The sequence below is a fragment of the Pseudomonas sp. GL-RE-29 genome (assembly GCF_019947275.1).
GTDB lineage: Bacteria > Pseudomonadota > Gammaproteobacteria > Pseudomonadales > Pseudomonadaceae > Aquipseudomonas > Aquipseudomonas fluorescens_A.
In genome coordinates, this window is sequence record NZ_JAGYGD010000006.1 from 1 (window position 1) to 55755 (window position 55755).

Annotated in this window: 56 protein-coding genes, 4 tRNA genes, 1 pseudogene and 1 riboswitch (1 of these 62 only partly in view); of the genes and pseudogenes, 16 read left to right on the plus strand and 45 right to left on the minus strand. The window is 58.8% G+C overall.

Annotation, left to right across the window (positions count from 1 at the left end; genetic code table 11):
- From KGB21_RS07090 to KGB21_RS07135, 10 genes and pseudogenes are all read right to left on the minus strand, one after another.
- Window positions 1-730 (minus strand): annotated as a pseudogene (locus tag KGB21_RS07090) (type IV secretion protein Rhs); the annotation flags it as partial.
- Window positions 731-941: 211 nt separating this feature from the next.
- Window positions 942-1346: a sel1 repeat family protein gene (locus tag KGB21_RS07095; protein WP_223504469.1), complete on the minus strand. Its 405-nt coding sequence runs from the start codon at window positions 1344-1346 to the stop codon at window positions 942-944.
- A complete protein-coding gene (locus KGB21_RS07100; RefSeq protein WP_003223109.1) occupies window positions 1347-1718 on the minus strand; it encodes a hypothetical protein in 372 nt (123 codons plus the stop codon).
- Window positions 1715-2056 carry a helix-turn-helix domain-containing protein gene (locus tag KGB21_RS07105; protein ID WP_223504471.1) on the minus strand — a complete coding sequence of 114 codons (342 nt, stop codon included), beginning with the start codon at window positions 2054-2056 and terminating at the stop codon, window positions 1715-1717. Before KGB21_RS07105 ends, KGB21_RS07100 begins: the two co-directional genes overlap by 4 nt.
- Before the next feature lie 114 nt (window positions 2057-2170).
- Entirely contained in the window at window positions 2171-2626 is a 456-nt protein-coding gene (locus tag KGB21_RS07110; protein WP_034146395.1) for a YkvA family protein, read from the minus strand.
- A 292-nt stretch (window positions 2627-2918) separates the two neighbouring features.
- Window positions 2919-3632, minus strand: coding sequence for an FKBP-type peptidyl-prolyl cis-trans isomerase (locus tag KGB21_RS07115; protein ID WP_008060887.1), 714 nt, complete (start codon window positions 3630-3632; stop codon window positions 2919-2921).
- A gap of 348 nt (window positions 3633-3980) precedes the next feature.
- Window positions 3981-4057: transfer RNA gene (locus KGB21_RS07120), tRNA-Asp, on the minus strand.
- A gap of 19 nt (window positions 4058-4076) precedes the next feature.
- Window positions 4077-4152 (minus strand) — tRNA-Val (locus KGB21_RS07125).
- Window positions 4153-4350: 198 nt separating this feature from the next.
- Window positions 4351-4427 (minus strand) — tRNA-Asp (locus KGB21_RS07130).
- Window positions 4428-4446: 19 nt separating this feature from the next.
- Window positions 4447-4522: transfer RNA gene (locus KGB21_RS07135), tRNA-Val, on the minus strand.
- Between the two features lie 159 nt (window positions 4523-4681).
- Between KGB21_RS07135 and rdgC the strand changes: the two genes are divergently transcribed.
- The 3 genes from rdgC to sugE all read left to right on the plus strand — a co-directional run bounded on the left by rdgC (window position 4682) and on the right by sugE (window position 7199).
- On the plus strand, window positions 4682-5602 hold the full coding sequence (gene rdgC, locus KGB21_RS07140; RefSeq protein WP_008060875.1) for a recombination-associated protein RdgC: 921 nt from the start codon (window positions 4682-4684) through the stop codon (window positions 5600-5602).
- A 198-nt stretch (window positions 5603-5800) separates the two neighbouring features.
- A complete protein-coding gene (locus KGB21_RS07145) occupies window positions 5801-6766 on the plus strand; it encodes a bile acid:sodium symporter family protein (RefSeq protein WP_223504473.1) in 966 nt (321 codons plus the stop codon).
- A 118-nt stretch (window positions 6767-6884) separates the two neighbouring features.
- Window positions 6885-7199, plus strand: coding sequence for a quaternary ammonium compound efflux SMR transporter SugE (gene sugE / locus KGB21_RS07150; RefSeq protein WP_034146393.1), 315 nt, complete (start codon window positions 6885-6887; stop codon window positions 7197-7199).
- Between the two features lie 126 nt (window positions 7200-7325).
- Here the strand turns inward: sugE and KGB21_RS07155 are convergent, their stop codons facing one another.
- The 3 genes from KGB21_RS07155 to KGB21_RS07165 form a co-directional block, all read right to left on the minus strand.
- Window positions 7326-9200, minus strand: a complete 1875-nt coding sequence (locus KGB21_RS07155; RefSeq protein WP_223504475.1) for an MFS transporter — start codon at window positions 9198-9200, stop codon at window positions 7326-7328.
- 95 nt (window positions 9201-9295) lie between these two features.
- Entirely contained in the window at window positions 9296-10447 is a 1152-nt protein-coding gene (locus KGB21_RS07160) for a TDT family transporter (protein ID WP_223504476.1), read from the minus strand.
- A 105-nt stretch (window positions 10448-10552) separates the two neighbouring features.
- Window positions 10553-11740: an MFS transporter gene (locus KGB21_RS07165; RefSeq protein WP_034146390.1), complete on the minus strand. Its 1188-nt coding sequence runs from the start codon at window positions 11738-11740 to the stop codon at window positions 10553-10555.
- A gap of 151 nt (window positions 11741-11891) precedes the next feature.
- Here KGB21_RS07165 and KGB21_RS07170 point away from each other — a divergent pair, with 151 nt between their 5' ends.
- Window positions 11892-12428, plus strand: coding sequence for a TetR/AcrR family transcriptional regulator (locus KGB21_RS07170; protein ID WP_223504478.1), 537 nt, complete (start codon window positions 11892-11894; stop codon window positions 12426-12428).
- 225 nt (window positions 12429-12653) lie between these two features.
- Window positions 12654-16124, plus strand: coding sequence for a hybrid sensor histidine kinase/response regulator (locus tag KGB21_RS07175; protein ID WP_034146388.1), 3471 nt, complete (start codon window positions 12654-12656; stop codon window positions 16122-16124).
- Window positions 16125-16264: 140 nt separating this feature from the next.
- Here the strand turns inward: KGB21_RS07175 and rmuC are convergent, their stop codons facing one another.
- Both rmuC and KGB21_RS07185 read right to left on the minus strand, forming a co-directional pair.
- Entirely contained in the window at window positions 16265-17626 is a 1362-nt protein-coding gene (rmuC, locus tag KGB21_RS07180; RefSeq protein ID WP_172668630.1) for a DNA recombination protein RmuC, read from the minus strand.
- Window positions 17627-17804: 178 nt separating this feature from the next.
- Window positions 17805-18128, minus strand: coding sequence for a hypothetical protein (locus KGB21_RS07185; RefSeq protein WP_080757824.1), 324 nt, complete (start codon window positions 18126-18128; stop codon window positions 17805-17807).
- A gap of 998 nt (window positions 18129-19126) precedes the next feature.
- Here KGB21_RS07185 and KGB21_RS07190 point away from each other — a divergent pair.
- The 3 genes from KGB21_RS07190 to KGB21_RS07200 all read left to right on the plus strand — a co-directional run bounded on the left by KGB21_RS07190 (window position 19127) and on the right by KGB21_RS07200 (window position 21517).
- Window positions 19127-19351, plus strand: a complete 225-nt coding sequence (locus KGB21_RS07190; protein ID WP_007898912.1) for a hypothetical protein — start codon at window positions 19127-19129, stop codon at window positions 19349-19351.
- Window positions 19352-19624: 273 nt separating this feature from the next.
- Complete coding sequence (locus tag KGB21_RS07195) at window positions 19625-20107, plus strand: hypothetical protein (protein ID WP_034146385.1); 483 nt, start codon at window positions 19625-19627, stop codon at window positions 20105-20107.
- Window positions 20108-20254: 147 nt separating this feature from the next.
- Window positions 20255-21517 carry an OmpP1/FadL family transporter gene (locus tag KGB21_RS07200; RefSeq protein WP_223504480.1) on the plus strand — a complete coding sequence of 421 codons (1263 nt, stop codon included), beginning with the start codon at window positions 20255-20257 and terminating at the stop codon, window positions 21515-21517.
- 216 nt (window positions 21518-21733) lie between these two features.
- Here the strand turns inward: KGB21_RS07200 and KGB21_RS07205 are convergent, their stop codons facing one another.
- The 14 genes from KGB21_RS07205 to cobO all read right to left on the minus strand — a co-directional run bounded on the left by KGB21_RS07205 (window position 21734) and on the right by cobO (window position 33252).
- Complete coding sequence (locus KGB21_RS07205; RefSeq protein ID WP_223504482.1) at window positions 21734-22288, minus strand: glutathione peroxidase; 555 nt, start codon at window positions 22286-22288, stop codon at window positions 21734-21736.
- 56 nt (window positions 22289-22344) lie between these two features.
- Window positions 22345-22467 (minus strand): hypothetical protein, encoded by a 123-nt coding sequence (locus KGB21_RS29380; protein WP_263386149.1) that lies wholly within the window; start codon window positions 22465-22467, stop codon window positions 22345-22347.
- Window positions 22464-23672 (minus strand): MFS transporter, encoded by a 1209-nt coding sequence (locus KGB21_RS07210; protein ID WP_223504484.1) that lies wholly within the window; start codon window positions 23670-23672, stop codon window positions 22464-22466. Before KGB21_RS07210 ends, KGB21_RS29380 begins: the two co-directional genes overlap by 4 nt.
- Before the next feature lie 52 nt (window positions 23673-23724).
- Entirely contained in the window at window positions 23725-24129 is a 405-nt protein-coding gene (locus KGB21_RS07215) for a MarR family winged helix-turn-helix transcriptional regulator (protein WP_034146381.1), read from the minus strand.
- A gap of 101 nt (window positions 24130-24230) precedes the next feature.
- Window positions 24231-24962, minus strand: coding sequence for an adenosylcobinamide-GDP ribazoletransferase (locus KGB21_RS07220; RefSeq protein ID WP_223504486.1), 732 nt, complete (start codon window positions 24960-24962; stop codon window positions 24231-24233).
- Window positions 24963-24964: 2 nt separating this feature from the next.
- Window positions 24965-25540, minus strand: a complete 576-nt coding sequence (gene cobC, locus KGB21_RS07225) for an alpha-ribazole phosphatase family protein (RefSeq protein ID WP_223504488.1) — start codon at window positions 25538-25540, stop codon at window positions 24965-24967.
- Window positions 25537-26592, minus strand: a complete 1056-nt coding sequence (gene cobT / locus KGB21_RS07230) for a nicotinate-nucleotide--dimethylbenzimidazole phosphoribosyltransferase (protein ID WP_223504490.1) — start codon at window positions 26590-26592, stop codon at window positions 25537-25539. Before cobT ends, cobC begins: the two co-directional genes overlap by 4 nt.
- The gene (cobU, locus tag KGB21_RS07235; protein ID WP_223504492.1) at window positions 26589-27110 is read right to left on the minus strand and encodes a bifunctional adenosylcobinamide kinase/adenosylcobinamide-phosphate guanylyltransferase; all 522 of its coding nucleotides are present in this window, start codon (window positions 27108-27110) and stop codon (window positions 26589-26591) included. The genes cobT and cobU overlap by 4 nt, the downstream gene beginning before the upstream one ends.
- Window positions 27111-27258: 148 nt before the next feature.
- Complete coding sequence (locus KGB21_RS07240; protein WP_223504494.1) at window positions 27259-28710, minus strand: cobyric acid synthase; 1452 nt, start codon at window positions 28708-28710, stop codon at window positions 27259-27261.
- Window positions 28707-29699 (minus strand): threonine-phosphate decarboxylase CobD, encoded by a 993-nt coding sequence (cobD, locus tag KGB21_RS07245; RefSeq protein ID WP_223504495.1) that lies wholly within the window; start codon window positions 29697-29699, stop codon window positions 28707-28709. Before cobD ends, KGB21_RS07240 begins: the two co-directional genes overlap by 4 nt.
- Complete coding sequence (cbiB, locus tag KGB21_RS07250) at window positions 29692-30600, minus strand: adenosylcobinamide-phosphate synthase CbiB (protein ID WP_034146374.1); 909 nt, start codon at window positions 30598-30600, stop codon at window positions 29692-29694. Before cbiB ends, cobD begins: the two co-directional genes overlap by 8 nt.
- Window positions 30597-31247, minus strand: a complete 651-nt coding sequence (bluB, locus tag KGB21_RS07255) for a 5,6-dimethylbenzimidazole synthase (RefSeq protein ID WP_223504496.1) — start codon at window positions 31245-31247, stop codon at window positions 30597-30599. Before bluB ends, cbiB begins: the two co-directional genes overlap by 4 nt.
- A complete protein-coding gene (locus tag KGB21_RS07260; protein ID WP_223504497.1) occupies window positions 31244-32644 on the minus strand; it encodes a cobyrinate a,c-diamide synthase in 1401 nt (466 codons plus the stop codon). The genes bluB and KGB21_RS07260 overlap by 4 nt, the downstream gene beginning before the upstream one ends.
- Window positions 32641-33252: a cob(I)yrinic acid a,c-diamide adenosyltransferase gene (gene cobO, locus KGB21_RS07265; RefSeq protein ID WP_034146371.1), complete on the minus strand. Its 612-nt coding sequence runs from the start codon at window positions 33250-33252 to the stop codon at window positions 32641-32643. Before cobO ends, KGB21_RS07260 begins: the two co-directional genes overlap by 4 nt.
- An 80-nt stretch (window positions 33253-33332) precedes the next feature.
- A riboswitch (cobalamin riboswitch) is annotated at window positions 33333-33563 on the minus strand.
- Between the two features lie 151 nt (window positions 33564-33714).
- On the opposite strand from cobO, the gene KGB21_RS07270 reads away from it, so the two are divergent.
- Window positions 33715-34299: a hypothetical protein gene (locus KGB21_RS07270; RefSeq protein WP_034146370.1), complete on the plus strand. Its 585-nt coding sequence runs from the start codon at window positions 33715-33717 to the stop codon at window positions 34297-34299.
- A gap of 67 nt (window positions 34300-34366) precedes the next feature.
- A complete protein-coding gene (locus KGB21_RS07275; RefSeq protein ID WP_223504498.1) occupies window positions 34367-35680 on the plus strand; it encodes a PQQ-dependent sugar dehydrogenase in 1314 nt (437 codons plus the stop codon).
- A 122-nt stretch (window positions 35681-35802) separates the two neighbouring features.
- Here KGB21_RS07275 and KGB21_RS07280 read toward each other — a convergent pair whose 3' ends face one another.
- The 6 genes from KGB21_RS07280 to KGB21_RS07305 form a co-directional block, all read right to left on the minus strand.
- Window positions 35803-36465, minus strand: coding sequence for a class I SAM-dependent methyltransferase (locus KGB21_RS07280; RefSeq protein WP_223504499.1), 663 nt, complete (start codon window positions 36463-36465; stop codon window positions 35803-35805).
- 18 nt (window positions 36466-36483) lie between these two features.
- Complete coding sequence (locus KGB21_RS07285; RefSeq protein ID WP_034146367.1) at window positions 36484-37020, minus strand: C40 family peptidase; 537 nt, start codon at window positions 37018-37020, stop codon at window positions 36484-36486.
- Window positions 37021-37185: 165 nt separating this feature from the next.
- Window positions 37186-37833, minus strand: coding sequence for a C40 family peptidase (locus tag KGB21_RS07290; RefSeq protein WP_034146366.1), 648 nt, complete (start codon window positions 37831-37833; stop codon window positions 37186-37188).
- A 214-nt stretch (window positions 37834-38047) separates the two neighbouring features.
- Window positions 38048-38752, minus strand: a complete 705-nt coding sequence (hda, locus tag KGB21_RS07295) for a DnaA regulatory inactivator Hda (protein WP_034146365.1) — start codon at window positions 38750-38752, stop codon at window positions 38048-38050.
- Between the two features lie 230 nt (window positions 38753-38982).
- Window positions 38983-40056 carry an AI-2E family transporter gene (locus KGB21_RS07300; RefSeq protein ID WP_034146364.1) on the minus strand — a complete coding sequence of 358 codons (1074 nt, stop codon included), beginning with the start codon at window positions 40054-40056 and terminating at the stop codon, window positions 38983-38985.
- Window positions 40057-40093: 37 nt separating this feature from the next.
- The gene (locus KGB21_RS07305; RefSeq protein WP_034146363.1) at window positions 40094-41158 is read right to left on the minus strand and encodes a DUF2066 domain-containing protein; all 1065 of its coding nucleotides are present in this window, start codon (window positions 41156-41158) and stop codon (window positions 40094-40096) included.
- A 385-nt stretch (window positions 41159-41543) separates the two neighbouring features.
- Here KGB21_RS07305 and purM point away from each other — a divergent pair, with 385 nt between their 5' ends.
- From purM to KGB21_RS07330, 5 genes are all read left to right on the plus strand, one after another.
- Window positions 41544-42602 (plus strand): phosphoribosylformylglycinamidine cyclo-ligase, encoded by a 1059-nt coding sequence (purM, locus tag KGB21_RS07310; RefSeq protein ID WP_034146362.1) that lies wholly within the window; start codon window positions 41544-41546, stop codon window positions 42600-42602.
- Entirely contained in the window at window positions 42602-43252 is a 651-nt protein-coding gene (purN, locus tag KGB21_RS07315) for a phosphoribosylglycinamide formyltransferase (protein WP_034146361.1), read from the plus strand. Before purM ends, purN begins: the two co-directional genes overlap by 1 nt.
- Window positions 43253-43260: 8 nt before the next feature.
- The gene (locus KGB21_RS07320) at window positions 43261-43974 is read left to right on the plus strand and encodes a DUF3108 domain-containing protein (RefSeq protein WP_034146360.1); all 714 of its coding nucleotides are present in this window, start codon (window positions 43261-43263) and stop codon (window positions 43972-43974) included.
- Between the two features lie 213 nt (window positions 43975-44187).
- Window positions 44188-44604 (plus strand): OsmC family protein, encoded by a 417-nt coding sequence (locus KGB21_RS07325; protein WP_223504500.1) that lies wholly within the window; start codon window positions 44188-44190, stop codon window positions 44602-44604.
- A 62-nt stretch (window positions 44605-44666) separates the two neighbouring features.
- Entirely contained in the window at window positions 44667-45527 is an 861-nt protein-coding gene (locus KGB21_RS07330; protein WP_034146358.1) for a pirin family protein, read from the plus strand.
- Between the two features lie 180 nt (window positions 45528-45707).
- Here the strand turns inward: KGB21_RS07330 and KGB21_RS07335 are convergent, their stop codons facing one another.
- The 4 genes from KGB21_RS07335 to KGB21_RS07350 all read right to left on the minus strand — a co-directional run bounded on the left by KGB21_RS07335 (window position 45708) and on the right by KGB21_RS07350 (window position 49415).
- A complete protein-coding gene (locus KGB21_RS07335) occupies window positions 45708-46436 on the minus strand; it encodes a dienelactone hydrolase family protein (RefSeq protein WP_223504501.1) in 729 nt (242 codons plus the stop codon).
- Between the two features lie 67 nt (window positions 46437-46503).
- Complete coding sequence (gene htpG / locus KGB21_RS07340) at window positions 46504-48408, minus strand: molecular chaperone HtpG (protein ID WP_223504502.1); 1905 nt, start codon at window positions 48406-48408, stop codon at window positions 46504-46506.
- Between the two features lie 81 nt (window positions 48409-48489).
- Window positions 48490-48942 (minus strand): PaaI family thioesterase, encoded by a 453-nt coding sequence (locus KGB21_RS07345; protein ID WP_223504503.1) that lies wholly within the window; start codon window positions 48940-48942, stop codon window positions 48490-48492.
- Window positions 48939-49415, minus strand: coding sequence for a PaaI family thioesterase (locus tag KGB21_RS07350; protein ID WP_034146355.1), 477 nt, complete (start codon window positions 49413-49415; stop codon window positions 48939-48941). The genes KGB21_RS07345 and KGB21_RS07350 overlap by 4 nt, the downstream gene beginning before the upstream one ends.
- Window positions 49416-49572: 157 nt before the next feature.
- Between KGB21_RS07350 and KGB21_RS07355 the strand changes: the two genes are divergently transcribed.
- Window positions 49573-49809, plus strand: a complete 237-nt coding sequence (locus KGB21_RS07355; RefSeq protein ID WP_034146354.1) for a hypothetical protein — start codon at window positions 49573-49575, stop codon at window positions 49807-49809.
- Between the two features lie 77 nt (window positions 49810-49886).
- On the opposite strand, the gene KGB21_RS07360 is transcribed toward KGB21_RS07355, so the two are convergent.
- From KGB21_RS07360 to lpdA, 6 genes are all read right to left on the minus strand, one after another.
- Window positions 49887-50288 carry an MAPEG family protein gene (locus tag KGB21_RS07360; RefSeq protein ID WP_034146353.1) on the minus strand — a complete coding sequence of 134 codons (402 nt, stop codon included), beginning with the start codon at window positions 50286-50288 and terminating at the stop codon, window positions 49887-49889.
- Complete coding sequence (locus tag KGB21_RS07365) at window positions 50288-51025, minus strand: DUF599 domain-containing protein (RefSeq protein WP_223504504.1); 738 nt, start codon at window positions 51023-51025, stop codon at window positions 50288-50290. The genes KGB21_RS07360 and KGB21_RS07365 overlap by 1 nt, the downstream gene beginning before the upstream one ends.
- Window positions 51026-51287: 262 nt before the next feature.
- Window positions 51288-52601 (minus strand): branched-chain amino acid transport system II carrier protein, encoded by a 1314-nt coding sequence (gene brnQ / locus KGB21_RS07370; protein ID WP_223504506.1) that lies wholly within the window; start codon window positions 52599-52601, stop codon window positions 51288-51290.
- A gap of 466 nt (window positions 52602-53067) precedes the next feature.
- Entirely contained in the window at window positions 53068-53949 is an 882-nt protein-coding gene (gene sucD / locus KGB21_RS07375; protein WP_008032672.1) for a succinate--CoA ligase subunit alpha, read from the minus strand.
- Entirely contained in the window at window positions 53949-55115 is a 1167-nt protein-coding gene (gene sucC / locus KGB21_RS07380; RefSeq protein WP_007898980.1) for an ADP-forming succinate--CoA ligase subunit beta, read from the minus strand. Before sucC ends, sucD begins: the two co-directional genes overlap by 1 nt.
- A gap of 198 nt (window positions 55116-55313) precedes the next feature.
- Window positions 55314-55755 carry the final stretch of a dihydrolipoyl dehydrogenase gene (gene lpdA / locus KGB21_RS07385; RefSeq protein ID WP_034146350.1) on the minus strand. Its footprint extends 995 nt past the window's final position, so the window shows 442 of its 1437 coding nt (coding positions 996-1437); the start codon falls outside the window, past its right edge; it ends in the stop codon at window positions 55314-55316.

The following is a 55755-nucleotide window of genomic DNA, read 5'->3' on the forward strand; positions in this document are numbered from 1 at the left end:
CACTGGCCAGCAGTTGAATCTTGCTCATCACATCCGGCGATTTTTTCGCCAGCTCGATCAGCTGATCCGCACTGCTGCCCAATCGATCAACAAACTCACCGGGATTCTTCAGAATGTCCGAAATCAGGTTGATCCCGTCCCACACCCCCTCGATCGCCGCCCAACTGCCCGCCAACATGCCGTTGCCCACCGCGATGGAAGTCGACTGCGACCACTGCGGCTTGAACGGTTGCCACTCACTGCGCAGCCACTTTTCCAGCGACTGACTCAGCCCATCGTAAGATTGGAATAGCTCATCAATTTGCTTCGGCGATACCTCGCTCTGCACCCGCACACGGTAGAACTTGCCCGCCTCGCCCCTGAACTCTCCCTTACCGTTTTCATCAAGGGTGACCGGCGTCGACCCGCCACCCTCCAGCGCAATCACATCAACCTGAATGTTCCCCAGTGGAACGTCATACACCGACTCGAACTTGCTCTCGATCTGCAGAATCCCGCCTTGCGAACACTGCGCTACCGTGGAGATAAAGTCGTCATCACCGCTGCTGACAACGGTGCGGGTGGTGCCCAACGTGATCACCCGCTCCATGCCCATCAGCGAAGGCATGTCCGTGGCGCGGCTGACCTTGTCGGCAGCCTGGCTGAACCAGCGTTTGAGCTGTTGGCGGTAAAGCGTCAGGGTGTCCGGAAAGCTGTCGAGCTCCTGCTCAATGCGGGCGATGTGATCCATCAGCCCACCGAAAGATCAGCAGCCACGTGAAAGACCGGGTCGAACATGAGCAATCCCTCGCACAGGAAATTAGGCGCGAGGGACTTTGCGGGGGATCCGCGAGGAAAGAAGTCAGGCAAAGATGATGTTGATGTAGGGCGATTCGCTAAAACCAAAGCGCGGCGTAGAAGTTTCCCCCTACGCCGCGCTGGTCTGTCAGAAAAATCAGTGTCTATTCAGAACTGCGGGAGGCCAATTCTTGCAGCTTGATTGGCGCCAATGGATGCCCGGCCTTCGCCGCAATGCTCCAGAACCGCGCCGCTTCAGCCGGGTCTGGCGCCTTGCTTGCCGTTCCTGCCAGGCTGATCACACCCAATTGATAGGCCGCTTTGCCATCACCGGCCAAGGCTGCCAGACGCAGCAAGCGAACACCCTCTTCGCGAGCCCCCAGACCGACACCGCGAAACGTCAGGATGTGGCCATAGAAGCTCTGGGCGCCGACATCGCCAAGGTTTACCATGCGGGCGAACTGACCTTCGAGCCAGCTCCAGCCTCTGGGTTGGCGCACAAACCATTGCCAGTGAAAAAGCCTACGCGCCAGCCAGTAACCGGCCTGCGCCTTGAGTCGAAAAAACACTCAGGCCTCCGCCGACTCGGGATACTCGTATTCAAATACTCGCACCACCTCCGAGGCATGCCAGGACGCGGCGGCGACACCGTCGGAAGGCCCGGAGAATCGCCCGAGACGCTCGACACATTCGAAGAAACCGGTGCGTGGCAGGCGACTGGCACCCTGGCTGATCACCAGTGAACTGCGCAGCGGTTGTTCCGCTTTGGCGTCCAGCGCCGCCAGGTGCTCAAGCGCGGCAGTCAACGTTTGCATCGCGGGCGTAGGAAGTTGCAGTCGCTCCAACAACGCACGATAAGTCAGGAGATGGCGCTGTCGGCGCGCCTGATCCAGTTCGCCGAGCAATCCGTCCCAATGTTGACGACTGATGCGTACGCTCACGATTCGTCCCTCCACCCTGGCACCGTCAGTTCCCAGGCCAGGCTTCGGCGAATCGCGGCGTCGGGCTGACGCTCGCCACTTTCGATCATGGCCAGATAAGACGGGCTGATGCCTACCGTGCGGGCCAGCGCCTCGATGGCGATGCCCTTCCCTTCGCGCAAACTGCGTAGTTGATCAAGACCTGGAAGAATCGGGTCCTGGGTGGTCGCGAGCGGCGCTGGGGCCTGGCGCGACGGTGCTTCGATGATGCCTGCTGCTTTCAGTAGAGCCTGATACTGAGCCCATGGCAGAACCGCATATTCGGGCTCGCCTTCGCGTGTAATTATCTGAATATCCATGACTACCCCGTAGGACAACAACACTTAGCGAGTCGGCACTTTTCCCTAGAAGTGTAATCCTAACAGCGGCCAAGGTCGCGGGGGGTATCTATCTGTTGTTGAGACTGATTTGGCTCAACGTTTTTTCGGTCCCTGAAGATGAAGTTGTGCCGGGGTATCGGGCAGGCGTTCAACCACGGCGAGCTTCTCTGGCACCTGACGTTTGCGCCAGGCACGGAAGGCGCTGAGTTCGTCGTCGAGCACTTTCATCAACCAGGCCAGCACGGCGATGTCATCGAGCATGCCGAACATCGGCAGGAAATCCGGAATCGCATCCACCGGACTGAGGAAATACATCAGGCCTGCCACGACGGATACCAGTGCTTTAGGGCTGATCGCGCGGTACTCGCCACGCCAGTAAGCTAGGCAGAGCGCCTGCAACAGGCGCAGATCATCCTTGAGTTTGCCCAGTCGGTTGCCTTGCATGGCACCTTTACTGGCCACTGCGAACAGCAAGGTCGGCAAGCGTCCACGTGCGATCAGGCGACCGGCCAAAGGCAGGAAACGAGCAAAACTCCACGGTGCCTTCATGATTCCTCCCACGTAAATGTTATCCACACAAATTGTGGATAACCTTGTGAACAGAGCTGCTTTTCATCGCTGAAAGCCCCGCAGCACAAGGGTTTAACTCAGATCGGGCGTTTTTTACTCATCTAAAAAAACCCAATATTTCATTGACTTGGCGCGTCCGCGCGGTTAGCCGCGGTCCTACACTGGCTCTGACTCCAGACTACAGCATCGGTTCGCTTTGTTTACCCGCGTCGGACACCAGATGCAACAACGCCCCGCATAAGCGAGGCGTTGTTTTTAGAGCAGACGCTGATTACTTCGCGGCGTCTTCTTTTGCTGGATCCTTGATTGCCAGCAGTTCCAGGTCGAATACCAGCACCGAGTTGGCCGGAATCGCCGGGCTTGGGCTTTGCGCGCCGTAAGCCAGTTCGCTTGGAATGTACAGCTTGTACTTCTCGCCAACGTGCATCAGTTGCAGACCTTCGACCCAACCCGGGATCACACCGCTTACCGGCAGATCGATCGGGCTGCCGCGCTCGACGGAGCTATCGAACACGGTGCCGTTGGTCAGCTTGCCGGTGTAGTGAACGGTCACTACGTCAGTCGGTTTAGGTTGAGCGCCGTCGGCTTTCTTTTCCACTTCGTACTGCAGACCGGAAGCGGTGGTCACTACGCCAGCCTTCTTGGCGTTTTCTTCGAGGAATTTCTTGCCGGCGGCTGCCGACTCTTCGCTCATCTTGGCCATGCGCTCTTCGGCACGCTTTTGCAGTGCGGCGAAGGCTTCAACCAACTCTTCGTCTTTGAGCTTCTGTTCTTTTTTGCCGACGGCATCTTCGATGCCTTGGGCTACAGCTTTGGAATCCAGGTCATCCATGCCTTCCTGAGCCAGGCTCTTGCCCATGTTCAGGCCAATGCCGTAGGAAGCTTTTTGCGCCGGGGTTTTCAGCTCTACGCTGGTTTGCGAGTCGCAACCCGCGAGTACCAGGCTTACCAGGGCCACCGCCGCCGCCAACCGATGCTGTTTCATGCTATTTCCTTGTTCATGCGCCTAAAGGGCAATCGAGTAAAGCCGCGAGCTTATCAGGCGGCCACGACCAATGGCTACCGGCATGAGAGCCAGAGATTTTGGATAAGTTCAGGTGTTTAAACGCTTTTCGGAGTGTAGACGATGAAACTTCTGTCATCTGAGTCTTATCAAGGCAACCTCCTACCCCAAAACTCTGGCGTAAGCGCTACTACCCTTGAATACTAGAAACAAAAAAAGCGATCAGAAGATCGCTTTTTCCAGGCCTGGCCAAATCCCAGACAGCAAAAAGCCCGCATATAGCGGGCTTTCTGTGGTGACCTGGCGTTCAGTGTTCCAAGTTACCGAATATGGCGCAGCGGACGGGACTCGAACCCGCGACCCCCGGCGTGACAGGCCGGTATTCTAACCGACTGAACTACCGCTGCGCGAAACGCTTGAAACGAATGGTGGGTGATGACGGGATCGAACCGCCGACATTCTGCTTGTAAGGCAGACGCTCTCCCAGCTGAGCTAATCACCCTTCGCTTCGTTACGGGACGCATTATGCCACAAGTTTTCATAAAATGTTGATTTAATTGAAGTTTTTTTCAAATAAATCCGAAAACCAGTGAAACGACACAACCCGCGGGTACAACGTACAAACTTGAGACAGAAAAAAACCCGCTTTAGCGGGTTTTTCAGTGGTGACCTGGCGTTCAGTGTTCCAGGTTACCGAATATGGCGCAGCGGACGGGACTCGAACCCGCGACCCCCGGCGTGACAGGCCGGTATTCTAACCGACTGAACTACCGCTGCGCGTAACACTTGAAACGAATGGTGGGTGATGACGGGATCGAACCGCCGACATTCTGCTTGTAAGGCAGACGCTCTCCCAGCTGAGCTAATCACCCTTCGCTTCGGTGTGGCGCGCATTCTACGGAGCGACCCCATCTCTGGCAAGCACTTTTTTAAATAATTTTTTCAGGCCTTCCAAAGGCTTAGAGAAGGGTTGGCCTATGGCACACGGAGGACAATAATGCCCGCCTTTGTATAAAGGAGAGACTCACCCCATGTGGTTCAAAAACCTGCTTATCTATCGCCTGACCCAAGATCTGCCTGTTGATGCCGAGGCGTTGGAAACTGCACTGGCCACCAAACTGGCGCGCCCATGTGCAAGCCAGGAGTTGACCACCTACGGTTTCGTTGCGCCTTTCGGCAAGGGCGAAGATGCGCCGCTGGTACACGTCAGCGGTGACTTCCTGCTGATCAGCGCACGCAAGGAAGAACGCATCCTGCCGGGTAGCGTCGTGCGTGACGCGGTGAAGGAAAAGGTCGAAGAGATCGAAGCCGAGCAAATGCGCAAGGTCTATAAGAAGGAACGCGACCAGATCAAGGATGAAATTATCCAGGCGTTCCTGCCTCGCGCCTTTATCCGTCGTTCGTCTACCTTCGCCGCCATCGCGCCTAAACAAGGCTTGATCCTAGTCAACTCGGCCAGCCCGAAACGTGCCGAAGACCTGTTGTCCACCCTGCGTGAAGTGATCGGCACCCTGCCTGTACGCCCGCTGACCGTAAAGATGTCCCCGACCGCGACCATGACCGAATGGGTCACCACTCAGAAAGCGGCGGACGATTTCTTTGTACTGGACGAGTGCGAACTGCGAGACACCCACGAAGACGGCGGCATTGTGCGCTGCAAGCGCCAAGACCTGACCAGCGAAGAAATCCAGCTGCATTTGAGCACTGGCAAAGTGGTCACTCAGCTGTCGCTGGCGTGGCAGGACAAGCTGTCCTTCGTGCTTGACGACAAGATGGTGGTCAAGCGCCTGAAATTCGAAGATTTGTTGCAAGACCAGGCAGAACAGGACGGCGGCGACGAAGCCCTTGGCCAACTGGATGCCAGCTTCACCTTGATGATGCTGACCTTCGGTGACTTCCTGCCGGCGCTGGTTGAGGCGTTGGGTGGGGAAGAGACTCCGCAGGGGATCTGATTGCTATCGGCGCCAAGCATTAATGGTGGCGCCGGCTTAAAAGATCGCAGCCTTCGGCAGCTCCTACATTGATTCGGTTGATCGCAAATAATGCGGATAGACCTGATTCCTGTAGGAGCTGCCGCAGGCTGCGATCTTTTTTTGCAAGCAGCGTATGCTTAGCTCCCTAACGCTTTCACACATAATAAGGATCAGGCCATGCGCGCACTGGCTGCATTGAGTCGTTTTGTCGGCAACACTTTCGCTTACTGGGTACTGATTTTCGCCGTCGTGGCGTTCCTGCAACCGGCGTGGTTCATCGGCCTGAAAGGCGCGATCGTGCCGCTGTTGGGGCTGGTGATGTTCGGCATGGGCCTGACGCTCAAGCTTGAAGACTTTGCCGAAGTCGCTCGCCATCCATGGCGCGTAGCCCTCGGTGTGGTTGCACATTTCGTGATCATGCCCGGTGTGGCGTGGCTGCTCTGCCAGGCATTCCATTTGCCGCCAGAAATCGCCGTCGGCGTGATCCTGGTCGGTTGCTGCCCAAGCGGCACCTCGTCGAACGTGATGACCTGGCTGGCACGCGGCGACCTGGCGTTGTCGGTGGCCATCGCCGCCGTCACCACCCTCCTCGCCCCGCTGCTGACCCCGGCGCTGATCTGGCTGCTGGCTTCGGCCTGGCTGCCGGTGTCGTTCATGGAGTTGTTCTGGTCGATCCTGCAAGTGGTGCTGCTGCCGATCGTGCTTGGTGTAGTTGCCCAGCGTCTGCTCGGTGATCGGGTTCGTCACGCGGTGGATGTGTTGCCGCTGGTGTCGGTGGTCAGCATCGTGATCATCGTCACGGCGGTGGTTGCCGCCAGCCAGGCGAAGATTGCCGAGTCCGGCTTGCTGATTATGGCCGTGGTCATGCTGCACAACAGCTTCGGCTATTTGCTGGGTTACTTCACCGGGCGCCTGTTCAAGCTGCCTTTGGCCCAGCGCAAGTCGCTGGCGCTGGAAGTCGGCATGCAGAACTCCGGGTTGGGCGCCGCCCTGGCCAGCGCACATTTCTCGCCACTTGCGGCGGTACCGAGTGCGTTGTTCAGCGTTTGGCACAACATTTCCGGGGCGCTGCTCTCGACGTATTTCCGCCGCATGAGCGAGAAAGAAGACCGGAAAATCGCGGGTCAGCAAGCTACTGAGTAATCCAAAAACTTGATCCCCGGGTTAATGCTGGGCACTCTATTGCGCAACGCGAGGACGACCTCGCGGCTCAATCGAGTCATTAATCTGGGGACGACCCCGTCAATCGATGAGGTCTTTGATGTCCTGGATCATTCTGTTTTTCGCCGGCCTGTTCGAAGTCGGCTGGGCCGTCGGCCTGAAGTACACCGACGGTTTCAGCCGCCCTCTCCCGACTGCTTTGACAGTTGCTGCCATGGCCATCAGCCTCGGCTTGCTGGGCCTTGCCATGAAGGAATTGCCGCTGGGCACGGCCTATGCGATCTGGACCGGTGTGGGTGCCGTGGGCACGGTGATCGCCGGGATTATTTTGTTCGGTGAGTCCATGGCGCTGGTTCGACTGGCGAGTGTGGCGTTGATTATTGCCGGGCTCGTTGGCCTGAAAGTCAGCACTTAGGCGACTACCGCTATCGCGAGCAGGCTCGCTCCTACAGTGGATTGATGGTGTGTTGGCTATTTGTGACACAACACATTTCCAATGTAGGAGCGAGCCTGCTCGCGATGAGGCCGGCACAAACAACGACTATCTAACTGAACCGCGCAAATCCCCCACCAACACCTGCAACTTGCCCGGCTCCGCCACCTCAACCGCCACCGCCGCTCCCGCCACCAACGTCACCCGCGACCACAACCGGCGAAACAGCCCCTTGCCCGGATCGCGGCTGAAGAAACTCCCCCACAACCCCTGCAACGCCAGCGGAATCACCGGTACCGGCGTCTCTTCGAGTATCCGCGTCAGTCCGCCCTTGAACTCGTTGATCTCGCCATCAGCCGTCAATTTTCCTTCAGGGAAAATGCACACCAGCTCACCGTCCTTCAGATACTGCGCAATACGCGTGAAGGCCCTTTCGTAGATCTGAATGTCTTCGTGACGTCCCGCTATCGGAATCGTCCCGGCCGTGCGAAAGATAAAGTTCAGCACCGGCAGGTTGTAGATTTTGTAGTACATCACGAAGCGAATCGGCCGACGCACCGCACCGCCAATCAGCAAGGCATCGACGAACGACACGTGATTGCACACCAACAACGCCGCGCCTTCGTCGGGGATCGATTCCAGGTTGCGATGCTCCACGCGGTACATGGAATGGCTGAGCAGCCAGATCATGAAACGCATGGTGAATTCCGGGACGATCTTGAAAATGTAGGCGTTGACGCCGATGTTCAGCAGCGACACCACCAGGAACAACTGCGGAATCGACAGCTTGGCGAAGCTTAGCAGGATGATCGAGACAATCGCCGAGACCACCATGAACAGCGCGTTGAGAATATTGTTGGCGGCAATCACCCGCGCCCGTTCGTTCTCGGCGGTGCGCGACTGGATCAGCGCGTACAGCGGCACGATATAGAAACCACCAAAAACGCCCAGACCGAGGATGTCGATCAACACCATCCAGGTGTGGCCAAAGCCGAGAATTTCGATCCAGCCATGGCCCTCGACACTGCTTGGAATACCGCCGGAATGCCACCACAGCAACAAGCCAAACACCGTCAGGCCGAACGAGCCAAACGGCACCAGGCCGATTTCGACTTTGCGCCCGGAGAGCTTCTCGCACAGCATAGAGCCCACGGCGATGCCGACCGAGAACACCGTCAGAATCAGCGTTACCACGGTCTCGTCGCCGTGCATCCATTCCTTGGCGTATGCCGGGATCTGCGTCAGATAAATCGCCCCGACAAACCAGAACCATGAGTTGCCGACAATCGAGCGCGACACCGCCGGGGTTTGTCCCAAGCCCAGCTTCAATGTGGCCCACGATTGGCTGAAAATATTCCAGTTCAGACGCATGTCCGGCGAGGACGCCGCGGCCCGCGGAATGCTGCGACTGGCCAGGTAACCCAGCACCGCAATTCCGATAATCGCCGTGGAAACGATGGGCGCGTAGTGACTGGACGACATCATGATCCCGGCGCCGATGGTCCCGGCCAGAATCGCCAGGAAAGTCCCCATCTCCACCAATCCGTTGCCACCCACCAGCTCATCTTCGCGCAGGGCCTGGGGCAGGATCGAGTATTTCACCGGTCCGAACAGCGCCGAGTGCGTGCCCATGGCGAACAACGCCACCAACATCAGAGACAGGTGATCGAACATGAAACCGACCGCGCCGACCGCCATGATGGCGATTTCCCCGAGCTTGATCAGACGAATCAGCGCGTCCTTGGCGAATTTTTCGCCGAACTGCCCGGCCAGCGCCGAGAACAGAAAGAACGGCAGGATAAACAGCAGCGCGCAGAGGTTGACCCAGATCGAACGGTCACCGTCGATGGTCAGCTTGTACAAAATGGCGAGGATCAACGACTGCTTGAAGATGTTGTCGTTGAAGGCTCCGAGTGACTGTGTCACGAAGAACGGCAAGAAGCGCCGGGTGCGAAGCAAGGTGAACTGTGAGGGGTGACTCATCTTCCATGTCCCTGATTTAGGCAGTGAGTGGCGTGGATACAGCGATTGGAATGTCGCACGTCGATCCAGGCCACACCTTACCTAATCTTTACCGCTTATTTCTTTAATCCTGCAATGCACGGCGAGACAAACAGCTCGCCGCGCCAGGCGCCCAGCACGGTACGTTTGCCGACGATCAGCCACATTACGGCCAGCAAACTCACCAGCACGCAGCCGAAGACATTGAAAAATGTGAGGTGCAAGGTGCTGGCCAGTTTCAACGTTGCCAGCGAGTAGACACCCAACGGGAAGGTAAAACCCCACCAGCCAAGATTGAAAGGTATGCCGGCGCGCAGATAACGCAGCGTGATCAACACCGCCATCAGCATCCACCACAGGCCAAAGCCCCATAGCGTGATCCCGGCGACCAATCCTAGTCCCGCTGCAATTTCACCAACACCCGATAAACCATTGGTGGCGAAAATCGCTGGCGCATCGGCGCCCAACAGCAACATGCCCAGCGCCCCAGTACCAATCGGGCCAAGCGCCAACCAGCTCGAAGCGGCCATGTTTTCATGGGGCAGTTTATGCAGCGCCATGCGCAGCAACAGAATTGTCAGAATGCTGAACGCCACCGGTAGGGAAAATGCCCAGAGCACGTAGCTGGTCACCAGCACCACCAGTTGCGAATGGGCATCGGCGAGATGCGGCGCCAGCAGGCCACCGCTGGCGGCCGCCACTTCCGCCGCCACCACCGGCAACAGCCAAACAGCCGTCATTTGGTCGATGCTGTGTTCCTGACGGGTAAACATCATGTAGGGAATCAGCACGCCGCACGCCAGCGACATCGCCACATCCAGCCACCACAACACCTCGGCCAGTTGAATCACACCCTCGCCCCAACGCGGCAGGCCGAACAGCAGAAAACCGTTGATGATGGTCGCCAGGCCCATGGGGATCGTGCCGAAGAACATCGAAACCGTGGAGTGGCCGAAAATCCGTCGTGCCTCGTCGAAAAACATCGCCCACCGCGCCGCGTACAGCACCGTGAACAGCAGGAATAGAAAGATATTGAATAGCCAAAGCGCTTCGGCAATCCCGCGCAGCACAGGATTGGCGACGGGCAATTGAGCCAGCGCCAACGCCAGCACTCCGGTGCCCATGGTGGCGGCGAACCAGTTAGGCGTGAACTGGCGGATGACCTCGCGCGGGTGCTGCAAATGGCTGAACGGCTTGATACCGGGCTTGATGGTGTTGGGGCATGTCATGGTGAACTCCTGTCCTCTGGTGAGGTAGGAGTCCATGTTAGACCCCGATCGAATATCTATATAACGGGTAATATCTCTAACTGTTATCGGTTTTACGAATAAACATCACCTGATCTCGCTGCACGCACTGACCGCCCGTGGGCGCATCAAGCCAAACAACGCACTCAGCGACAGGATGATCAACACCGCGCCGTAACCATCGGTGGTTGCGACCAGGCCGAAGGTCCGGGAGAGGTTGCCGGCCAGTAACGATGGCAGGCAAAACGCCAGATAACTCAGCACATAAAATGCCGACATCAGCCCGGCACGTTCATGGGGCAAGGCCAGCGGGACCAGGCTGCGCACGGCACCGAGGAACCCGGCGCCGAAGCCACACCCGGCGACCAGCGTTCCCAGGAAAAACAGGGCCAAACTGGCGCTGTGCACGCCCAGTAGAATCAAGATGACACCCGTCGGTAGCAAACTGGCGCCCAATTGCAACGCTCGGGTGGCTGGCCGATTACGAAGGGTGAAAATCATCAAGGCACCGGTGAGCGTCAATGCGGCTACCGTCGCCCCACCGATCAGGTTCGAAGTCGAGCCGGTAGCCGTGCGCACCAACGACGGCGCCAGCGACGCGAAGAAACCGCCGAGCGCCCAAGTCGCAGTGTTGAGCGGCAAAACCCGCCACAAGGTGGCGCGCGCCTGGACCGGCACATGCAGGGTCGGACGCAGCGACGCCAAAGCACCGGCCTGCGGCGAGACACTCTCCGGTAAACGCCAGACATACACGGCCTGCACCGCAAAAAGCGCCAGTAACAGCCAAAAGGTCAAATGCAACGGCGCCGGTGCAAACTCAGCCAACAATCCGCAGCCCATCCCGCCCAGGGCCATGCCGAGCAACGGTGCAACACTGTTGATCAGCGGCCCGTGCTGGCGGTCGGTGTCCAGCAGCGCGGCACTCAAAACAGCGGTGGCCATGCCAGTGGCAAAGCCTTGCAGCACACGGGCAGCGATCAGCCAGGCGACACTGTCGGCGTAAATGAACAACAGCATCGCCAGGATATTCAGCACCACCGCGGTGAAAATCACCGGTTTACGTCCCAGGTAATCCGAGAGCGACCCAACCGTCAGCAGCGCGGCCAGCAGACTCAACGCGTAAACGCCGAAAATCAGAGTCAACACGGCGGCCGAGAACTGCAACTGCTCTTGATACAAGTGATACAAAGGCGTCGGCGCGGTAGAAGCCGCCAGAAAGCTGAGTAAGGTGATCGCCAGAAACCACAGGCTGGCACGGTTTGAAGAACTGGACATGAGCACACTCCGCAAAAGCTAATTATTTGCTTTTGCGGAGTGTGCTACTGACGTGCGCTTAAAGCAAATTCTTTGTGTTAAGGTCCGATACGTGGCTTTAACGACCGGGGCTGTGCCACCACAAACCCCGGCGCGAAACAGGAAATACAGGATGACAGCTCCCACTTTACGTCCCGGCGGCCGCAGCGCCCGGGTGCAGGAATCGATTCACACCGCCGTGCGCGAACTGCTCGAAGAGCAGGACCGCGCTACCGTCACCGTGCCGCAAATTGCCGCGCGCGCGGGCGTCACGCCCTCGACGATTTATCGGCGCTGGGGCGATTTGTCGGCGTTGCTGGCCGACGTCGCCCTCGCCCGCCTGCAACCGGAAACCGAATCAGCCAACACCGGCAGCCTTCAGGGCGATGTGCGGGCCTGGGCGGAACAATATCTGGACGAGATGAGCTCCGCCCCCGGTCGCAACATGCTGCGCGACGTGCAATCGAGCCTCAAGCCAAGCTATTGCGCGACGATCATTGGCGGGCAGTTGCAGACGATCCTGGATCGTTACCCGGATGAGCCCAAACCGAGTGTCGATCGGCTGATCAATATGGTGGCTGCGCCGATCGTGTTTCGAATCCTGTTTTCCGAGGCGCCTCTGGACGTGGAGGAGTTGCACCGGTTGATCGGGATTGCGTTGGGTCAATGAAGCTTGCTCCTACAAGGGATCGCGTTTTTTCTGAATGAACACGGTCGAATGTAGGAGCGAGCCTGCTCGCGATGAGGCCCGAACAGACACCCGAGATTCAAAGAGCTGCTACCTGCGACACCCCACCACCCCACGACCTTGGTCGACACTGACTAACCCCGGCCATCGTGCGAGACTGTTGGTCCGGGCGGGAGGCCCGGGAGTCTTTGTTTTCCGGGAGTTCCCATGTCGCTGTCCAGCGGGCTGATCGCCGCCGTCGCCCTGGCCTATATGGCCATCATGTTCGCCATCGCCTTCTACGGTGACCGCCGCAGCGCGCCATTGCCGCCGCGGGTGCGCGCCTGGGTATATAGCCTTTCGCTGGCGGTCTACTGCACCAGTTGGACGTTCTTCGGCGCGGTGGGTCAGGCGGCCGAACAGCTTTGGTCGTTCCTGCCGATTTACCTCGGGCCGATCCTGCTGTTGATCGGTGCACCGTGGGTGCTGCAAAAAATGGTGATGATCAGCAAACAGGAAAACATCACCTCGATTGCCGACTTCATTGCCGCACGGTACGGCAAATCCCAATCGCTGGCGGTGGTGGTGGCGCTAATCTGCCTGGTCGGCGTGTTGCCCTACATTGCCTTGCAACTCAAGGGCATCGTCCTCGGCGTGAACCTGCTGATCGGCGCCGGTGCCGATGCCATGGGCGTTCGCGCGCAGGACACCGCACTGATCGTATCGCTGGTGCTGGCACTGTTCACCATCGTCTTCGGTACGCGCAACCTCGATGCAACCGAACACCACCGCGGCATGGTGCTGGCGATTGCGTTCGAATCGCTGGTCAAGCTGTTCGCGTTTTTGGCGGTCGGCGCGTACGTGACGTTCGGGCTCTACGACGGGTTCGACGACCTGTTCGATCAGGCGATGCTCGCCCCGCGCCTCGAAGAATACTGGAAGGAAACCATCAACTGGCCGTCGATGGTGGTGCAGACCGGGGTGGCGATGATGGCGATCATTTGCCTGCCGCGACAGTTCCACGTGACCGTTGTCGAGAACATCGACCCGCAGGATTTGCGCCTGGCGAAATGGGTGTTCCCGGCCTACCTTGCCTTGGCGGCATTGTTCGTCGTACCGATTGCGCTGGCGGGTCAGATGCTACTGCCGAGTTCGGTGCTGCCGGACTCCTTCGTCATCAGCCTGCCGCTGGCCCAGGCTCATCCGGCGTTGGCGCTGCTGGCGTTTATCGGCGGTGCTTCGGCGGCCACCGGCATGGTGATCGTGGCCAGCGTGGCGTTGTCGACCATGGTTTCCAACGACATGCTGCTGCCGTGGCTGCTGCGCCGCAACAACGCCGAGCGTCCGTTCGAAGTGTTCCGCCAATGGATGTTGTCGGTGCGCCGCGTGACCATCGTGGTCATTCTGCTGCTGGCCTACGTCAGTTATCGGTTACTGGGCTCGACTGCGAGCCTGGCGACCATTGGCCAGATCGCATTCGCTGCGGTGACACAGCTGGCACCGGCCATGCTCGGCGCGCTGTACTGGAAACAGGCCAACCGCCGAGGCGTATTCGCCGGCCTCGCTGCCGGGACATTCCTGTGGTTCTACACCCTGGTTCTACCGATTGCCGCCCACAGCCTGGGAATGTCTTTGAACAGTTTCCCGGGCCTGGCCTGGCTGCACAGCAACCCGCTGAACCTGCCGATCACCCCGCTGACCCAAGGCGTGGTGCTGTCCCTTGCCGGCAACTTCACATTGTTCGCCTGGGTTTCGGTGCTATCGCGCACGCGGGTATCGGAACACTGGCAGGCCGGTCGTTTCATCGGCCAGGAGATCAGCGCCCGCCCGAGCGCACGCTCGATGCTGGCGGTGCAGATCGAGGATTTGCTGCAACTGGCCGCTCGCTTTGTGGGTGAGGAACGCGCCCGCCAGAGCTTCATCCGGTTTGCCTACCGCCAGGGCAAAGGCTTCAACCCGAACCAGAATGCCGACGGCGAATGGATCGCCCACACCGAGCGCTTGCTGGCCGGTGTGCTCGGCGCCTCATCGACGCGCGCGGTAGTGAAAGCCGCCATCGAAGGTCGGGAGATGCAGCTGGAGGACGTCGTGCGGATCGCCGACGAAGCCTCGGAAGTCCTGCAATTCAACCGGGCGTTGCTGCAAGGCGCAATCGAAAACATCACCCAGGGCATCAGCGTGGTCGACCAGTCGCTGAAACTGGTGGCCTGGAACCGTCGCTATCTTGAGCTGTTCAACTACCCGGACGGTTTGATCAGCATCGGCCGCCCCATTGCCGACATCATTCGCTACAACGCCGAGCGCGGATTGTGTGGCCCCGGCGAAGCCGAAGTGCATGTTGCCCGGCGCCTGCACTGGATGCGTCAGGGCCGTGCGCATACTTCCGAGCGGATGTTCCCCAATGGCCGGGTGATCGAACTGATCGGCAACCCGATGCCCGGCGGCGGCTTCGTCATGAGTTTCACCGACATCACCCCGTTCCGCGAAGCCGCGCAGGCACTGACCGAGGCCAATGAAGGCCTGGAACAACGGGTTGCCGAGCGCACCCACGAACTGTCGCAACTCAACATGGCGCTGACCGAAGCCAAGGGCACCGCCGAGGCGGCGAACCAGTCGAAAACCCGTTTTCTGGCGGCCGTCAGCCATGACTTGATGCAACCGTTGAACGCCGCGCGATTGTTCTCTGCGGCGCTAAATCATCAGGACGACGGCTTGTCCGCCGAAGCGCAGAAACTGGTCCAGCACCTGGACAGTTCACTGCGTTCGGCCGAAGACTTGATCAGCGATTTGCTCGATATCTCCCGCCTGGAAAACGGCAAGATCAATCCGGATCCCAAGCCGTTCGCACTCAACGAGTTGTTCGACACGCTCGGTGCAGAATTCAAGGCACTGGCGCGGGATCAGGGTTTGAAGTTTCGCGTCAGGGGCAGCAAATTGCGGGTCGACAGTGACATAAAACTGTTGCGCCGGATTTTGCAGAATTTCCTCACCAACGCCTTTCGCTACGCCAAAGGGCCGGTGCTGCTCGGGGTTCGCAGGCGTCGAGGTGAACTGTGCCTGGAGGTCTGGGACCGGGGACCGGGTATTCCGGTGGATAAGCAGCAGGTGATTTTCGAGGAATTCAAACGCCTGGACAGTCACCAGACCCGTGCCGAAAAGGGACTCGGACTGGGCCTGGCGATCGCCGACGGCTTGTGCCGCGTGCTGGGGCATACGTTGCGCGTACGCTCGTGGCCAGGACGCGGCAGCGTGTTTAGCGTCAGCGTTCCGCTGGCCCGCGCGCAATCCGCGTTGCCGGCCAAGGCTGCCGAACTCAACGGCAAATTGCTCAGCGGCGCACAGGTGCTGTGCATCGACAACGAAGACAGCATTCTGATTGGCATGAACAGCTTGTTGACCCGCTGGGGTTGCCAGGTCTGGACTGCGCGTAATCGCGACGAATGCGCAGCGCTGCTGAGCGATGGGGTGCGGCCGCAATTGGCGCTGGTGGATTACCACCTCGATAACGGCGAAACCGGAACCGAGCTGATGGCCTGGTTGCGAACCCGGTTGGGCGAGCCAGTACCCGGCGTAGTGATCAGCGCCGATGGACGACCGGAAACAATGGCCCAGGTGCATGCGGCGGGACTGGATTACCTGGCCAAACCCGTGAAACCGGCGGCGTTGCGGGCGTTGTTGAGTCGGCATTTGCCGTTGTAGCGACATCGTTGAGCCAGCGCAACCCTGTGGCGAGGGAGCTTGCTCCCGCTGGACTGCGCAGCAGTCCCTCTCTTGGGGCCGCTTCGCGACCCAGCGGGAGCAAGCTCCCTCGCCACAAATATCATCGGCGCGCCAGCGATTTACTCCGGCAACTCCACCAACCCATCCACATCAGTCATCGCCCGTTCCAGCAAATCCGCCGGCAGGCTTTTGCTCGCCCGCGCGCCCAGCAACTTCAGTTGTTCGCTGCGACTGACAAGGTTGCCACGCCCTTCTGTCAGCTTGTTGCGCGCCGAGCTGTAGGCCTTGTCCAGTTGCTGCAAGCGATTGCCGACTTCATCCAGATCCTGAATGAACAACACGAACTTGTCGTACAGCCACCCGGCCCTTTCAGCGATTTCCCGGGCGTTCTGGCTCTGGCGCTCCTGTTTCCACAGGCTGTCGATGACGCGCAGAGTGGCCAGCAATGTCGTCGGGCTGACGATCACGATGTTGCGATCGAACGCCTCTTGAAACAGCGTCGGCTCAGCCTGCAACGCGGCGGAAAATGCCGCTTCGATCGGTACGAAAAGCAGCACAAAATCGAGGCTGTGCAAGCCGTCGAGACGTTTGTAATCCTTGCCGGCCAAGCCTTTGACGTGATTGCGCAGGGACAGCACGTGCTGCTTGATGGCGATTTGGCCGATGGCCTCGTCTTCGGCCGCCACGTATTGCTGATAGGCCGTGAGACTGACCTTGGAGTCGACCACCACCTGCTTGTCGCCCGGCAAATAGATGATCACGTCCGGCTGGAATCGCTCGCCGTCCGGGCCCTTGAGATTGACCTGGGTCTGGTACTCGCGACCCTTCTCCAGCCCGGCATGTTCGAGCACGCGCTCGAGGATCAATTCGCCCCAGTTGCCCTGGGTTTTCTGCCCTTTCAAGGCGCGGGTCAGGTTGGTGGCTTCGTCGCTCAGGCGCAAATTGAGTTGTTGCAAACGCTCCAGCTCCTTGGCCAGGGAGAAACGTTCCCGGGCCTCGGCCTGATAGCTTTCCTCGACGCGTTTTTCAAAAGACTGGATACGTTCTTTCAACGGATCGAGCAATTGCCCCAATCGCTGCTGACTAGTTTCGGCAAATCGCTGCTCACGTTCATCGAAGATCTTCCCTGCCAGCTCGGCAAACTGCGCGCGCAGTTCATCTCGAGAGCCTTGCAAGTCATTGAGGCGCTGCTGATGGCTTTCCTGCTGCTCACGCAACTCAGCGTTGAGCGAAGCAGCCTGGGCGTCCAGGCGCCGCAGCTCGGCCTCTTTACCGGCGCGCTCGATATTCCAGGCGTGGGCGGCGTCCCGAGCATCGTCACGCTCGATTTGCAGCAACTCGACTTCACGGCGCAGAGCGGCCAGATCGGCTTGTTTGGCGGCGTTCGCCATGGCCAGATCAGCGACTTCATCGCGACAGGCTTCGAGCTGGGCATTGACCCCATCCTGAGCCATATTCGCTGTGGCCAGACGCTCTTCCATGAGTGCGACCTCTGCCTGCGCCGAGCTCGCCCGGCGCTGGAGTTGCCAGGCCAATACCAGTAACGGCAGAGCAGCGCCCGCCAGACCGAGCAATGCGCTGGTCAAGTCCATAGCCATAGCCATTCCTGCTATTGAAATAATGCTTGAAGGTTAACCAAGGCGTCAGGTCTTGGACAGCTCAGTCTTCGATCAGACCCAGTTCCTGTTGCGCGCGCCGATCCCCTGCCCGCGCGGCCTGACGCAAAAGATCCTGGCCGATCCGGCGATCCCGGGCATTCCCGCATTCCCGACACATCAATTGGCCGAGACGGCTTTGCGCAGCCACGACGCCTTCGCGGGCCGGTTGCTTGAGCAGACGTCCGGCGATGTGTTTGACGTTCGGGTTTTCGCCCAGACGCGGGCTGTCCAGCAGCCACTCCGCCACGCGCATCGAAAAGCGCTTGGGCGACGCAACAGGGGAAGGTTTAGCGGTGTTGGAATCTGATGGTGAACGAAACTTCATAAAGCACTGTGGGGCAGATCGGAAGGCGCGCCACTCTACTCTTTTTTTCTTACAGGTAAAGCCGAAAAAATCCCGGCACGCCCGTGCTAGAGCAAGCGCTCGGGACAATCCACAGAAGCTGTGGATAACTCAGTGGACAACCGTCCTTGAACTCGCGCAAAGCCCTGTGGAATGGGGCCTGCAGTCAAACTGACGATTTTTTCACCAGTAAAAAAAAGCGATGTTTTTCATTGACTTAAATTTTGGTTACAGGCACCCACTGCACTTGAAAGCTAGATGACAGTGAGGTGACAGGCTGCGCAACATATGTGCACAACTACCTCTGAGACGGTTATATCGATGCGCTTTTTCGGCGCACTTTGCTACCTGACCTGGGGATAAACCTTGGCAAACCCGTGATCCAGGCGGTTCGCGAAGGAGTGGATTATCACGACCACCGGTCGGATTATGTGCAATAAAGACGCGTATCTGCAGGCGACTAACGTTCGATTAGCGCTCATGCGGGGACAAGTGAATGCCACACCGGCACTCTTTTTTGCTAACACACTTCCCTTCGCCCATTCAATCCGTTACTATCCGCGGCGTTAGTACCAAGCTGAAAGTCAATTCTGGTCGAACAAATCCCCCCGGACAGCCTTCCCAAAGGAAGCCTCCACCGAACAAGCGGGATCGACCACCTCGATGGTTTCCAGGTAAATCTTGTGCCAACACAGCCTTTGAATCGAAAGCAAAGGGTGTTGCCAGGCTCACTTACTCTGACCGAACCAGCCTGCAAATTGATCAGGATCTTCACCCCGGGCCCAGAACCTTTGCCCTTGATGTGTTGCCTGCCCTCCTAAGTACCTACCTGCCAGCCCAAGCGCGCCAATTTAAAGCGCTTCAACTGGCTGCTTTGTTCCAGTCGGGTTCTTCGTTCGACCAACGGTGGTCGTCGTCACTGGAACGTTTTAATTTTGCACGGTTCTTATCCGTGTCGCTTGTAGGAACACCCAATGACTATGTCTACTCAAATCCACACCCAGGATGCCATCCGCACCCTAACCAATGCTTTTGCACCAATGAACTGCCTGATCATGGCCGCTCGCAAAGGCTGCTTCAGCTTCACCCTGGTCAACGAACACGGCATCGCTCGTCACAGCGAACGCCTGTACCCCGATCAATACTCCAGCGCCGAACCGCTGCAGGCAGTGATCGAGCGTACCCGTCAGGCACTGGTTGCCTGAGACGCCAGAAACGCTGAAACATCAAAAGCCCCGCTCAAAAAGCGGGGCTTTTTATTGCCTGAAGTTTCAGATGGGCAAGACATCGGCTAAGTACAAAGCGATATAACGGTTATAACTGCTCGCCACAAATATTTTAAAAACAGACCTTTACGGTACGAATATGACACTACACTTCAACTCAAGCGGCTTGATCCGCTTCCGGCGAGCCTGAGTCGATCCACCGCTGCCAAGGCCTTTCAGGTTTCGCCGCCCATTTCAGTTTTCGAGGGTTTTATGGGTATCGCTGCCAGCGAACTGTGTCGTTATGTGATCCGTCCGACATTGATTTACCTGGGACGCCATAGCGCAACTGCCGAATCCCTGCTGCTGGGCATCGCCGCCAGTCAGTCAGCCCTTGGTTCCGCCCTCCACGACCGCCGTGGTCACGGCCTTTACCGAATTGCCGAACCCCGCCACCAGGCGCTCTGGGATCACTACCTGGCACTCGACCCCGAACGCGCAAGCCTGGTCCGTGGCCTGGCCAGCCAGCACGCGTTTCTCAGCGGCCCGCACCTTGAATTGACCGTTAACCTGCGTTACGCCACAGCCATCGCCTGGCTGCTGGTCGAAGAACAGAACACTCCCCTGCCCGAAGCAGACGACCTGTTGGGAATGGCCCGCATCTGGCGCCAGACCTTCCATCCTCAAGGACGCCTCAGGGACTTTACCTGCGCCTGGCAAACTTGTGTTTCACCGCTGAATCAGGTTGCCTGCTAACCGCATCTGGATCCAAAGATCGCACAACACGCTGCGAATTCGGTCGGATTGTCCTACAAAACCGCTCTAAATCAAGCGATACAGCCTATGGCGCTGGGACGAAAATGTTGGTAATTTTCGCCCCGGTGATCACCAGGAGTTCTAATAATGAAAAAAGTAATGCTCAAAACCACCATTAGCCTCGCCGTTGCCATGGCATCCACCCAGATCTTCGCAAGTGGCTTTGCCCTCAACGAACAAAGCATCAGCGGGATGGGGACAGGTTTTGCCGGGCGATCTTCTTCTGCCGACGACGCATCCACCCTAGTTGGCAACCCTGCCGGCATGTCTCGCCTCAAGCGCGAACAAGTCACCGGCGGTGTTGCATTTATCGACGCACACACCGACATCAGCGATGCCAGCGCCCGCAATGGCGGCACCAACAAAGGTGACATGGTCCCTTTCATGGGCGTGCCGATGGGCTACTACGTCAAGCCAATCGATGACCAGTGGGCGGTCGGTTTCGGCGTCTACGCTCCATTCGGCCTGGTGACCGACTACGAGAACGGCTTTGCCGGCCGTTACTTCGGCAGCAAGAGCGAAGTTCAAATCATCACCCTGCAGCCAACCGTCAGCTATGCCTTCAACGACAAGGTGTCGATCGGTTTCGGCCCGACCATCAACCGTATCGACGGCAAGCTGGAATCGAACCTGTCGCTGAGCCCGAACCCAGCCGCACCGGACGGTGAAGTCAAAATCAAGGGTGACGACACTGCACTCGGCTACAACATCGGTATTCTGGTTCAAGCCACCGACTCCACTCGCGTCGGCCTGACCTATCACTCGAAAGTGAAGTACAAGCTCGACGGTGACACCAAGCTCAGCTACGCCCCGCTCGGCCCACTGGGTCAACAGAAGTTTGATGCTTCGCTGGACATTACCACCCCTGAGTCCGTGGACTTTTCGGTCACTCATCAGCTGGACGACCAGTGGACCCTCTACGCAGGCAGCACCTGGACTCGCTGGAGCCGCCTGAAAGAAATCTCCGTCGAGAACAGTGGCGTGCCTGCTCCTTTGGCCCCAGCGTTCGGCACCATCACTGAAGAACAGAACTGGCATGACACCTGGGCTCACGCCATCGGTGCTTCGTACCAGTTGAACAAGCAGTGGGTCCTGCGTACCGGTCTGTCGGTTGACCAGTCGCCAACCAACAACGAAAACCGCTCCCCACGTATTCCGACTGGCGATCGCACGATTTTCAGCCTGGGCGCCGGTTGGAGCCCGACCGACGACCTGACCATCGACCTGGCGTACTCGTATCTGCGCGAGGAGTCGGTCAAGGTCAACGACAACAATGGCCGTCAGAACTACAGCGCCAAGTATGAAAACTGGGCGAATGGCTTCGGTGTTGGTGCGACCTACCGCTTCTGATGATTCATGGCGAGCCTGAACCCCTCGCCACCTGAATCAACAAAAAGCCCCGCTCTCTTGTACAGAGGCGGGGCTTTTTCATTTTCGACTTAAATGCGATTTGTAGGAGCCGGCTTGCTGGCGATGGTCGTTAACGATGACGCGCATGGCCTGGTTAAACGGGGAGTTTCCATCGCCAGCAAGCCGGCTCCTACAGGTATTGCGTTATCAGGGTGTCTAAAGCGGCGGTGAAGCCAAGGCTTTCTCTACTGCCGCAATGAAATCCGGATCATCAGGCTTGGTCAGGCTGGAAAAACTGGCGATCACCTTGCCCTGCCGATCGACCACATACTTGTAGAAATTCCACTTCGGCGCGCTGGACTGATCAGCGAGGACCTTGAACAGATGAGTCGCATCATCGCCGCGGACTATCTGCGGCTCGGTCATGGTAAACGTCACGCCATAGTTCACGTAGCAAACCTTGGCCGTCTCTGCACCATCCTTGGACTCCTGCTTGAAGTCGTTGGACGGCACACCGATCACCTCCAGCCCCTGATCCTTGAAACGCTGGTTCAGCGCTTCAAGGCTTTTGAATTGCGGAGCAAATCCACAGAAACTGGCGGTATTGACCACCACCAACGGCTTGCCGGCGAAGCGCTGGCACAAGTCGATGGACTCGTTAGCGCGCAACTTGGGTAACGAGCCTTGCAACAGCGCCGGGCACTCCGCCGCTTGAGCCAATCCGGTAAACGCTAAAAGTAACGCGGGAACTGCCAGCCAGCGCATCAGCATGTCGGAACTTCCTTGGGTCATCGTGTGAAATCGAAGTTACTCGCCCTCACAACCCACTAGCAAGCACCCATGCCCAACTGCATCAGCGCCAACCCGCCCTGATGCCACCCCCACCACGCCAGCGCCAGGAGCAAGGCACAGAGGGCCAAAATGGTGATTCGCGGCCAGAGACTGTTCATATCGCGCTCATTTGGCTTTGCAGGCGGGCTACCGGGGTTTCACGCACCGGCCAGTTCAAGGCGGCAGCCATCAGACTCAACAGAATCGCAACCTGCCAGATCAAGTCATAGCTCCCGGTTCGGTCATACACCACCCCGCCCAACCAGCCGCCAAGGAACGAGCCGAGCTGGTGGAACAGGAAAACAATCCCACCGAGCATGGACAGATTTCGTACACCAAACAAGGTCGCCACCGTGCCGTTGGTCAAAGGCACCGTCGACAACCACAGGAAGCCCATCGCCATGCCGAACAGGTACGCCGAAGTCGTCGTCACCGGCGCCCACAGGAACAGCCCGATCACTACCGCCCGCAGTAGGTAAAGCCCGGTAAGCAGACGAGGCTTGGACATGCGTCCGCCGAGCCAACCAGCGGTGTACGTCCCGAAGATATTGAACAAACCGATCAGCGCCAGCACCGTCGTCCCCACCGTCGCTGGGAGATGTTGATCGACCAGGTACGCCGGTAAATGCACGCCGATGAACACCACCTGGAAACCGCAGACAAAAAAACCGAACGCCAACAACCAGAACCCCGAATGGGAGCAGGCCTCGCGCAGGGCTTCGGACAGGGTTTGCTCATGGCCGAGCACCGGCAACGGTTTGTCCTTGAGCATGCTCACCAGCGGCACGATCAGCGCCACCAGCATGCCAAGCGCCAGCAATGCCGCTGACCAACCGAGCCAGCCGATCAACCCGAGCGTGCCAGGCAGCATGGCGAACTGGCCAAACGAACCGGCGGCGCTGGCAATGCCCATGCCCATGCTGCGTTTCTCCGGCGGCACTGCGCGTCCGACTACGCCGAGGATCACCGAAAACGACGTACCGGAAAGACCGATGCCGATCAACAGACCGGCACTCAAGGACAGGGTCACTGCCGAATCGGACAAGCCCATGAACACCAGGCCCAGGGCGTACAGGACGCCACCGATCAGCACCACTTTCGCCGCGCCAAAACGGTCGGCCAGCGCACCGGTGAATGGTTGCGCCAGACCCCAAATCAGGTTTTGCAAAGCGATGGCGAAGGCAAAGACTTCACGGCCCCAGCCAAACTCGGCACTCATCGGCGCCAGGAACAGCCCGAAGCCATGCCGCACCCCCAGAGACAACGCAAGGATCAGCGCACTCCCCAACAAAACCCAACCGCACGTACGCCACATCGATGTCATTCTTGTTCTCCGGGCGCGGGTATATACCCGCTTAAGATCGAACAAACCGGCGTCAGGCCAGTTCGTCCAGCAACTTCAGTAACGTTTCACGCTTCTCGGCACCCAGGCGATCAACCAATCGCTGTTGCGCCGCTTCCCAGGCCGGCAAGGCTGCTTTCAGGCGCTCGGCACCGGCCTCCGTCAGCCGGACGATGCGATTGCGCATGTCCTCGCCCTCAACCAGCATCACCAGCCCTTCGCCCTCCAGCACGCGCAAATTGCGTCCCAGAGTGCTGCGATCCAGGCCCATGGCTTCGGCCAGGGTGGAAATGCTCGGCTGATCCAGGCGCTGCAAATTGCACAGCAAAGAATACTGCGCAACGTTGATCCCGAAGCCATCGAGAGCGCCGTCGTAATGCCTGCTGACGCCACGGGCGGCGCGACGCAGGTTGATGCATAAACATTGGGAGTCGAGCATGATGCGTGTATATACCCGCGAGTGTGTTAAATCAAGTTACAGGATCGCAGAAAAATCAAAAGATCGCAGCCTTCGGCACCGCCTACAGGGCACGCGATCTTTCAAACCAATGCCAATCCCACCAGCACCGCCATCTCCAGCAATTCCAACAACGCTCCCGCCGTATCACCCGTCGTCCCACCCAATCGACGCAGCATGACTTGCCGCAACCAGACAAACACTACCGTCGCCACGACCAACGCCAACACGCCGCTAACACCGCCAAACAACAGGCAAAATAACGCGCTACCGGCCAACACCTGCCTACCCGCCAATCGCGGCAGATGATCAGCCAGCGCCTGGCCCAAACCTCCGGCACGCACATAGGGGGTGGTCAGGAACAATCCCAGCAACGCACTGCGACTGATTAACGGCACGAGAATCAGCGCCACGGCGTATTGCTGTTCGATCAATGCAAGCAATGCCGCGAACTTGAGCAGCAACACCAGCACCAGCGTAACCACCGCGATCGGCCCGCTACGGGGATCTTTCATGATAGTTAGCGTGCGTTCACGATCACCGAATCCGCCCAGCCATGCATCAGCGCTATCGGCCAGGCCATCCAGGTGCAGTCCGCCGCTGAGCAATACCCAAACCGTCAACAACAGCGCTGCATGCAACATCACTGGCGTGCCCAATAACAGCCAGTTCAGCACCCACAGAATCCCACCGAACAACAAACCCACCAACGGATAAAACAGCAGCGACCGCCCCGACTCCTGCGGCGTCGGCATGCCCGGCAGACGAACCGGCAGGCTGCTGAGGAATTGCAGGGCGATCCAGAACGGCAACATGATCAGAGCGCTTCCTTTAGCAATCCACCGGATTCGACCGACAACGAGAACAGCGCGCCATGCCCCACCTCAACATTGAGCAACTGCTCACGAGGCAGCCCGCGCGCTTGTGCCAGTAACAAACGCATGACCCCGCCATGACTGATCAGCAACACCCGTTCGCCCGCATACGCTGCCTGCAAACGCGCCACCGCTGCCAGTACCCGCGCCGAAAACGCCGCGACGGGCTCGCCTTGAGGTGGCGTGAACGAATAGGGATCCGCCCAGAAAAGGCCCAAGGCTTCGGCATCCGTTTCCATCAGCTTCGCCGCACTTTGCCCTTCCCAGGCACCGAAATGTAGCTCTTGCAGGTCTTTATCCAACTCGACCGGCAGGCCCAATTTCTCGGCAAGTTCATCAGCGAATCTTGCACAGCGCTGCAATGGCGAACTGACCAGACGATCCCAAGGTCCCTGCTCTACCACCGCCGCACGCATCTGCTGCCAACCGATGTCTGTCAACGCATCATCGAGGCTGCCGCGCAAACCGCCCCCGAGCTCGGTTTCGCCGTGACGCAGCAGATCCAGGCGCAAGGTCATGCCGGACGATCCGCCACCGAGGCTTCAGCAAACGTCGCCATCTGCCCGTGCAGATCACAGGCCAGACGCAGCAACGGCACGGCCAGCGCAGCACCGCTACCCTCGCCCAGGCGCAAACCGAGGTCGAGCAACGGCTCGGCGTTCAAGGTTTCCAGAACATGGCGATGGCCGGGCTCAGCGCCGCGATGGCCGAACAGCAACCAATGTCGGCATTCAGGATTCAATCGTACTGCCACCAACGCGGCAACGCTGCAAATGAAGCCGTCCACTAATACTGCAACGCCTTCCTGAGCGCAGGCCAGGTAAGCACCGACCAACGCGGCGATTTCAAACCCACCGAGGTTGAACAGCGTCTGCAACGCATCGCCACGCTGAGCGCTGTGCAAAGCCAATGCACGTTCGATCACCTGAGCCTTATGACTGACACCCGCCGCATTTAGCCCGGTGCCCGGTCCAGTCAAATGCATCACCGGACAATCCAGCAACGCACAGGCCAGCGCGCTGGCAGCCGTGGTGTTGCCGATGCCCATTTCGCCACCGATGAACAACTGCGCACCCGTCGCGACAGCGCGTTGAACGGCATCCCGGCCTGCCTGCAATGCCTGCCCACCCTGCGCAGCCGTCATGGCTGCACCGTTCACAAAATTTTTCGTGCCGGGGCCGACATTCAGGTGGCGCACACCCGGCAGGTTCAACGATGGCGTGACCGTGCCGAGATCGACCACTTCAAGGGAAGCGCCCAACTGCCGCGCCAAAACGCTGATCGCCGCGCCGCCGTTGACGAAGTTGTGCAGCATTTGCCCGGTGACTTCCTGTGGAAACGCCGACACCCCTTCAGCGACCACACCGTGGTCCCCGGCAAAAATCGCGATCCACAGCTGATCGAGACTCGGTTTGACCTGCCCTTGCAACCCGGCCAGTTGCACCGCTACCGATTCCAGCCGACCGAGGGAACCGGCCGGTTTGGTCAGTTGCTGTTGGCGGGCCTCGGCCTGTTCGACGGCTTGGGCATCGATCGGCTTGCACGGGTTCAGCCACCAGGATTGGCTCATAACGCAGTTCCTTTCAAAGTCAGGGGCAGGCCGGCGACGGTCAGGACGACTCGCTGACAGCGCTCGGCCAGAGCTTGATGCAGCCAACCGGCTTCATCGACGTAGCGGCGAGTCAATTCGCCCAGCGGCACGACACCCATTCCGGTTTCGTTGCTGACAAAAATGATTTCACCCGGCAACGACGCCAGGCACTCCAGCAAGGCATCGCGTTCGGCGGTCAGGCTTTCGGCATCGTCGAGCATCAGCAGATTGGTCAACCACAGGGTCAGGCAATCCACCAGCAGGCAACGGTCGGCGCTGGCGTTCTCGCGCAGCACGCGGGCCAGTTCAAGCGGCTCTTCGATCAATGCCCATTCGGCGGGACGGCGGGCGCGGTGATGAGCGACCCGGTCGTTCATTTCGCCGTCTAGGGGTTGGCTGGTCGCGATATAGGTGACCTGGAGCTGGCTGTCTGAAGCCAGTTTTTCAGCCAGGCGACTTTTGCCGGAGCGGGCGCCGCCGAGGATCAGTTGGAGCATGGGTCATTCCTTAAATCTTCGGTGACACAGCTGGACTCATCGCGGGCAAGCCCGCTCCCACAGGGTTCGCAGGTGTACTCAAAAGTCATGTTCAAACTAAATCCACTGTGGGAGCGGGCTTGCCCGCGATGGGGCCGGGACATCCAACTCAAATCCCGCAGAGCTCACGCAGCAGTGAAGTATCCAAATGCTTCTCCACCAAGTCCGCCAAGCGTTCGATATCACGCTCGCGCAACCCGTGGTAATCCACATCCTGCACATCCCGCAAACCCGCCCAACGCAACAATGCACTGCACGCCGCCGGGGATTCAAAGAGGCCGTGCAGGTAAGTGCCGAATATCTGCCCATCGACACTTTGCGCACCATCGCAACGACCGTCTTCCAGTTGCACGGCAGCGTTTTCCAATGCCGCTCCGGTGGTAACGCCGGCATGGATTTCATAGCCACTGACTTCAGCATCTTCCAACGCCAGACGCCCGCGCACATTGCGCAGCTGCTTCTCTTCTTCCAACTGCGTTTCAAACGCCAACAGCGCTAACCCCGCGCTCGACCCCGGCGCGCCTTCGAGCCCCAGCGGATCGTGCACGTGTTCGCCGAGCATCTGCAGGCCGCCGCAGATACCGAGCACCTTTCCGCCGTAGCGCAAATGCCGGGAGATCGCTTTATCCCAGCCGTTGGCGCGCAGATACGCGAGATCGCTGCGCACGCTTTTCGAACCGGGAAGAATGATCAGGTCGGCGGGTGGAATCGCCTGGCCAGGGCCGATGAATTGCAGGTCCACTTGCGGATGCAGACGCAGCGGATCGAAATCGGTGTGGTTGCTGATGCGCGGCAGCACCGGCACCACCACTTTCAACACCTGATCGGCCTTGTCGGTCTGGCGCTGATCGATGCCGTCCTCGGCCTCCAGGTGCAGATCCATCACGTAGGGCAACACGCCGATCACCGGTTTGCCGGTGCGCTCCTCCAACCAGTCAAGACCGGGTTGGAGCAAGGCGATGTCACCGCGAAAACGGTTGATGATGAAGCCTTTGACCCGCGCCTGTTCGCTCGGCGACAGCAGCTCCAATGTGCCCACCAGATGCGCGAACACCCCGCCACGATTGATGTCGGCGATCAGCACCACCGGGCAATCCACCGCTTCGGCGAAGCCCATGTTGGCGATGTCGCCGGCGCGAAGATTGATCTCCGCCGGCGAGCCCGCGCCTTCCACCATCACCACCGGATACGCCGCACTCAACCGTTCGTGGGAGGCCAGTACCGCTTGCATGGCGATGGTTTTGTAGTCGTGGTAGGCCACGGCGTTCATGGTCGTGACGGCACGCCCGTGAATGATGACCTGGGCGCCGGTATCGCTGTTGGGCTTGAGCAGCACCGGGTTCATGTCGGTGTGCGGTTCAAGGAAAGCGGCTTGGGCCTGCACCGCTTGCGCACGGCCGATCTCGCCACCGTCGGCCGTCACCGCGCTGTTGAGCGCCATGTTCTGCGGTTTGAACGGCACCACGCTGACGCCTTGGCGGGTGACCCAGCGGCACAGTGCCGTCACCAGCGTACTTTTACCGGCGTCGGAGGTGGTGCCTTGCACCATCAACGTGGTCATGGGTTTTCCTTGGTAAAGGCGTCGAGTGCGAAGGTCAGGCGCGTCCAGTCAGCTTCATCGCCAGGCAAGCCGAAACGCAGGCTGCTGTTCTGCGTGAACAACCGCAGCAGAATGCCGCGCCGGGCCATGAACTCGTGCAACGCCTCGGCGCGCTCGGTGATCAACCAGTGAAACAATGCGCAACCGCCCTGGGGTTTGAAACCGTATTGTTCCAGCAACGACGCCAGGCGCGCGCTGGCCTCTTCGGCGCGGACGCGTTGCTGTGCCTGCCCTTCGGTATCGCGCAGGCAGGCTTGCCCCAGAACCCGGGTGGGGCCGCTGACCGCCCATGGCCCCACTTGCTCGGCGAGCAACTTGAGCAACTTGCGCTCGGCCAGCACAAAGCCGAGGCGTACACCGGCCAGACCAAAAAACTTGCCGAACGAACGCAGCACGATCAAACCGACCTGATGGGCAAACGGCGCCACACTGAGTTGCGGGGTGTTGTCCATGAAGGCCTCGTCGACCACCAGCCAGCCTCCGCGCTGAGCCAGTCGCGCATGCCATTCAAGCAATCGCGAGGGGGGCAGATTCAGGCCGGTGGGATTGTTCGGGTTGACCACCACCAGCACATCGAAGCTGTCGATATAGAAGTCGACCTCCTGCTCCAGCACTTCGCGCACGATATAGCCATTGCGGCGCCAGGCTTCGGCATGCTCGGCGTAACACGGCGACAGCACGCCGACCTTGCCCGCCCGGCGCAAACGCGGGAGCAACTGGATGGCCATTTGCGAACCGGCCACCGGCAATGCTTGCAGCGTGCCGTAGTAATCGCAGGCGGCCTGCTCCAGTCCGTCATCGGTTTCCGGCAAGCGCGCCCAGGCCCGCAGCGGGATATCCGGAAGCGCAAACGGCCAGGGCGCGAGGCCGCTGGACAGGTCAAGCCAATCGGCTTCCTCGATGCCGTATTCGAGCGCGGCCTTGCGCAACCGTCCACCGTGCTCAAGCATAAAATTCAGCCCCCACGCAGAGAATCAGCAGCCATAACCATACGCCGCGCTGGACCAATTGCCAGCCACGATCAATGGAGTCGGCGTCCGCTGGCACGCCTTCACCCAGTTGTGGACGTACATGCAGTTCACCGTGATAAATCGCTGGCCCACCCAGCTCGACGCCCAGTGCACCGGCACCCGCCGCCATCACCGGGCCGGCGTTCGGGCTGTCCCAGGTCGGTCCCTGTGTACGCCAGCATTTGAGCGCCAAGCGGGTTTTGCCCAGCAGCGCGTAAGTCAACGCCACCAACCGCGCAGGAATGTAATTGAGCACGTCGTCGATCTTCGCGGCCGCCCAACCGAAACGCTCGAAGCGTTCGTTGCGATAACCCCACATCGCATCCAGCGTATTGCTCAATCGGTAGAGAACTACGCCCGGCGCACCGGCCACGGCAAACCAGAACAATGCGGCGAACACCGCGTCGCTACCGTTCTCCAGCACCGATTCGGTGGCGGCGCGGGCGACTTCGGTTTTGTCCAGCTCACTGGTTTTACGGCTGACCAGATAGCTCACGCGTTTGCGTGCTTCATCAAGATCATCGCTGCGCAGGGCTTTCGCCACCGGCTCGACGTGTTCACCGAGGCTGCGCATGCCGAGGGCGCAATACAGCGCGAGAATCTCGACGATCCAGCCAACATAAGGCGCCCAGGAAAACGCCGTGGCCAGTAAGGTCAGCGGCACCACCGCCATCACCCACGCGGTGACTCCGTGACTGCGCCAGCCGCGCCCCCCCCCGTTGAATCGTTGCTCGATGCGCTCGGCAAATCGGCCGAACGCCACCAGCGGATGCCAGCGCTTGGGTTCACCCAGCAGCGCATCCAGCGCCACGGCGGCGACACTCAACAACGCCACACTCATGGACGCACTCCCCAATAATTCTCATACAACAGTTCACCGAGCGGACGCGCCTGCGCCCAGCCTTCGAGGACCAGCATCGGTGCTGGATAAAATGCTTTCACCGGCCCTAGGCACAGAACGGCCAACGGTTTGGCGCCGGATGGCAGACCGAGCAAATCGGCCAGGGCTTGCGGTTCGAACAGCGAAACCCAACCCATTCCCAACCCTTCGGCCCGGGACGCCAGCCAGAGGTTCTGGATCGCGCAGGACAACGACGCCAAGTCCATCTCCGGCAAGGTGCGACGACCGAAAATATGCTGTTCGCGATCCTCCATCAGCGCCGCCACCAACACTTCGGCACAATCGTTAATGCCTTCGACCTTGAGCTGCATGAATTCGTCGGTGCGCTCGCCGAGGGCTTCGGCGGTGCGGATGCGCTCTTCTTCCACCAGAGCCTGGATCTTGCCGCGCAGGGTGCGGTCGCTGATGCGGATGAAACGCCAGGGCTGCATCAAGCCAACACTGGGTGCTTGATGCGCGGCTTCGAGCAGTCGGCGCAACAATTCAGGCTCGACCGTACCGCCGCTGAAGTGGCGCATGTCGCGACGTTCGCCGATGGCTCGGTAGACCGCTGCGCGCTCGGCTTCGGAAAATGCGTTGTCCGTCATGGCCTCTTCGCTGGCAAGCCAGCTCCCACAAGGGATTGCATTTCTTCAGGGATCACACCGCCCACTGTGGGAGCTGGCTTGCCAGCGATAGCGGTTTCAGGGTCTGGCGCAAACAACGCGGCAATCGCCGATGGATTGGACGGAAAATAAAAGTGCACGTAAGAAGCGGTCATCCGCCCCTCACGATAAACCGCCTCCGCCCCGCGCCCGCCATTAGGGCTCAAGCCCCGAGCAATCGGCTCAAGCTCAGTCGTGGTCAGCGAATGATGATAGGTGTGCCCACGCAACGAACCTTCCGGCAGCTCAACTGCTTGCAACGCCAATGCAGCCAGACGCTTTTGCATCACCGCATCACCCGCCAGCAAGCCGACCAATTCCGCGCGAGTACCTTCAACATCGGTCAACGAATCGAGCAGATAAAGCATGCCGCCGCACTCGGCCAACAACGGCTTGCCAGCCGCATGGTGCGCTCGGATCGCGTCGAGCATCGCGGTGTTTTGCGACAGCGCCACATGATGCAATTCCGGATATCCGCCCGGCAGATACAAGCTGTCCGCATCCGGCAACTCAGCATCACGGATCGGCGAGAAAAACGACAACTCGGCGCCCATCGCCCGCAGCAAGTCCAGGCTGGCGCCATAGGTAAAGGCAAACGCTTCGTCACGGGCCACGGCAATGCGCACACCGGCCAGCAACGGTTCGACGGCGATCACATCGGGCGCGGCGAATTCGACGGCGGGCGGCAGCGCAACCTCGCAACTGCTGGCCAACGCTTCGGCCGCCGCATCGAGACGCACATCAAGATCGTTCAACTCACTGGCCTGCACCAGACCGAGATGCCGACTCGGCAATTCGATCCCGGTTTCCCGGGACAACGCGCCGTACCAACGCAGGCCTTCGGTCAGGCTGCCTTCGAGAAGTTGGGCGTGACGCAGGGTGCCCACGCGATTGGCCAACACGCCAGCGAACGGCAAGTCCGGTTGATAACGCGCCAGCCCCAAGGCCAGTGCGCCAAAAGTCTGGGCCATCGCAGTGCCGTCGATCACACCCAGCACCGGTACGCCAAAGTGCCGCGCCAGGTCAGCGCTGGACGGCGTGCCGTCGAACAGCCCCATGACGCCTTCGATCAGAATCAGGTCGGCTTCAGCGGCGGCTTCCCATAACAGTCGACGACTTTCCTGCTCGCCCACCATCCACATGTCCAGTTGATACACCGGCGCACCGCTGGCGCGCTCGAGAATCATCGGGTCGAGAAAATCCGGGCCGCACTTGAACACGCGCACCTTGCGCCCCTGATTGCGATGCAACCGGGCCAGCGCGGCGGTGACGGTGGTCTTGCCCTGGCCGGACGCCGGCGCGGCAATCAGTACCGCCGGGCAATGACGAGGTTGATTCACAGCTCGACGCCTTTTTGCGCTTTGATACCGGCCTGGAAGGCATGCTTGATCATGCCCATCTCAGTGACGGTGTCGGCCAGCTCGATCATTTCCGGCTTGGCGCCACGACCGGTGACCACCACGTGCTGCATCGGCGGACGCGCCTGCAAATCGCTGAGTACCTGATCGAGATCGAGGTAGCCGTGCTTGAGGGCGATGTTCAATTCATCCAGCACCACCAGGCCAATGGATGGATCGCGCAGCAGTTGCTGCGAGACCGCCCATGCGGCTTCGGCGGCGGCGATATCACGCTGACGATCCTGGGTTTCCCAGGTGAAGCCCTCGCCCATCACATGAAAACGCACTTGCTCTGGAAAGCGTCGGAAGAACAACTCTTCGCCTGTGCTGTTACGGCCCTTGATGAACTGCACCACACCGCACTGCATGCCGTGGCCCATCGCGCGGGCGAGCATTCCGAACGCCGAGCTGCTCTTGCCTTTGCCGTTGCCGGTCAGCACCAGCAACAGGCCGCATTCGTTCGGGGAGTTGGCGATGCGTTCGTCGATCACGGCTTTTTTGCGCAGCATGCGCGCCAGGTGACGTTCGTCACGATCAGGGGTATCAGTCATGGGGAGCTCTCCGTTGAGGCTGGATAACGGCGGGCAGGCACAAGAATAGAAGGCAAGAAGCCTGGCATCGCCCACCGTGATGCCGCTTGGATGGATCAGGCCGGTCTCCGGGCTCATGAGCGGCGTTGGCCTGACTGCGCGCCTTCCCATGTCGTCGACACAGTGGCTCAAGGCGCAGCCTTTCACTCATTTACCGTTGCGGGGGCAGCGCCGGGATCGCGGAGTTTCATCGACTGAAACGCTCACTCACCGGCTTCCCTGTTTCACTCTGTCGACCCAAGCCACAGAGCACCTGAAACAAGCCGCGAAGGTTAGAGGGTTGGGGGTGGAGCGTCAATTGAAGACGGGGCGTGCGAGCGAATAACTGCCGTTGATCAACAAACTGACGCCAATCTTGTGCGACACTCACAGCAGTGATATCAAAGAGCCACAACCCCCAACATAATAACAAGAGTAAGCCCCATGCAAGGCATGATCATCAGCAATCCGAAGCTGGAATTCCTGCGCCCGGCGCTGGAACGCTGGTTTGACTGTATCGACCGCTACAACGCCGTGCGCGGCGACGGTGAAACACCTTACTGGCTGGATGAAAAAGCTAACCTCGGCCTGCTCTCCGCCGCCGCGTGGATGGCGGAGATGATCACCCTGCAACAATCGCCCACCCGCAAACAGACCGAGGAAGGCGATCGCAACGGCCGCGCCGATTTGTTCATCGCTACACCCGAAGCCAAGGCCTGGCTGCAGACCACGCAACGCTGGCCACGGGTCAACAGCCTGAACCTGACCGAGGCTTTACTCGATGTCACCAGCGACGCCAGGAAGATCAGCTACGCCAGCGACTTGAAACTCGGCTGCCTGTTTGTTGCTCCGCAAAAAGCCCAGCATGGCGCCACCCCGGAAGAACTGCAGGACATGGTCGACGACCTGCAAAAGGAACACACCTGCGCCGTGGCCTGGTATTTCCCCTACGCCTATCGCAAGTTGCGCAACGAAGGCGGCAACTATCACCCCGGTATTGCCGTGCTGTTCAAGGAAGCGCGCGGCTGACGGTTGAACCATCGCGCATTCTCACTTCTCTATTGATCAGGTCACTGCATTCATAGGGAAGGTCAGCATGCGCAAGCCCCAGCTCGTTCTCGTTATCGCGCTCGCCGGAGGGCTCGCCGCTTGCGGTGAAACCTCCAGCCTGCAAGTCTCTGACGGCACCGGGCCGTCACCCAAATTGCCAGAGCCCAACAAGACGCTGATGCCGACAGTAAACATCGCCCCGGCGATCGGCTGGCCGGACGGCGCCAAACCCGTTGCCGCCAGCGGCACGCAAGTGGCGGCGTTTGCCGAAGGCCTTGATCACCCGCGCTGGCTATACGTTCTGCCCAACGGCGACGTGCTGGTCGCCGAAACCAACGCCCCGCCCAAGCCCGATGACGGCAAAGGCATCAAGGGCTGGGTCATGAAGAAAGTCATGGGGCGCGCTGGTGCGGGCGTACCAAGCCCGAATCGCATCACGCTGCTACGAGACAAGGACCACGACGGCATCGCAGAAACCCGCACGGTGTTCCTGGAAAACCTCAACTCGCCTTTCGGCATGACCCTCGTGGGCAATGACCTGTACGTTGCCGATACCGACCGCTTGTTGCGCTTCCACTATGAAGACGGCGCCACCGCGATCAAGTCGCAGCCGATCAAAGTGGTCGACTTGCCGGGCGGTACGCTGAATCACCACTGGACCAAAAACGTCATCGCCAGCAAGGACGGAAGCAAGCTCTACGTCACGGTAGGCTCCAACAGTAACGTCGGCGAAAACGGCATGGACCAGGAAGAAGGTCGCGCGGCGATCTGGGAAGTGGACCGCGCCACTGGTAACCACCGGATCTTTGCGTCGGGAATTCGCAACCCCAACGGTCTGGCTTGGGAACCGTCCAGCGGCGCGTTGTGGACAGCCGTGAATGAGCGGGACGAAATCGGCAGTGACCTGGTGCCGGACTACATCACCTCAGTGAAGGACGGTGGATTTTACGGTTGGCCCTACAGTTACTATGGTCAGCACATCGACGTTCGTGTCGAGCCGCAACACCCGGAGATGGTCGCCAAGGCGATCGCCCCGGACTACGCCGTCGGCCCTCACACCGCGTCATTGGGGCTGACGTTTGCCGAGGGCAACAAATTGCCGGCGCAGTTCAAGGAAGGCGCCTTCATCGGCCAGCACGGATCCTGGAATCGCAAACCGCACAGCGGCTACAAAGTGATTTTCGTACCGTTCAGCGCGGGCAAACCGAGCGGGCAGCCGGTAGACGTGCTAACTGGTTTCCTCAATGACGAAGAAAAAGCCATGGGTCGGCCGGTAGGTGTGGTGATTGATCAGCAGGGGGATTTGCTGGTGGCGGATGATGTGGGGAACAAGGTGTGGCGGGTGTCGGCGGTTAAATAACGAAATTGACCTCACACGAACCTGTGGGAGCGGGCTTGCCCGCGATGACGTCGGCACGCTCAATAGAGATGCTGGCTTATGAAACGCTATCGCGGGCAAGCCCGCTCCCACAAAAAACATAGTTAGCGCTTGCGACAGAGCGTCAACCCATCCCCCAACGGCAACAGCGACAAATCCACCCGCGCGTCCGTCTTCAATGCACGATTGAGCACATGGATTGCGCGGGTATCTGCGCTTTCGGGATACTCTTCAAGCACCCGGCCACTCCACAGCGTGTTATCGAACACTGCTAACCCACCGACGCGCAGCAACCGCAGCGCATGTTCAAGGTAGGTCGGGTAATTGGCTTTGTCGGCGTCTATGAATACCAGGTCGAATTGCCCACCCTGCCCTTGCCGCTCAATCTCGCCGAGGGTTTCCAGCGCAGGCGCCAGACGCAGATCGATTCGCCCGGCCAGACCCGCTTCCTGCCAGTAACGGAGCGCAGTAGCGTTGTAGTCACCGGGGATGTCACAGCAGATCAACGAACCGTCTTCGGGTAATGCCTCCGCCATGCACAAGGCGCTGTAACCGGTGAAGGTGCCGACTTCCAGCACACGTCTGGCGCCGATGAGCTTTACCAGCAATGCGAGAAACTGACCCTGCTCCGGTGCCACCTGCCAGCGCGCCATCGGCAGCGCCTGGGTTTCGTCGCGCAAGCGCTTGAGCAGCGGCGTTTCGCGCAGGGACACATCAAGCAGGTATTGATAGAGCGAATCGTCGAGATTAAGCGTGCGCGCGGTCATGACGACAACCTCTGGAATTTACGGGTTGCGCGCCAGGTGCTCCGGTTGCAGGACACGCTTGGCGCTCAGATAGGCTTTCTGCCAATACGCCTTGGACAAGCTGTCGAGCTTGACCGTGCCGCCAGTGGCCGGTGCATGGACGAAGCGACCTTCACCGACATAGATGCCAGCATGACTGACTTGGGAGCCGCCATTGGTGGCGAAGAAGATCAGGTCACCGGTCTGCAGACCTTCCTTACCGACGCTGGCCGCCTGCATGGAGATCATTTCACGCGTGGTCCGCGGCAAGGAAATACCAGCCACATCACGGTAGACGTAGCCGATCAAACCACTGCAATCAAATCCGGAATCCGGTGTATTGCCGCCCCAGCGATAAGGCGTACCCACCAGGCCCAACGCGCGAAACAGCACGTCTTCGGCTTCAGGCGAAAAGGCTTGGGAGGGACCGAACACGATAGGCGCGCGAACCACCGGCGCAGGCGGCGGTGTGCGACTGGCGCAAGCGCTGAGCAGCGCTGCGAAGAGCATGATTGTGAGGCGGGCCGACATCGTCATAAGCAGAACATCCTGATCTGGCTGCGACTTTTTCTGCTGAAAGCGCAGAAAAGAAAACCGCCTGCGCGTGACGCAGGCGGTTTGCCATCATTAATAGATCAAGATTCTAGCTGCTACGTGGCAAACTTCAAGTAAGACTTTAAGTTCACCTTACAAATTGTCCGCTTACTTGCGAGCAGTAACGATTGGTGATGCACCAGGTGCCATCGCGAGGGCGCGCTTGGCTTCGATGAAGGTCTTGCTCCAGTAGCTGTCGCCCAGGCTATCGATTCGCACACCACCGCTGCGGCGGCTGCTGGAATGGATGAACTGGTTGTCGCCCAGGTAGATCCCGGCGTGACTGACACGACCGCGACGACCATTGGTAGCGAAGAACAGCAAATCGCCCGGCTCCAGCTTGCTGCGAGAGACGAGAGGAGCGTCGACGTTGATCATTTCGCGAGTGGAGCGAGGCAGGTTCATCCCGGCTTCTTCACGGAACAGATAGCCAATGAAACCACTGCAATCGAAGCCGGCTTCAGAGGTACCGCCAAAACGGTAACGGGTACCGATCAGGGACATGCCGCGTTCGAGGATGCTGTCAGCCAGAACTGGAAGTTTGTACGACTTGCCATCGGCGAAAGCTGCGAGTTCTTTTTCGGTTGCCGCCTCGTCTTGAAAAAGATCTTCCTGATAACGAGCGGAAGATTGGGCGGTAACAGAGTTTTTAACCTGCTGTTGTTGCTCTTGCTGGGACACTGGAGAGTGGGCAGCGCAACCGAACAACAGGGTAACGAGTGCGAGAGGCACGAGGGGTGCAAAGCGATTTAGCATGGGCACGACCGTGGCTGATAGTTGTAAAGAAGCCGAGACTATGCCCGCTATCATCCTCATTTGCAAATTCAATCGAACTTTTTGTGACTTCTCGGTTTCTCGTAAACATCTAAGCGCTTAAGCCCCATTTAGACGCTTGCGCTGCCTACGCGTGTAGGAAAGTGCGTTTTCTGGCGCCTGAAATATGCCAAAAAACCGCGAGAAACCGGAGGTTTTACCAGCCCAGCGTTTCTTTCAGGAAGGGAATAGTCAGCTTGCGCTGCGCTTGAAGCGAGGCCTGATCGAGACGCTCAAGCAGTTCGAACAGCGCACTCATGCTTCGAGTACCGCGAGTCAAAATAAAGTGACCGACTTCATCCGTCAGATGCAGTCCGCGACGGGATGCGCGCAGTTGCAACGCACGCAGTTTGTCTTCATCGGAAAGCGGTCGCATCTGGAAAATCAGTGCCAGGGTCAGGCGGGATTTAAGGTCCGCCAACTTCACCGGCAACTCACGCGGCGACGTCGACGCGGCAATCAACAGACGCCGGCCACTGTCGCGTAGACGATTGAACAGATGAAAAAGTGCCTCTTCCCAATCCGCCTTGCCGGCCACCGCTTGTAAATCGTCGAGGCAGACCAGTTCGTATTGTTCGAGGTTATCGAGGATTTCAATGCCGCGATCGAGCAACTCGGCCAAAGGAAGGTAAACCGCCGGCTCGCCCATCTGTTCGAATCGCAAGCACGCAGCCTGCAACAGATGCGTGCGCCCTACCCCGTGCTTGCCCCAGAGATAAATCAGGCTTTCGGTCCAGCCGGCGTCGGCTTCGCACAGCCGCTCGACATAGCCGAGTGCAGCGGCATTGGCGCCTGGGTAGTAGTTGATAAAAGTGGCGTCATCACGCAGACGCACACCTAGGGGCAGCTGAATCGGTTTCATGCTGACTGAACAGTTCCAAAGGAACCGTTAGTGGCCTCTGTGTAAAGTTTGCGAAGTTTATACCCGTGAAGCCGACCGCACAATGCGACAGACCACAAGCAAAATCAAAGGTTTGCGTTTGCGCCCCGGTTTTATGACAGATTCTTTGGCGGTCCATCCGACCGCCAGACGAACCCGTCGTTCCGACCTGGCCTTAAACCAGGTCATCTGCGTTCCGCTCATTTCAAGCCTTAAAGTTCAGGATCCTCGACCCCGCTGTACATATCCGAATCTTTATACAAATCATGCACATGGCGCACCAGCACCATGATCACCGCCGCCACCGGCAGCGCAAGCAATACGCCGGTAAAGCCAAACAGCTCGCCGCCGGCCAGGATCGCAAAGATCACCGCCACCGGGTGCAGACCAATCCGATCCCCCACCAGCAATGGCGTCAGCACCATGCCTTCCAACGCTTGACCAACCATGAACACCGCGACAATGCCGATCATGGGATACAGATCGCCACCGAACTGAAACAGACCGGCAATCAATGCTGCGCCAATACCAATGACGAAACCCATGTACGGCACAATCGCCGCCAGGCCGGCAATCAGACCGATCAACAGTCCCAACTCAAGCCCCACCAACATCAGTCCCGCTGCGTAGATTACGCCCAACGCCACCATCACCAACAACTGCCCGCGAACGAATGCTCCCAGCACTTCATGGCATTCAGCGGCCAGGGAAACTGCCTGCTCTTCGCGATCACGGGGCAGCAAGCTGCGGATTTTGGCCATCATCAGGTCCCAATCCCGCAGCAGGTAGAAACTCACCACCGGGATCAACACCAGATTCGCCAACCAGCCAATCAGCGCCAGGCCGGAAGCTGTCGCCTGACTCAGCACTACACCGACAATGTCAGTGGTCTGGCCCATGTGCTCACTGATCGCCGCCTTGAGCTTGTCGAACTTCCAGAAACCCTCCGACAAACCGAACTTCGATTGCGCCCATGGCAACGCGGTGTGCTGCAACCAATCGAGCATCTGCGGCGCCAGCTCATATAAACGAAACAACTGCTTGGCGAGCATTGGCACCAACACCAGCAGCAGCGTAGTGAAAATCAGGGTGAACAGCGCGAACACCGCGATCACGCCCCACGTGCGTGAAAGACCGGCCTTCTCCAGCCGATCCACCAGCGGGTCGAACAGATAGGCCAACAGCAACGCCACCAGAAACGGCGTCAGAATCGGATGCAACAACCAGATAAACGCGCAGAACAGAACCACTGCACCCAACCAGAACCAGCGCCGCGTATCGGCCATGAACCACTCCATTGCTTCTATATAAAGAAAGAAAAATCTACCAGCGGAAACGCAACTGCGGTGTCGGTGCGGGGGTTGGCGTTATGGCAGCGGCAGCGCCGCCAGCCGCCGGTTGAGCAGGTGTAACGGGGGCTGGGGCCGGTGTTGGTGCCGCTGCAACCTCTTGCAACTTCGCCAACGATAATTGCGCCCGCAATTGATCAGCACTGCCATTGACCCGATACAGAATCCGGTCGCCATCGACACTTTGCGGACGCCCACCGAAGGGTTCCAGCAATCGCCCAAGCGTCGCATAACGCTCCAGATTCATCCCCTGCACTTCCAGCAACTGTTGCGATGAAGCCCCAGGCTTGGCGACGAATCGCGGCGCCAGGCGTTCGTTGACCGCCAACATCACCGCATCCGCCACAGCGGCCTGATCCGCGCCTTGAACGCTACCCGCCTCTTTCTGGTCACCCAGCCACAGACGCCACTTGGCCTGCCACTGACCACCCTCTTCACGGGCATGCACCGCCAGCACAGCGTCGGCATTGTAACGTTCCGATGCCGCGCGCAGCGGTGCCGGATCAGCACTTTCAAGATTCGGTGCCGTAGCGACGCCCTGCTCACCCAAATCCGCCAGCGGCAGACGCAGCGGCAAGCCACGGTGCTGAGCGGCTCGGCGCAACGGCGTCGCATTGGCCTGACCATCGCCCACCAGGCTTGAGCCCTCTGTGGATTCGTTCAACCACCAACCCAGAATCGACGGCCGATTGGCACCCCACATGGCCAGCCCGGCGCGGCGCAAGGCCTGCTCGGTGGTCGCCGGATCGAAATCGACCTTCAACACTTCCGGCGGCCCCGCCTCAAAACCGTACTGACTGATGATTTGCTGCGGGTCTTTGCGAATCGCCGCCAGCCCCGGACTTTGCGCCGCCTTCGGATCGCCGGTCAGTCGCAATACCAGCGTATCCAACGCACGCTGAGTCGCTTGATCGCGCTCCTCCTGCGTCTGGCTGCTGACAGGCTCGCGCACTACATAAAGGCCTTTCACCGTTTCGGCCTGACTGACGAGACTGACCAATGACAAACAACCTGCAAACAAGAATTTACAAAAACGCATGGAAGATTCCTGACGACAAGGGCGGGTGGAACAGACCGCATGAAGACGATCGAGCAAGGCTGTGACCATCGCTCGGCGCAAAACATTCACACGTCCCAGGTAAGTTTACGCACTGTCATAACGATAGACGGTTAATGACGATACCCTGCGCGAGCGAGCAGGATGCTACTGACACGGGGCAATTTCGTTTTTTTTAGGCAGATATGCCCCTGCTGTCGGCGTGAGGATGGCCGCTGCCTCTCAAGCCTGATAAAATCGCGCGCCTTCGCAGACCGGCAACAGCCGGGCACCCTCGAAATTCGCGTGAGGCAATCGCCCCCCGTCGAATTCGGCGTCCCCGCTGAACTCGGTCGTTACCCCTGAATCCCCCCTAAAGGCCTGGATCATGAGCAAGCAACCCTCCCTGAGCTACAAGGACGCCGGTGTAGACATCGACGCCGGTGAAGCATTGGTCGAACGCATCAAGAGCGTCGCCAAGCGCACTGCGCGCCCGGAAGTCATGGGCGGCCTGGGCGGTTTTGGCGCCCTCTGCGAAATCCCGGCCGGCTACAAGCAGCCTGTGCTGGTTTCCGGTACTGACGGCGTCGGCACCAAGCTGCGCCTGGCACTGAACCTGAACAAGCACGACAGCATCGGCATCGACCTGGTCGCCATGTGCGTCAACGACCTGGTGGTGTGCGGCGCAGAGCCGCTGTTCTTCCTCGACTACTACGCCACCGGCAAACTGAACGTCGACACCGCCGCCCAGGTTGTGACCGGCATCGGCGCAGGCTGCGAGCTGTCCGGCTGCTCCCTGGTCGGCGGCGAAACCGCTGAAATGCCAGGCATGTACGAAGGCGAAGACTACGACCTGGCCGGCTTCTGCGTCGGCGTCGTGGAAAAATCCGAAATCATCGACGGTTCCAAAGTCGCTGCTGGCGACGCCCTGCTCGCCCTGCCGTCTTCCGGCCCGCACTCCAACGGCTACTCGCTGATCCGCAAGATCATCGAAGTGTCCGGTGCAGACATCGAAAACACCCAGCTCGACGGCAAGCCGCTGACCGACCTGCTGATGGCCCCGACCCGCATCTACGTGAAGCCGCTGCTCAAGCTGATCAAGGAAACCGGCGCCGTCAAAGCCATGGCCCACATCACCGGTGGCGGCCTGCTGGACAACATCCCGCGCGTTCTGCCAAAAGGCGCACAAGCGGTGGTTGACGTGGCGAGCTGGACCCGTCCGGCGGTGTTCGACTGGCTGCAAGAGAAAGGCAACGTCGACGAAAACGAAATGCACCGCGTACTGAACTGCGGTGTCGGCATGGTCATCTGCGTCGCTCAAGAGCACGTCGAAACTGCCCTGAACGTTTTGCGCGAAGCCGGCGAGCAGCCATGGGTCATCGGTCAGATCTCCACCGCTGCCGAAGGCGCAGCTCAGGTCGAACTGAAGAACCTCAAGGCTCATTGATGTCCCAGACCTGTGATGTGGTGGTGCTGTTGTCCGGCACCGGCAGTAACTTGCAGGCCTTGATCGACAGCACGCGGACCGGCGACAGCCCGGCCCGCATCGCTGCGGTGATTTCCAACCGCGCCGACGCCTACGGCCTGCAACGCGCCAGTGACGCGGGTATCGCCACCCGCTCGCTGGATCACAAGGCTTTCGATGGCCGCGAGGCCTTCGATGCCGCGTTGATCGAACTGATCGACGCCTTCAACCCCAAACTCGTGGTACTGGCCGGTTTCATGCGCATCCTCAGCGCTGATTTCGTGCGTCACTTCCAGGGTCGCCTGCTCAACATCCATCCTTCGCTGCTACCCAAATACAAAGGGTTACACACTCATCAGCGAGCGCTGGAGGCCGGCGACGCCGAACACGGTTGCTCCGTGCACTTCGTCACCGAGGAACTCGATGGCGGACCACTGGTCGTACAGGCAGTAATACCGGTAGAGTTGCATGACTCGCCGCAAAGCCTGGCGCAGCGGGTCCACGTTCAGGAACACCTGATCTACCCGATGGCCGTACACTGGTTTGCCGAAGGCCGGTTATCACTCGGTGATCAAGGTGCTTTACTGGATGGACAGTTACTCGCGGCCAGCGGCCACTTGATTCGAACCTAGGAGATTTTATGCGTCGCGCCCTGCTCTTCGCTTGCGCTCTGCTCGCCCTGCCCTTTGCGCAGGCTGCAGACCTTCAACCGTTCTCCGCCAGCTACACCGCCGACTGGAAGCAGCTGCCCATGAGCGGCACCGCCGAACGCAGCCTGACCAAGGAAGCCAACGGCATCTGGAAGCTCACCTTCAAGGCGTCGATGATGATCGCCAGCCTGTCCGAAGAAAGCACCCTGACCGTCGACAAGGACACCCTGCTGCCACAGTCCTACCACTTCGAACGCGGTGGTCTGGGCAAAGCCAAGAAGGCTGATCTGGACTTCGACTGGGCCGCCAAAAAGGTAACCGGTACTGATCGTGGCGACGCCGTGAATATCCCGCTGAACCGCGGCATGCTCGACAAATCCACTTATCAGCTTGCTCTTCAGCATGACGTCGCCGCCGGCAAGAAGAGCATGAGCTATCAGGTCGTGGATGATGGCGAAGTCGATACCTACGACTTCCGCGTGCTCGGTTCGGAAAAAGTCGACACCAAGGCTGGCCAGATCGATGCAATCAAGGTCGAGCGCGTACGCGACCCGACGCAAAGCAAGCGCATCACTGTGCTGTGGTTCGCCAAGGATTGGGACTATTTGCTGGTCCGCCTGCAACAGGTCGAAACCGACGGCAAGGAGTACAACATCATGCTCCTGGACGGCAAGGTCAACGGCAAGACTGTCAAAGGCAGTTGATCCGAACGTATATAAAGAAGCCCCGCAAATGCGGGGCTTTTTTTGATCAAAAGATCGTCCGAGCGCGGCCCGAACCTTCGGCAGCTCCTACGGGAAGATGCGTTCGCCGCAGGCTGCGATCTTTTAAAAAGGAACGCGCAGCAGGCGTATTGCTCTATACCTTCAAGGTCTTTTTTGATCGAATGATTTTTCCTGCCGCCTGCGAGGTTACCCATGACCGTTACCGTCAATACCGTTTCCGCCGAAGGTTTTCGCCACAGCGTCCAGATCGATGACCACGAACTCTTTGCCGATGTCCCGCAGTCCGCTGGCGGCGATGGTTCGGCGCCGGAGCCGCACGATTACTTCGATGCCGCGCTGGGTGCATGCAAGGCCCTGACCTTGAAGTTGTACGCGAAGAAAAAGGACATTCCGCTGACGGGCGTTGGCGTTGAGGTCAAACGCGACAACAGTGAAGAGCAGAAAGGCAAATATGTCCTCCACGTCAAACTGACCCTCAAGGGTGTGCTCACCGACGCCCAGCGTGATGAGTTGCACCGTGTGGCCGACCGCTGCCCGATTCACAAGCTGATGACCACCAGTGAAGTCAGCATCGAAACCCACCTTTCCGAAGGCGCGTTCAGCCAATAGCGGCAACGGCTGCGCAAGCGGGTTATGCTCGAACGCATCACCCGCTCAGCCTGGAACGCACCATGAACACTCCGCTCGTGATCCGCCCCCGCGCCGAAGATGTCGAAGGCCAGCCGATTCTTCGTCCGCTGCCTTCTGCCAAATGCCGCAATGTCGGGCCCTTCGTGTTTTTCGACCACATGCTCGAAACCGAGTATCCGGCCGGCAAAGGCATGAACATCCGACAGCACCCGCATATCGGGCTGTCGACCCTCACCTACTTGTTCGACGGGCAGATCCAGCACAAGGACAGTCTCGGTTCTGATCAGGTGGTCAATGCTGGCGATGTCAGCTGGATGACCGCCGGCAGCGCCATCGCCCACGTTGAACGCACGCCTCAGCCGCTATGGGACCAAAGTTTCAAGATGCACGGTTTGCAGATCTGGCTGGCGTCCCCGAAAGATCACGAACAAGGCCCGGGGCATTACAGCCATCACCCAGCGACTACGCTCCCGGTCAGCGACAACCTTGGGGTGAAGATCCGCATGATTGCCGGCTCAGGCTTCTGCCTTGAATCGCCGGTGCCGGTGCTTTCTCCTACGCTATACGCGGAACTGAACCTGCAAACGGCGACGACATTGCTGATTCCAACCGAGCATGAAGAACGAGCGCTGTATGTGTTGAGCGGTGAAGCGCAACTGGATGGCGAGGCAGTAGAACCGCATTCTCTGGTTGTTTTGCCTGCCGGAGAGGAAATGACCCTGTTCGCTGAGAGCGACTGTCATGCCGTGCTGTTCGGGGGAGCACCACTGGACGGACCGCGACGGATCAATTGGAATTTCGTGGCGAGCGATCCGGCAGCAATCGATGAAGCGCGCCGTCGCTGGGCGGCCGGGGATTGGCCTACGGTGCCGGGGGAAGTTGAGCGGATTGAATTGCCTTGAGGTTTTAAGCGCCTGTCATTGCCTCATCGCTGGCAAGCCAGCTCCCACAGTTATCGGCTTGTTCGCAAAACTGTGTACGACACAACTCTTGTAGGCGCTGGCTTGCTAGCGATGGCGGTCATGAGGACGCTATCGCCAGCAAGCCGGCTCCTACAGGATTCGATGTTCGGTACTTTTTTTTCAGCCCTTGAACACTTCATCCAGCAAGTTATGCATCGACGTGAATGCCCGTGCGGCAATCTTCGCGTCGTACATCATCATCCCCGGCACATTCGCATGCGGATCGGTGAACGAGTGGAACGCGCCGCCGTAGCTCAGCAACTGCCAATCCACACCCGCCGCATTCATTTCCTCTTCGAAGGCCGGCAGTTGCTCTTTCGGCACTAATGGATCGGAAGCACCGTGCAGTACCAGCACCTTGCCCTTGATGTTTTTCGCATCGGCCGGATTCGGCGTATCGAGGGTGCCGTGGAACGACACCGCCGCCTTTACCGGCGCACCAGTACGGGCGAATTCCAACGCACAGCAACCACCGAAGCAGAAACCGAATGTGGCCAGCTTCGAAGTATCGACGGCCACTTCGCCCTGGTTTTGCAGCTGTTCGAACGCAACCTGCATGCGCTTGCGCAGCAATGGGCGGTCATTCTTCAGCGGCATCATCGCTGCGCCCGCTTCATCGTTGTTCTGAGGGCGAAGCGATTGGCCATAGAGGTCTGCGATCAGTACCACGTAGCCCTTGGCCGCCACCGACTTGGCGATTTCTTCGGCGCCGGCGCTGACACCCATCCAGTTCGGCGCCATCAACAACCCCGGACGCGGGCCTTTTTGGTCAGCATCAAAAGCCAGACGGCTTTCGTAGGACTGGCCATCAATCTGGTAGGCCACGGAACGTACAGTGATTTGGCTCATTTCTGACTCCTGATTTTTAAACACCAGAATGAAAAAACCCGCCGAAGCGGGTTTTTCTACAACGCAGTTAAGCCGACAGCTCAACCAATAGCTTGTTCAGACGACGCACATAAGCCGCCGGATCCTTCAAGCTGTCGCCGGCCGCCAGGGCTGCCTGATCGAAGAGGATGTGCGACAGGTCGCCGAAGCGCTCGTCGCTCTGCTCGCTATCGAGCTTCTCGATCAACGGGTGAGCCGGGTTGAATTCGAAGATCGGCTTCGAATCCGGAACCTTCTGACCGCTGGCTTCGAGGATCTGACGCATTTGCAGACCCAAGTCCTGCTCGCCGATGGCCAGAATCGCCGGGGAATCGGTCAGGCGATGGGAAACCCGTACTTCAGCAACGGATTCGCCCAGCGCGGTTTTCAGACGCTCAACCAGTCCTTCTTTGGACTTGGCGACTTCTTCCGCGGCTTTCTTGTCCTCCTCCGAGTCCAGGTTGCCGAGGTCCAGGTCACCGCGCGCCACATCGACAAAGCTCTTGCCGTCGAAATCGCTGAGGTAGCTCATCAGCCACTCGTCGATACGGTCAGTCAGCAGCAGCACTTCGATGCCTTTCTTGCGGAAGACTTCCAGGTGCGGGCTGTTTTTGACTTGCGCGTAGGTTTCGCCAGTCAGGTAGTAAATCTTGTCCTGACCTTCCTTGGCGCGAGCCAGATATTCGGTCAGACCGACAACCTGTTCGCCGTCTTCACCGTTGGTCGATGCGAAACGCAGCAAGCCAGCAATTTTTTCTTTGTTGGCGAAGTCTTCTGCCGGGCCTTCTTTCATGACCTGGCCGAAGTTTTTCCAGAAGCCTTTGTATTGCTCAGGCTCGTTCTTCGCCAGTTTTTCCAGCATGTCCAGAACGCGCTTGGTCAGCGCCGACTTCATGGAGTCGATGATCGGGTCTTTCTGCAGGATTTCCCGCGACACGTTCAGCGACAAGTCGTTGGAATCGACCACGCCTTTGATGAAACGCAGGTACAGCGGCAGGAACGACTCCGCCTGATCCATGACGAACACGCGTTGCACATACAGCTTCAGGCCTTTCGGCGCTTCACGCTGGTACAGGTCGAACGGAGCACGGGCCGGCACGTACAGCAGCGAGCTGTATTCGAGCTTGCCTTCGACCTTGTTGTGGCTCCAGCTCAGCGGGTTTTCGAAGTCGTGAGCAATGTGCTTGTAGAACTCCTGGTATTCCTCGTCCTTGATCTCGGTACGCGGACGGGTCCACAGGGCGCTGGCGCGGTTGACGGTTTCCCATTCAACAGCCGGCTTCTCTTCGCCTTCAGCGGCTGCCACTTCTTTCGGCAATTCGATCGGCAAAGCGATATGGTCGGAGTACTTCTTGATGATGTTGCGCAGACGCCAGCCATCGGCAAACTCGTCTTCACCGGACTTCAAGTGCAGAACGATGCGAGTGCCGCGCTCGGCTTTCTCGACTGTCGCCACCTCGAAGTCGCCTTCGCCCTTGGACGACCAGTGCACGCCTTCGCTGGCAGCACTGCCGGCACGACGGCTGTACACGTCGACTTTGTCGGCAACGATGAAGGCAGAGTAGAAACCAACACCGAACTGACCGATCAGATGCGAGTCTTTCTTCTGGTCGCCGGTCAGGTGCTTCATGAAGTCGGCGGTGCCAGACTTGGCGATGGTGCCGAGGTGCGTGATCGCATCTTCACGGCTCATGCCGATACCGTTGTCTTCAAGGGTGACGGTTTTAGCGTCTTTGTCGAAGCTCACGCGGATTTTCAGTTCGGCGCCACCTTCCAGCAATTCTGGCTTGGACAGCGCTTCGAAACGTAATTTGTCTACAGCGTCAGAGGCGTTCGAGATCAGTTCGCGAAGGAAAATTTCCTTGTTGGAATACAGCGAATGGATCATGAGGTGCAGCAGTTGCTTCACCTCGGTCTGGAAGCCCAGGGTTTCCTTTTGAGTTTCCACACTCATGGTCATCAAACTCCAATCAGATGGCATAAGCCGCGACCTTGAGGGTCGGCGGCGGGTTGTCATCAGAGTTGGGGGCTGTGTTCAGGATTTCAAGGGCTCATCAAGTTTGAAATGCGCCCGGGCCGTGGCGATGGGTTCCGCTTCGGTACTTTGCCAGGCTGTAATCGCCACGTTTGCCACTCGACGCCCCTGGCGACACACCTGGCACCGAGCCCAGGTATCGCGAAATTGCCCGGCGCGCAGGTAGTCGAGAGAGAAGTCGATAATTTTTGGCACGCCGGGTGAACCGGTAAACACCAGCAGATGAAGTGCGGCGGCCAACTCCATGAAACCGGCAATCACACCACCGTGGATCGCGGGCAATAAAGGGTTACCAATGTTGTCCTTGTTGGCCGGAAGACGAAACAGCAGCTCATCCCCCACGCGTGAGCATTCGACGCCAATCAATTGGGCGTAGGGAATCAGGTCCAACAGCGGGCCGTAGTCCCCCCGCTCATGGGCCTGTTGCAGTTGCTCCTTGAATGACTCGCTCATTTCGCACCTCCGGCGATGGCGCCGCCAAATCCTTTGGTCCCTTTAATGGCTTTGCCCATGCGCATGAAAGTGCCCACCACATGGGCAATGGGTTGCTGGGGATCATCCTGATAGGCGAAGCCGCGGGCGAAAATCACGTCGGTGGTTACCCGGTAGCACTGGGCGAAGCCGTAGACATCCTTATGCGGCTCGGCGGCGTGCATGTAGTCGATGCGCAGGTCGAGGGTGGGGCAGACTTCAAATTCCGGCAACACGCAGAGGGTGGACATGCCGCATGCGGTGTCCATCAGGGTAGTCAGCACACCGCCGTGGATCACACCGGTTTGCGGGTTGCCGACGATCTTCGGGCTGTACGGCAGGATGACCGTTAGTCCGTCGCTGCTGGCGCTATGAACGCGCAATCCAAGTACCTGGCAATGTCTGAGCGCCGAAAGAAATCGTGTCGCGCGCTCAAAAACGGGGTTCTCGGTCATGTGATAAACACTCTTCTTAGTATGCAAAAATCGTATTGGGCGGATTCGTAAAAGTTCCCGTGGGAATAATCTTATATATCTGAACGAATTGAGGAACTTAACCCTAATGGCCATGCTCGAAAGGCCAGTAGATATTTTCCATAAGGAGAAACACCCCATGCGTAAGACTTTAGCTATTGCCTTGATGTTGACCGCTTCCCTCGGTCTCGCTGCCTGCGATAAAAAATCCGAGGACAAAGCTCAAGATGCCAACCAACATGCTGAGCAAGCTCAGCAAGACATGAACAAAGCTCAGGATAAAGTGAACGACGCTGCGAAAGAAAACGCCGAAGCTGCCAAAGCTCAGGCCGAATCGAACGAAGCCGCCGCAAAAGAAGCCGCACCTAAAAACTAAGTCGTTTTTAGCGTGTGAAAAGAAAACCCGCCAAGTGCGGGTTTTCTTTTGTCTGCTGTTTTGTTGCCTTCCCGGCGTTAGAGCAAAATCGTTCTAAAAGTCGGACTAATCATCAATAACAACGAACAGATTAAACCCACCAGCCAAACCAGACTGCGCTGCCAGGCCAGATCTTTCCAGTAACACACCAAGTAGATAATGCGCGCGATCACAAAGATGATCGCCAGCCAATCGATCAGCCATCCCGCCGTTTGCGTGGTATGCGCCATCAGCACACCCACCGCAAACAGTATGAACGCCTCGAAGCTGTTCTGATGCGCCGCCACTGCACGGGCACCAAACCCCGTGAGCTGATCTTGTTGCTGGCGCGGCAGGTGATTGTTGTACCCGCCCTGCTCTTTCATCGCCTTGGTCACAGGCATTCGCGCCACGTAAATCAGCAAGGCACTGATAAACACACACCAGAAAGGAATACTCATCAAACAGCCTCTTTACTCACCTCGGGCAACGGCGCCTCAGTAGGGGTATAGACCATCACATCAAGAACGTCGGAGTGAAACTCGCGACGGTACAAAACCAACACCACACCGGCACTCATCAACATGAACAACCATGGGCTGACAAACCAGGCCAGCATGGTCATGCCGAAGTAATAAGAACGCAGGCCAAAGTTGAACTGGTTGGCGGCCATTGAGATGACACGCGCAGCGCGGGCGGCAAAGGCTTTGCGCTCCTGTTCGGAAACATGTCGCTCGCCGACCATGGGTGCCGAGCCCACCAGGATGGCCGCGAAGTTGTACTGACGCATGCACCAGCTGAAAGTGAAAAACGCATAAACGAACACCAACGCCAGGCACAACAACTTGATCTCCGACATCCCCTGGGACGCCTGTTGCACCATCGGGATATCCGCCAACAACGACACCGCCCGTTCGGAAGCCCCGAGCACCGTGAGAATACCGGCGAGGATAATCAACGTACTGGAGGCGAAGAACGAAGCGTTGCGCTCCAGGTTGCCAATCACGCTGGCATCGGCGATGCGGTTGTCACGCAGCAACATTCGACGCATCCAGTCCTCACGATACAAGTGCAACACACTGGCCAGGCACGCGGTGTCACGGCCTTTCCATGTGGCATAGCGGGTGTAACCGCCCCAGCAGATGACAAACCAGATGGCAGCAAGGATATGGATCAGATTGGCTTGGATGAACGACATGCAGGTCCTTGTGATGTATTTGCGGAATACACAATCCCTGTAGGAGCAAGCTTGCTCGCGATTGCGACGGGTCAGTCAACAGCACTACTGAATATACCGACGCCATCGCGAGCAGGCTCGCTCCCACAAAGGGTTTTGCAGTGCTTCGACGTTAGCCCAAGAAAAAAGACACTGCATCCAGCCCATAAAAAATGCCCCGTATCGATTGATACGGGGCATTTCTGTTTTGCTCACAGGCCCGCTTGTGACGGGCCGGCAACGCTTAAGCCAACGCTTCTTCGCGCTTGCCCAGCAGACGGTCGCAAACCACAGCAACCACCAGGGTCATTACCGACGGCACCAGCCACGCCAGACCCTGCTCGCTCAACGGCAAATGCGCCATTTGGCTCGGCATCCAGTCCGCCAGGCCGGCACCCTTGAGAGCGTCGATCAGGCCGAAGATGAACGACACCAGCATGACCGGACCGAGGATACGACCCTGCTCATGCCAGAAGTCCTTGCAGAAGCTCAGCGCCACCAGAACGATGCATGGCGGGTAGATCGCGGTGAGTACCGGGATCGAGAACGCAATCAGCTTGGTCAGGCCCAGGTTGGACACCAACAGTGAGAATGCGGCGAGGATAATGACCAACGTCTTGTAGGACAGTGGCAGTACACGGCTAAAGTATTCCGCACAGGCACAGGTCAGGCCAACCGCCGTCACCAGGCACGCCAGGGAAATCAGCACCGCGAGGAAACCACTGCCCAGAGAACCGAATGTGTGCTGCACGTAAGCGTGCAATACCGCCGCGCCATTGGTCGCGCCAGCCGCCACTTCATGGCTGCCCGAACCGAGGCGGAACAGGCTGACGTAAACCAGTGCCAGACCTACACCGGCAATCAGCCCGGCGATGATCGCGTAACGGGTAATCAGCGCAGGCGATTCGACACCCCGGGAGCGGATCGCGTTGACGATGACGATGCCGAATACCAGGGCGCCCAGGGTATCCATGGTCAGATAACCATTGATGAAGCCTTGGGAGAACGGTGCAGCAACATACTCAGGCGTTGCATGACCAATGTCACCGGCCGGCAAAGCGAATGCGGCGATACCCAAAACGGCGAGCGCGATGATCTTCAGCGGCGCGAGGAAGCGTCCAACGGTGTCCAGCAAACGCCCCGGATACAGCGAGATGAAGAACACCAGCAGGAAGTACACCGAGCTGTAGAGGAACAGCGCCAACGGGCTCTCGCCGGTCAACGGCGCCAGGCCGACTTCGAAAGATACGGTCGCAGTACGCGGAGTCGCGAACAGCGGGCCGACAGCGAGGTAGCACGCCGCTGCCAGCAGGCCACCGGCGACTTTACCGATCGGGCTGCTCAGCGCGTCCATGGCGCCGCCAACCTTGGCCAGCGCCACTACAGTGATCACTGGCAGACCGACCGCCGTGACCAGAAAGCCCAGCGCCGCCATCCAGACGTGAGGCCCGGACTGCAAACCGACGATAGGCGGGAAGATGATGTTGCCGGCCCCGACGAACAGGGCAAACGTCATAAAACCAAGTGCCAGGATGTCCTGGCCTTTCAACACTTTCATTAAGGAAATACCACACTACTGAATCGGAATTTAGAGAGGGATTTCCCTATGGGTGAGGGAAATGCTGTCGGTCCGTATGGGACCAACCCTTTAAGCGCGTTGCAGCCTTGTGGGCGCGGTCGCAAAAATGGCGCGTAGCCTAACGAATTTGGGCGGCAAACGCACTGTTAAAGGGCGAACTATCCGATACGCGACATTTCTTTGTCGCGTTTACATATCTATATTTCATGAAATGTCCCTGTGGCGAGGGAGCTTGCTACCGCTCGACTGCGAAGCAGGCGTAATGCCAGACAACGCATTTCATCTTTTAAAACGCGGCTGTATGTTTTTGGGGCTGCTTCGCAGCCCAGCGGGAGCAAGCTCCCTCGCCACAAAAAAAAGCCTCATGTGTTTCTCATACACCTGAAACGACAAAGGCCACCCGAAGGTGGCCTTTGTTTGGTGAAGCGTCAGTTAAGCGCGAGGCTTACTTGACAGCCCAACCAGTCAGCTCGGCCAGGGCCTTGCCGATGTCTGCCAGCGAACGCACGGTTTTAACGCCTGCGTCTTGCAGAGCAGCGAATTTCTCGTCTGCAGTGCCTTTGCCGCCAGAGATGATTGCGCCAGCATGGCCCATGCGCTTGCCCGGAGGAGCAGTCACACCAGCGATGTAGGAAACAACCGGCTTGGTCACGTGTGCCTTGATGTAGGCAGCCGCTTCTTCTTCAGCCGAACCGCCGATCTCACCGATCATTACGATCGCTTCGGTCTTCGGGTCTTCCTGGAACAGCTTCAGGATGTCGATGAAGTTCGAACCCGGGATCGGGTCACCACCGATGCCGACGCAAGTCGACTGACCGAAACCGGCGTCAGTAGTTTGCTTCACAGCTTCGTAGGTCAGGGTGCCGGAACGGGAAACGATACCGACCTTGCCTGGCAAGTGAATGTGACCTGGCATGATGCCGATCTTGCATTCGCCTGGGGTGATCACGCCTGGGCAGTTAGGGCCGATCAGGGTGATACCCAGCTCGTCGCACTTAACTTTAGCGTCCAGCATGTCCAGGGTAGGAATGCCTTCGGTGATGCACACGATCAGCTTGATGCCGCCGAAGGCAGCTTCCAGGATCGAGTCTTTGCAGAAAGGAGCCGGAACGTAGATAACGCTGGCGGTGGCGCCAGTGGCAGCTACAGCGTCTTTCACGGTGTTGAACACTGGCAGACCCAGGTGCTCGGTGCCGCCTTTACCAGGAGTTACACCACCAACCATCTTGGTGCCGTACTCGATGGCTTGCTGGGTGTGGAAACTACCTTGCGAACCGGTAATACCCTGGCAGATAACTTTGGTGTCTTTATTGATCAGGACGCTCATTATTTGCCCTCCGCAGCTTTGACAACTTGTTGAGCAGCGTCGGTCAGGCTGGTAGCAGCGATGATGTTCAAACCGCTTTCTGCCAGTACTTTAGCGCCCAGCTCAGCGTTGTTGCCTTCAAGGCGAACAACAACCGGGATTTTCACGCCGACTTCTTTCACTGCACCGATGATGCCTTCGGCAATCATGTCGCAACGAACGATGCCGCCGAAGATGTTAACCAGTACTGCAGCGACGTTGGTGTCGGACAGAATGATTTTGAAAGCTTCGGTAACGCGTTCTTTGGTAGCACCGCCGCCCACGTCGAGGAAGTTGGCTGGTTTGCCGCCATGCAGGTTGACGATGTCCATGGTACCCATGGCCAGGCCAGCACCGTTGACCATGCAACCGATGTTGCCTTCCAGCGCTACGTAGTTCAGTTCGAACTTGGCAGCGTGCGCTTCGCGCGGATCGTCTTGCGACGGATCGTGGAAAGTCTTCAGCTTAGGCTGACGGTACATGGCGTTGGCGTCGATGTTGATCTTGGCGTCGAGGCAGTGCAGATCGCCGTCAGCCTTGATCACCAGCGGGTTCACTTCCAGCAGGGCCAGGTCGTGATCCTTGAACAGTTTGGCCAGACCTACGAAGATCTTGGCGAACTGGGCAACTTGCTTGCCTTCCAGACCCAACTGGAATGCCAGCTCGCGACCCTGGAATGGCTGAGCGCCAACCAGTGGATCGATAGTGGCTTTCAGAATTTTTTCTGGAGTGTCGTGAGCGATTTTCTCGATGTCCACGCCACCTTCGGTGGAAGCCATGAACACGATACGACGGCTCGAACGGTCAACGACAGCGCCCAGGTACAGCTCTTTAGCGATATCAGTGCACGATTCAACCAGGATCTTGGTGACTGGCTGACCATTGGCGTCAGTCTGGTAAGTCACCAGACGCTTGCCCAGCCACTGCTGTGCGAATGCCTTAGCGTCTTCTTTGCTGCGAACCAGCTTAACGCCGCCCGCTTTACCGCGACCACCAGCGTGGACCTGGGCTTTGACAACCCACTCGGTGCCGCCGATTTTGTCGCAAGCTTCTGCTGCTGCTTCCGGGGTGTCTACCGCGTAACCGGTGGAAACTGGCAGGCCGTACTCAGCGAACAGCTGCTTACCCTGATACTCGTGAAGATTCATGCTTATTACCGTCTTCGTTAGGTACTGCGCATTCGGTGCTGCACTTATTGAAGTGCCGCACCACCTGTGACTGCTGCTTGCGTAGCCTTTCCGGACAACCGGTGCAGCTACGCAAGGCTGCGTCCAGCGGACATTCCGCGGTGAGTCTTGCATGCAAGGCTCACGACGGGCCGTACCGCCGTGGTTTCTTATTGTGTCTTAACGCTTCTTGCGGTTGGCGATGTGGATGGCGCCGCCATTCACTGCCAGAGCAGCTTCATGCAAGGCTTCAGACAGGGTCGGATGGGAGAAAACCATCATGCCCAGGTCTTCAGCGCTGGTGCCGAATTCCATACCGATTGCGCCCTGCTGAACCAGTTCGGCAGCGCTTGGGCCGATCACGTGGACGCCCAGTACGCGGTCGGTCTTGGCATCTGCGATGACCTTGACGAAACCGCCGGTATCGTTGGCAGCCATGGCACGGCCAGAGGCTGCGAACGGGAAGGTGCCGACGTTAACTTCAACGCCTTCAGCTTTCAAGGCCTGCTCGGTTTTACCAACCCACGCGATTTCCGGGTGAGTATAAATAACCGAAGGGATCAAATCATAGTTCATCTGGGCTTTGTGGCCCTTGATGCGCTCGACGACCATGATGCCCTCT

Coding starts and splice junctions, on each gene's coding strand:
- KGB21_RS07105 (WP_223504471.1), bottom strand. CDS start 2,056: ATGGATATTCAGATAATTACACGCGAAGGCGAGCCCGAATATGCGGTT.
- KGB21_RS07110 (WP_034146395.1), bottom strand. CDS start 2,626: ATGAAGGCACCGTGGAGTTTTGCTCGTTTCCTGCCTTTGGCCGGTCGC.
- KGB21_RS07115 (WP_008060887.1), bottom strand. CDS start 3,632: ATGAAACAGCATCGGTTGGCGGCGGCGGTGGCCCTGGTAAGCCTGGTA.
- rdgC (WP_008060875.1), top strand. CDS start 4,682: ATGTGGTTCAAAAACCTGCTTATCTATCGCCTGACCCAAGATCTGCCT.
- KGB21_RS07145 (WP_223504473.1), top strand. CDS start 5,801: ATGCGCGCACTGGCTGCATTGAGTCGTTTTGTCGGCAACACTTTCGCT.
- sugE (WP_034146393.1), top strand. CDS start 6,885: ATGTCCTGGATCATTCTGTTTTTCGCCGGCCTGTTCGAAGTCGGCTGG.
- KGB21_RS07155 (WP_223504475.1), bottom strand. CDS start 9,200: ATGAGTCACCCCTCACAGTTCACCTTGCTTCGCACCCGGCGCTTCTTG.
- KGB21_RS07160 (WP_223504476.1), bottom strand. CDS start 10,447: ATGACATGCCCCAACACCATCAAGCCCGGTATCAAGCCGTTCAGCCAT.
- KGB21_RS07165 (WP_034146390.1), bottom strand. CDS start 11,740: ATGTCCAGTTCTTCAAACCGTGCCAGCCTGTGGTTTCTGGCGATCACC.
- KGB21_RS07170 (WP_223504478.1), top strand. CDS start 11,892: ATGACAGCTCCCACTTTACGTCCCGGCGGCCGCAGCGCCCGGGTGCAG.
- KGB21_RS07175 (WP_034146388.1), top strand. CDS start 12,654: ATGTCGCTGTCCAGCGGGCTGATCGCCGCCGTCGCCCTGGCCTATATG.
- rmuC (WP_172668630.1), bottom strand. CDS start 17,626: ATGGAAGAGCGTCTGGCCACAGCGAATATGGCTCAGGATGGGGTCAAT.
- KGB21_RS07185 (WP_080757824.1), bottom strand. CDS start 18,128: ATGAAGTTTCGTTCACCATCAGATTCCAACACCGCTAAACCTTCCCCT.
- KGB21_RS07190 (WP_007898912.1), top strand. CDS start 19,127: ATGTCTACTCAAATCCACACCCAGGATGCCATCCGCACCCTAACCAAT.
- KGB21_RS07195 (WP_034146385.1), top strand. CDS start 19,625: ATGGGTATCGCTGCCAGCGAACTGTGTCGTTATGTGATCCGTCCGACA.
- KGB21_RS07200 (WP_223504480.1), top strand. CDS start 20,255: ATGAAAAAAGTAATGCTCAAAACCACCATTAGCCTCGCCGTTGCCATG.
- KGB21_RS07205 (WP_223504482.1), bottom strand. CDS start 22,288: ATGCTGATGCGCTGGCTGGCAGTTCCCGCGTTACTTTTAGCGTTTACC.
- KGB21_RS29380 (WP_263386149.1), bottom strand. CDS start 22,467: ATGAACAGTCTCTGGCCGCGAATCACCATTTTGGCCCTCTGTGCCTTG.
- KGB21_RS07210 (WP_223504484.1), bottom strand. CDS start 23,672: ATGACATCGATGTGGCGTACGTGCGGTTGGGTTTTGTTGGGGAGTGCG.
- KGB21_RS07215 (WP_034146381.1), bottom strand. CDS start 24,129: ATGCTCGACTCCCAATGTTTATGCATCAACCTGCGTCGCGCCGCCCGT.
- KGB21_RS07220 (WP_223504486.1), bottom strand. CDS start 24,962: ATGTTGCCGTTCTGGATCGCCCTGCAATTCCTCAGCAGCCTGCCGGTT.
- cobC (WP_223504488.1), bottom strand. CDS start 25,540: ATGACCTTGCGCCTGGATCTGCTGCGTCACGGCGAAACCGAGCTCGGG.
- cobT (WP_223504490.1), bottom strand. CDS start 26,592: ATGAGCCAATCCTGGTGGCTGAACCCGTGCAAGCCGATCGATGCCCAA.
- cobU (WP_223504492.1), bottom strand. CDS start 27,110: ATGCTCCAACTGATCCTCGGCGGCGCCCGCTCCGGCAAAAGTCGCCTG.
- KGB21_RS07240 (WP_223504494.1), bottom strand. CDS start 28,710: ATGACCACGTTGATGGTGCAAGGCACCACCTCCGACGCCGGTAAAAGT.
- cobD (WP_223504495.1), bottom strand. CDS start 29,699: ATGCTTGAGCACGGTGGACGGTTGCGCAAGGCCGCGCTCGAATACGGC.
- cbiB (WP_034146374.1), bottom strand. CDS start 30,600: ATGAGTGTGGCGTTGTTGAGTGTCGCCGCCGTGGCGCTGGATGCGCTG.
- bluB (WP_223504496.1), bottom strand. CDS start 31,247: ATGACGGACAACGCATTTTCCGAAGCCGAGCGCGCAGCGGTCTACCGA.
- cobO (WP_034146371.1), bottom strand. CDS start 33,252: ATGACTGATACCCCTGATCGTGACGAACGTCACCTGGCGCGCATGCTG.
- KGB21_RS07270 (WP_034146370.1), top strand. CDS start 33,715: ATGCAAGGCATGATCATCAGCAATCCGAAGCTGGAATTCCTGCGCCCG.
- KGB21_RS07275 (WP_223504498.1), top strand. CDS start 34,367: ATGCGCAAGCCCCAGCTCGTTCTCGTTATCGCGCTCGCCGGAGGGCTC.
- KGB21_RS07280 (WP_223504499.1), bottom strand. CDS start 36,465: ATGACCGCGCGCACGCTTAATCTCGACGATTCGCTCTATCAATACCTG.
- KGB21_RS07285 (WP_034146367.1), bottom strand. CDS start 37,020: ATGACGATGTCGGCCCGCCTCACAATCATGCTCTTCGCAGCGCTGCTC.
- KGB21_RS07290 (WP_034146366.1), bottom strand. CDS start 37,833: ATGCTAAATCGCTTTGCACCCCTCGTGCCTCTCGCACTCGTTACCCTG.
- hda (WP_034146365.1), bottom strand. CDS start 38,752: ATGAAACCGATTCAGCTGCCCCTAGGTGTGCGTCTGCGTGATGACGCC.
- KGB21_RS07300 (WP_034146364.1), bottom strand. CDS start 40,056: ATGGCCGATACGCGGCGCTGGTTCTGGTTGGGTGCAGTGGTTCTGTTC.
- KGB21_RS07305 (WP_034146363.1), bottom strand. CDS start 41,158: ATGCGTTTTTGTAAATTCTTGTTTGCAGGTTGTTTGTCATTGGTCAGT.
- purM (WP_034146362.1), top strand. CDS start 41,544: ATGAGCAAGCAACCCTCCCTGAGCTACAAGGACGCCGGTGTAGACATC.
- purN (WP_034146361.1), top strand. CDS start 42,602: ATGTCCCAGACCTGTGATGTGGTGGTGCTGTTGTCCGGCACCGGCAGT.
- KGB21_RS07320 (WP_034146360.1), top strand. CDS start 43,261: ATGCGTCGCGCCCTGCTCTTCGCTTGCGCTCTGCTCGCCCTGCCCTTT.
- KGB21_RS07325 (WP_223504500.1), top strand. CDS start 44,188: ATGACCGTTACCGTCAATACCGTTTCCGCCGAAGGTTTTCGCCACAGC.
- KGB21_RS07330 (WP_034146358.1), top strand. CDS start 44,667: ATGAACACTCCGCTCGTGATCCGCCCCCGCGCCGAAGATGTCGAAGGC.
- KGB21_RS07335 (WP_223504501.1), bottom strand. CDS start 46,436: ATGAGCCAAATCACTGTACGTTCCGTGGCCTACCAGATTGATGGCCAG.
- htpG (WP_223504502.1), bottom strand. CDS start 48,408: ATGAGTGTGGAAACTCAAAAGGAAACCCTGGGCTTCCAGACCGAGGTG.
- KGB21_RS07345 (WP_223504503.1), bottom strand. CDS start 48,942: ATGAGCGAGTCATTCAAGGAGCAACTGCAACAGGCCCATGAGCGGGGG.
- KGB21_RS07350 (WP_034146355.1), bottom strand. CDS start 49,415: ATGACCGAGAACCCCGTTTTTGAGCGCGCGACACGATTTCTTTCGGCG.
- KGB21_RS07355 (WP_034146354.1), top strand. CDS start 49,573: ATGCGTAAGACTTTAGCTATTGCCTTGATGTTGACCGCTTCCCTCGGT.
- KGB21_RS07360 (WP_034146353.1), bottom strand. CDS start 50,288: ATGAGTATTCCTTTCTGGTGTGTGTTTATCAGTGCCTTGCTGATTTAC.
- KGB21_RS07365 (WP_223504504.1), bottom strand. CDS start 51,025: ATGTCGTTCATCCAAGCCAATCTGATCCATATCCTTGCTGCCATCTGG.
- brnQ (WP_223504506.1), bottom strand. CDS start 52,601: ATGAAAGTGTTGAAAGGCCAGGACATCCTGGCACTTGGTTTTATGACG.
- sucD (WP_008032672.1), bottom strand. CDS start 53,949: ATGAGCGTCCTGATCAATAAAGACACCAAAGTTATCTGCCAGGGTATT.
- sucC (WP_007898980.1), bottom strand. CDS start 55,115: ATGAATCTTCACGAGTATCAGGGTAAGCAGCTGTTCGCTGAGTACGGC.